The sequence below is a fragment of the Enterococcus diestrammenae genome (assembly GCF_049384045.1).
Classification (GTDB): Bacteria; Bacillota; Bacilli; order Lactobacillales; family Enterococcaceae; genus Enterococcus_C; species Enterococcus_C diestrammenae.
Genome location: NZ_JBMRGR010000005.1, coordinates 1 through 57,671 on the forward strand (window position 1 = coordinate 1; position 57,671 = coordinate 57,671).

Annotated in this window: 55 protein-coding genes and 1 other annotated feature (1 of these 56 running past the window's edge); of the genes, 41 read left to right on the forward strand and 14 right to left on the reverse strand. The window is 42.9% G+C overall.

Annotation, left to right across the window (positions count from 1 at the left end):
• Positions 1–264: 264 nt before the first annotated feature.
• Positions 265–432 (reverse strand): DUF3042 family protein, encoded by a 168-nt coding sequence (locus ACO03U_RS04880; RefSeq protein ID WP_161869169.1) that lies wholly within the window; start codon positions 430–432, stop codon positions 265–267.
• A 201-nt stretch (positions 433–633) separates the two neighbouring features.
• Here ACO03U_RS04880 and ACO03U_RS04885 point away from each other — a divergent pair, with 201 nt between their 5' ends.
• The 8 genes from ACO03U_RS04885 (at position 634) to tsaD (ending at position 8,849) form a co-directional block, all read left to right on the forward strand.
• Positions 634–1,797, forward strand: coding sequence for a galactokinase (locus tag ACO03U_RS04885; protein WP_204686552.1), 1,164 nt, complete (start codon positions 634–636; stop codon positions 1,795–1,797).
• A 45-nt stretch (positions 1,798–1,842) separates the two neighbouring features.
• Positions 1,843–2,838 (forward strand): UDP-glucose 4-epimerase GalE, encoded by a 996-nt coding sequence (gene galE / locus ACO03U_RS04890; RefSeq protein ID WP_204686554.1) that lies wholly within the window; start codon positions 1,843–1,845, stop codon positions 2,836–2,838.
• Positions 2,839–3,288: 450 nt separating this feature from the next.
• The gene (gene galT / locus ACO03U_RS04895) at positions 3,289–4,770 is read left to right on the forward strand and encodes a UDP-glucose--hexose-1-phosphate uridylyltransferase (RefSeq protein WP_204686556.1); all 1,482 of its coding nucleotides are present in this window, start codon (positions 3,289–3,291) and stop codon (positions 4,768–4,770) included.
• A gap of 77 nt (positions 4,771–4,847) precedes the next feature.
• Positions 4,848–5,831 carry a LacI family DNA-binding transcriptional regulator gene (locus tag ACO03U_RS04900; RefSeq protein ID WP_204686558.1) on the forward strand — a complete coding sequence of 328 codons (984 nt, stop codon included), beginning with the start codon at positions 4,848–4,850 and terminating at the stop codon, positions 5,829–5,831.
• Between the two features lie 259 nt (positions 5,832–6,090).
• Positions 6,091–6,810: a tRNA (adenosine(37)-N6)-threonylcarbamoyltransferase complex dimerization subunit type 1 TsaB gene (gene tsaB / locus ACO03U_RS04905; RefSeq protein WP_204686560.1), complete on the forward strand. Its 720-nt coding sequence runs from the start codon at positions 6,091–6,093 to the stop codon at positions 6,808–6,810.
• Positions 6,794–7,342 (forward strand): ribosomal protein S18-alanine N-acetyltransferase, encoded by a 549-nt coding sequence (gene rimI / locus ACO03U_RS04910; RefSeq protein ID WP_204686562.1) that lies wholly within the window; start codon positions 6,794–6,796, stop codon positions 7,340–7,342. Before tsaB ends, rimI (ACO03U_RS04910) begins: the two co-directional genes overlap by 17 nt.
• Position 7,343: 1 nt before the next feature.
• Positions 7,344–7,814: a ribosomal protein S18-alanine N-acetyltransferase gene (gene rimI / locus ACO03U_RS04915; RefSeq protein ID WP_204686564.1), complete on the forward strand. Its 471-nt coding sequence runs from the start codon at positions 7,344–7,346 to the stop codon at positions 7,812–7,814.
• 21 nt (positions 7,815–7,835) lie between these two features.
• A complete protein-coding gene (gene tsaD, locus ACO03U_RS04920) occupies positions 7,836–8,849 on the forward strand; it encodes a tRNA (adenosine(37)-N6)-threonylcarbamoyltransferase complex transferase subunit TsaD (RefSeq protein WP_204686690.1) in 1,014 nt (337 codons plus the stop codon).
• A gap of 61 nt (positions 8,850–8,910) precedes the next feature.
• Here tsaD and ACO03U_RS04925 read toward each other — a convergent pair whose 3' ends face one another.
• From ACO03U_RS04925 to ACO03U_RS04935, 3 genes are read right to left on the reverse strand one after another with little or no spacing between them, the layout of a single operon-like run.
• Positions 8,911–10,038 (reverse strand): sensor histidine kinase, encoded by a 1,128-nt coding sequence (locus ACO03U_RS04925; protein WP_204686566.1) that lies wholly within the window; start codon positions 10,036–10,038, stop codon positions 8,911–8,913.
• Positions 10,028–10,729, reverse strand: coding sequence for a VanR-ABDEGLN family response regulator transcription factor (vanR, locus tag ACO03U_RS04930; RefSeq protein WP_204686568.1), 702 nt, complete (start codon positions 10,727–10,729; stop codon positions 10,028–10,030). Before vanR ends, ACO03U_RS04925 begins: the two co-directional genes overlap by 11 nt.
• A 59-nt stretch (positions 10,730–10,788) precedes the next feature.
• Positions 10,789–11,547, reverse strand: a complete 759-nt coding sequence (locus ACO03U_RS04935; protein WP_204686570.1) for a C39 family peptidase — start codon at positions 11,545–11,547, stop codon at positions 10,789–10,791.
• A gap of 296 nt (positions 11,548–11,843) precedes the next feature.
• Here ACO03U_RS04935 and arcA point away from each other — a divergent pair, with 296 nt between their 5' ends.
• The 3 genes from arcA (at position 11,844) to argS (ending at position 16,224) form a co-directional block, all read left to right on the forward strand.
• On the forward strand, positions 11,844–13,064 hold the full coding sequence (gene arcA, locus ACO03U_RS04940; protein WP_204686573.1) for an arginine deiminase: 1,221 nt from the start codon (positions 11,844–11,846) through the stop codon (positions 13,062–13,064).
• 64 nt (positions 13,065–13,128) lie between these two features.
• A complete protein-coding gene (gene argF / locus ACO03U_RS04945; RefSeq protein ID WP_204686575.1) occupies positions 13,129–14,145 on the forward strand; it encodes an ornithine carbamoyltransferase in 1,017 nt (338 codons plus the stop codon).
• Between the two features lie 66 nt (positions 14,146–14,211).
• Positions 14,212–14,408 (forward strand) — a binding site (T-box leader).
• Positions 14,409–14,532: 124 nt separating this feature from the next.
• Positions 14,533–16,224, forward strand: coding sequence for an arginine--tRNA ligase (argS, locus tag ACO03U_RS04950; protein ID WP_204686577.1), 1,692 nt, complete (start codon positions 14,533–14,535; stop codon positions 16,222–16,224).
• A gap of 176 nt (positions 16,225–16,400) precedes the next feature.
• On the opposite strand, the gene ACO03U_RS04955 is transcribed toward argS, so the two are convergent.
• A complete protein-coding gene (locus ACO03U_RS04955) occupies positions 16,401–16,676 on the reverse strand; it encodes a hypothetical protein (protein ID WP_423104410.1) in 276 nt (91 codons plus the stop codon).
• A gap of 17 nt (positions 16,677–16,693) precedes the next feature.
• Positions 16,694–17,164 (reverse strand): arginine repressor, encoded by a 471-nt coding sequence (locus ACO03U_RS04960; RefSeq protein WP_161869083.1) that lies wholly within the window; start codon positions 17,162–17,164, stop codon positions 16,694–16,696.
• Positions 17,165–17,378: 214 nt separating this feature from the next.
• Between ACO03U_RS04960 and ACO03U_RS04965 the strand changes: the two genes are divergently transcribed.
• The 6 genes from ACO03U_RS04965 to frr all read left to right on the forward strand — a co-directional run bounded on the left by ACO03U_RS04965 (position 17,379) and on the right by frr (position 21,530).
• The gene (locus ACO03U_RS04965) at positions 17,379–17,609 is read left to right on the forward strand and encodes a hypothetical protein (protein ID WP_204686579.1); all 231 of its coding nucleotides are present in this window, start codon (positions 17,379–17,381) and stop codon (positions 17,607–17,609) included.
• Between the two features lie 38 nt (positions 17,610–17,647).
• Positions 17,648–18,076, forward strand: coding sequence for an SgcJ/EcaC family oxidoreductase (locus ACO03U_RS04970; RefSeq protein ID WP_161869081.1), 429 nt, complete (start codon positions 17,648–17,650; stop codon positions 18,074–18,076).
• 228 nt (positions 18,077–18,304) lie between these two features.
• Positions 18,305–19,102 carry a 30S ribosomal protein S2 gene (rpsB, locus tag ACO03U_RS04975; protein WP_161869080.1) on the forward strand — a complete coding sequence of 266 codons (798 nt, stop codon included), beginning with the start codon at positions 18,305–18,307 and terminating at the stop codon, positions 19,100–19,102.
• Between the two features lie 103 nt (positions 19,103–19,205).
• Positions 19,206–20,090 carry a translation elongation factor Ts gene (gene tsf, locus ACO03U_RS04980; RefSeq protein WP_161869079.1) on the forward strand — a complete coding sequence of 295 codons (885 nt, stop codon included), beginning with the start codon at positions 19,206–19,208 and terminating at the stop codon, positions 20,088–20,090.
• A gap of 158 nt (positions 20,091–20,248) precedes the next feature.
• Positions 20,249–20,971, forward strand: a complete 723-nt coding sequence (gene pyrH / locus ACO03U_RS04985) for a UMP kinase (protein ID WP_161869078.1) — start codon at positions 20,249–20,251, stop codon at positions 20,969–20,971.
• 1 nt (position 20,972) lies between these two features.
• Positions 20,973–21,530, forward strand: a complete 558-nt coding sequence (gene frr / locus ACO03U_RS04990; RefSeq protein ID WP_204686581.1) for a ribosome recycling factor — start codon at positions 20,973–20,975, stop codon at positions 21,528–21,530.
• Positions 21,531–21,824: 294 nt separating this feature from the next.
• Here frr and ACO03U_RS04995 read toward each other — a convergent pair whose 3' ends face one another.
• The gene (locus ACO03U_RS04995) at positions 21,825–22,511 is read right to left on the reverse strand and encodes a phosphoribosylaminoimidazolesuccinocarboxamide synthase (protein ID WP_204686583.1); all 687 of its coding nucleotides are present in this window, start codon (positions 22,509–22,511) and stop codon (positions 21,825–21,827) included.
• 211 nt (positions 22,512–22,722) lie between these two features.
• Here ACO03U_RS04995 and ACO03U_RS05000 point away from each other — a divergent pair, with 211 nt between their 5' ends.
• From ACO03U_RS05000 to ACO03U_RS05055, 12 genes are all read left to right on the forward strand, one after another.
• On the forward strand, positions 22,723–23,244 hold the full coding sequence (locus ACO03U_RS05000; RefSeq protein ID WP_204686585.1) for a GNAT family N-acetyltransferase: 522 nt from the start codon (positions 22,723–22,725) through the stop codon (positions 23,242–23,244).
• A 14-nt stretch (positions 23,245–23,258) separates the two neighbouring features.
• Positions 23,259–23,867, forward strand: coding sequence for a bis(5'-nucleosyl)-tetraphosphatase (symmetrical) YqeK (yqeK, locus tag ACO03U_RS05005; RefSeq protein ID WP_204686587.1), 609 nt, complete (start codon positions 23,259–23,261; stop codon positions 23,865–23,867).
• Between the two features lie 30 nt (positions 23,868–23,897).
• Complete coding sequence (locus tag ACO03U_RS05010; RefSeq protein ID WP_204686589.1) at positions 23,898–24,305, forward strand: MmcQ/YjbR family DNA-binding protein; 408 nt, start codon at positions 23,898–23,900, stop codon at positions 24,303–24,305.
• Positions 24,306–24,408: 103 nt separating this feature from the next.
• Positions 24,409–25,224 (forward strand): isoprenyl transferase, encoded by an 816-nt coding sequence (locus ACO03U_RS05015; protein ID WP_204686591.1) that lies wholly within the window; start codon positions 24,409–24,411, stop codon positions 25,222–25,224.
• A gap of 50 nt (positions 25,225–25,274) precedes the next feature.
• Positions 25,275–26,075, forward strand: coding sequence for a phosphatidate cytidylyltransferase (locus ACO03U_RS05020; RefSeq protein ID WP_204686593.1), 801 nt, complete (start codon positions 25,275–25,277; stop codon positions 26,073–26,075).
• Between the two features lie 238 nt (positions 26,076–26,313).
• On the forward strand, positions 26,314–27,585 hold the full coding sequence (gene rseP, locus ACO03U_RS05025) for an RIP metalloprotease RseP (protein ID WP_204686595.1): 1,272 nt from the start codon (positions 26,314–26,316) through the stop codon (positions 27,583–27,585).
• 29 nt (positions 27,586–27,614) lie between these two features.
• The gene (locus ACO03U_RS05030; RefSeq protein WP_204686597.1) at positions 27,615–29,330 is read left to right on the forward strand and encodes a proline--tRNA ligase; all 1,716 of its coding nucleotides are present in this window, start codon (positions 27,615–27,617) and stop codon (positions 29,328–29,330) included.
• 199 nt (positions 29,331–29,529) lie between these two features.
• The gene (locus ACO03U_RS05035) at positions 29,530–33,882 is read left to right on the forward strand and encodes a PolC-type DNA polymerase III (protein ID WP_204686599.1); all 4,353 of its coding nucleotides are present in this window, start codon (positions 29,530–29,532) and stop codon (positions 33,880–33,882) included.
• A gap of 369 nt (positions 33,883–34,251) precedes the next feature.
• Complete coding sequence (locus ACO03U_RS05040) at positions 34,252–35,832, forward strand: peptide chain release factor 3 (RefSeq protein WP_161868936.1); 1,581 nt, start codon at positions 34,252–34,254, stop codon at positions 35,830–35,832.
• A gap of 328 nt (positions 35,833–36,160) precedes the next feature.
• Positions 36,161–36,511 carry a bacteriocin immunity protein gene (locus tag ACO03U_RS05045; RefSeq protein WP_204686601.1) on the forward strand — a complete coding sequence of 117 codons (351 nt, stop codon included), beginning with the start codon at positions 36,161–36,163 and terminating at the stop codon, positions 36,509–36,511.
• Between the two features lie 392 nt (positions 36,512–36,903).
• Positions 36,904–37,347 (forward strand): DUF3290 domain-containing protein, encoded by a 444-nt coding sequence (locus tag ACO03U_RS05050; protein ID WP_161868934.1) that lies wholly within the window; start codon positions 36,904–36,906, stop codon positions 37,345–37,347.
• Between the two features lie 11 nt (positions 37,348–37,358).
• Positions 37,359–37,997 (forward strand): DUF421 domain-containing protein, encoded by a 639-nt coding sequence (locus tag ACO03U_RS05055; protein WP_204686603.1) that lies wholly within the window; start codon positions 37,359–37,361, stop codon positions 37,995–37,997.
• 185 nt (positions 37,998–38,182) lie between these two features.
• Here the strand turns inward: ACO03U_RS05055 and lpdD are convergent, their stop codons facing one another.
• The 4 genes from lpdD to ACO03U_RS05075 form a co-directional block, all read right to left on the reverse strand.
• Entirely contained in the window at positions 38,183–38,602 is a 420-nt protein-coding gene (gene lpdD / locus ACO03U_RS05060; protein WP_161868932.1) for a prenylated flavin chaperone LpdD, read from the reverse strand.
• A 3-nt stretch (positions 38,603–38,605) separates the two neighbouring features.
• A complete protein-coding gene (locus ACO03U_RS05065) occupies positions 38,606–39,178 on the reverse strand; it encodes a UbiX family flavin prenyltransferase (protein ID WP_204686604.1) in 573 nt (190 codons plus the stop codon).
• A gap of 28 nt (positions 39,179–39,206) precedes the next feature.
• Positions 39,207–40,682, reverse strand: a complete 1,476-nt coding sequence (locus tag ACO03U_RS05070) for a UbiD family decarboxylase (RefSeq protein ID WP_204686692.1) — start codon at positions 40,680–40,682, stop codon at positions 39,207–39,209.
• 97 nt (positions 40,683–40,779) lie between these two features.
• Positions 40,780–41,661 (reverse strand): LysR family transcriptional regulator, encoded by an 882-nt coding sequence (locus tag ACO03U_RS05075; protein ID WP_204686606.1) that lies wholly within the window; start codon positions 41,659–41,661, stop codon positions 40,780–40,782.
• A 171-nt stretch (positions 41,662–41,832) separates the two neighbouring features.
• Here ACO03U_RS05075 and ACO03U_RS05080 point away from each other — a divergent pair, with 171 nt between their 5' ends.
• Positions 41,833–42,387, forward strand: coding sequence for a ClbS/DfsB family four-helix bundle protein (locus ACO03U_RS05080; protein ID WP_204686608.1), 555 nt, complete (start codon positions 41,833–41,835; stop codon positions 42,385–42,387).
• 244 nt (positions 42,388–42,631) lie between these two features.
• Complete coding sequence (locus ACO03U_RS05085) at positions 42,632–44,062, forward strand: helix-turn-helix domain-containing protein (protein ID WP_204686611.1); 1,431 nt, start codon at positions 42,632–42,634, stop codon at positions 44,060–44,062.
• A 72-nt stretch (positions 44,063–44,134) separates the two neighbouring features.
• Here the strand turns inward: ACO03U_RS05085 and ACO03U_RS05090 are convergent, their stop codons facing one another.
• Together ACO03U_RS05090 and ACO03U_RS05095 are read right to left on the reverse strand one after the other, a co-directional pair.
• Positions 44,135–44,452: a DUF1827 family protein gene (locus ACO03U_RS05090; RefSeq protein WP_161868927.1), complete on the reverse strand. Its 318-nt coding sequence runs from the start codon at positions 44,450–44,452 to the stop codon at positions 44,135–44,137.
• Positions 44,453–44,867: 415 nt separating this feature from the next.
• On the reverse strand, positions 44,868–47,129 hold the full coding sequence (locus ACO03U_RS05095; RefSeq protein ID WP_204686693.1) for an ATP-dependent Clp protease ATP-binding subunit: 2,262 nt from the start codon (positions 47,127–47,129) through the stop codon (positions 44,868–44,870).
• 448 nt (positions 47,130–47,577) lie between these two features.
• Between ACO03U_RS05095 and ACO03U_RS05100 the strand changes: the two genes are divergently transcribed.
• The 5 genes from ACO03U_RS05100 (at position 47,578) to ACO03U_RS05120 (ending at position 52,795) form a co-directional block, all read left to right on the forward strand.
• Positions 47,578–47,844 (forward strand): phosphocarrier protein HPr, encoded by a 267-nt coding sequence (locus ACO03U_RS05100; RefSeq protein WP_161868926.1) that lies wholly within the window; start codon positions 47,578–47,580, stop codon positions 47,842–47,844.
• A gap of 1 nt (position 47,845) precedes the next feature.
• Entirely contained in the window at positions 47,846–49,576 is a 1,731-nt protein-coding gene (ptsP, locus tag ACO03U_RS05105) for a phosphoenolpyruvate--protein phosphotransferase (protein WP_161868925.1), read from the forward strand.
• Positions 49,577–50,138: 562 nt separating this feature from the next.
• On the forward strand, positions 50,139–51,401 hold the full coding sequence (locus ACO03U_RS05110) for a glycosyltransferase family 4 protein (protein ID WP_204686613.1): 1,263 nt from the start codon (positions 50,139–50,141) through the stop codon (positions 51,399–51,401).
• A 132-nt stretch (positions 51,402–51,533) separates the two neighbouring features.
• Positions 51,534–52,397 (forward strand): NAD(P)-dependent oxidoreductase, encoded by an 864-nt coding sequence (locus tag ACO03U_RS05115; RefSeq protein WP_161868923.1) that lies wholly within the window; start codon positions 51,534–51,536, stop codon positions 52,395–52,397.
• A 167-nt stretch (positions 52,398–52,564) separates the two neighbouring features.
• Positions 52,565–52,795 (forward strand): YkuJ family protein, encoded by a 231-nt coding sequence (locus tag ACO03U_RS05120; RefSeq protein ID WP_161868922.1) that lies wholly within the window; start codon positions 52,565–52,567, stop codon positions 52,793–52,795.
• A 377-nt stretch (positions 52,796–53,172) separates the two neighbouring features.
• Here the strand turns inward: ACO03U_RS05120 and ACO03U_RS05125 are convergent, their stop codons facing one another.
• Positions 53,173–54,243 carry an NAD(P)H-dependent flavin oxidoreductase gene (locus tag ACO03U_RS05125; protein ID WP_204686615.1) on the reverse strand — a complete coding sequence of 357 codons (1,071 nt, stop codon included), beginning with the start codon at positions 54,241–54,243 and terminating at the stop codon, positions 53,173–53,175.
• 322 nt (positions 54,244–54,565) lie between these two features.
• Between ACO03U_RS05125 and fabT the strand changes: the two genes are divergently transcribed.
• The 5 genes from fabT to fabG all read left to right on the forward strand — a co-directional run.
• Positions 54,566–55,006 (forward strand): fatty acid biosynthesis transcriptional regulator FabT, encoded by a 441-nt coding sequence (gene fabT / locus ACO03U_RS05130; RefSeq protein ID WP_161868920.1) that lies wholly within the window; start codon positions 54,566–54,568, stop codon positions 55,004–55,006.
• Positions 55,007–55,014: 8 nt separating this feature from the next.
• The gene (locus ACO03U_RS05135) at positions 55,015–55,986 is read left to right on the forward strand and encodes a beta-ketoacyl-ACP synthase III (RefSeq protein ID WP_204686694.1); all 972 of its coding nucleotides are present in this window, start codon (positions 55,015–55,017) and stop codon (positions 55,984–55,986) included.
• 59 nt (positions 55,987–56,045) lie between these two features.
• Positions 56,046–56,270: an acyl carrier protein gene (locus tag ACO03U_RS05140; RefSeq protein WP_161868918.1), complete on the forward strand. Its 225-nt coding sequence runs from the start codon at positions 56,046–56,048 to the stop codon at positions 56,268–56,270.
• A gap of 138 nt (positions 56,271–56,408) precedes the next feature.
• Entirely contained in the window at positions 56,409–57,341 is a 933-nt protein-coding gene (gene fabD, locus ACO03U_RS05145; protein WP_204686617.1) for an ACP S-malonyltransferase, read from the forward strand.
• 12 nt (positions 57,342–57,353) lie between these two features.
• A protein-coding gene (gene fabG / locus ACO03U_RS05150) for a 3-oxoacyl-[acyl-carrier-protein] reductase (protein WP_204686618.1) crosses the window boundary here: on the forward strand, positions 57,354–57,671 show its 5' portion. Its footprint extends 420 nt past the window's final position; the window shows 318 of its 738 coding nt (coding positions 1–318); it begins with the start codon at positions 57,354–57,356; its stop codon lies beyond the right edge, outside the window.

Consider the following 57,671-nt stretch of genomic DNA (forward strand, 5'->3'; position numbering starts at 1 on the left):
AAAATAGCTCTAATCTCACTAAATTTTAGTGAGACTAGGGCTATTTGTCGATGCGTTGGATTATTTCCCGCTTACTGTTTTTTGATAGCACGAAAAAGGTTTAATGAAGAAAACCAAGGCGGGTTGAAAGCATTGTTGGAGTAAGGATTGTGAACAGGGCGCTAATTTTAGAATAAAAAATCCAGAACCCAACTAGTCTGACTAGTTAGGTTCTGGATTTTTTGATTGCGTTAAGTTCACTTTGAACTCTTCTGATGCCATTGATTAGCGGGCAATGCGTTTGCGGGCTGCTTTTTTACGATTTTCTTCAATCATGGCTTCTTTTTCATCGATGGGATCGATGACCTGTTTTTTGACAGCTACCGCTAAACCAGCCACGGCTGCTGCAGTAGCTGCCGTACCTACTAAAAGTCCAGATAGAAATTTTTTCATCATCTTCACCTCGAATACCTATTTGATACTTTCATTATGACGGAAGCTGTTATAAATGGAAAGTGAAAACACTTTTGAAGCTAGGATAAGCCGTATTTAATAAGAAATTTAAGTAATTGGCAAGCAGAAAAAAAGCTCTTGCTAAAATTTAGTAAATGTTTTACAATAAATTTACTAAATGAAATCAGAGAGGTGTTTATAATGGATAAAGATCTACATGCTATTTTTAAAGAAAAGTTTGCTACTGAAGCTACTGGCGAGTATTTTGCTCCCGGCCGGATCAACTTGATTGGTGAACATACCGACTACAATGGCGGCCATGTTTTTCCAGCCTCCATTACCATTGGTACGTATGGATTAGCCAAAAAACGGCAAGACGACCGGGTTCGCTTGTATTCCGAAAACTTCCCGAATAAAGGCGTTATCGAGTTTTCCATCAATGACTTGGAATTTCGTAAAGAAGACGATTGGACCAACTATCCGAAAGGCATGATGAAGTTCTTGAAAGCCGACGGATATCCCATTGAGACTGGCTTAGATGTGGTCTTTTATGGTACCATTCCTAATGGCGCGGGTTTGTCATCCTCCGCTTCAATCGAATTGTTGACAGGCGTTATCCTAAATGATCTCTTTAGCTTAAATGTCAAAATGATTGATTTAGTGGAAATCGGCAAACGGGTCGAAAATAAATTTATCGGCGTGAACTCTGGTATCATGGATCAATTTGCTATCGGGATGGGTAAAAAAGACCATGCCATTTTACTTGACACCAATACCTTGGAATACGATTTGGTTCCAGCTGAATTTGGCGAATATGTGGTAGCAATCATGAACACCAACAAACGTCGTGAACTGGCGGATTCCAAATATAACGAACGCCGCTCCGAATGTGAAAAAGCTTTGAGCTTGTTGCAAACCAAATTAGCAATTCATTCTTTGGGAGATTTGGATGAAGCAACCTTTATGGCAAATACCGAGGTGATTGGCGATGCAACCCTGATCAAACGGGCGAAACACGCAGTTTTGGAAAATCAACGGACGTTACAAGCCAAAGATGCTTTGGTGGCTGGTGATTTGGCGACATTTGGTCAACTGCTGAATGCTTCCCACGCTTCTTTGCGGGATGATTATGAAGTGACGGGTATCGAGTTGGATACGTTGGTAGCTGCTGCTCAAGCCCAAGAAGGTGTTCTTGGGGCGCGGATGACTGGGGCTGGTTTCGGCGGTTGTGCCATCGCTTTAGTGAAAGATAGCCAATGGGATACTTTTGTCAATAATGTCAAACAAGCTTATGTCGATAAAATTGGTTATGGTACCGATATTTACAAAGCTAGCATTGATGATGGCGCTCGTAAATTGAAATAATTGAAGGAATACTTCAGTTGAGGATTTTAAAGGAGGAAAAAACAAATGGCTATTTTAGTTTTAGGGGGAGCTGGTTATATTGGCTCCCATGCAGTGGATCAATTGATTAACAAAGGCTATGACGTAGTGGTGGTGGATAGTTTGTTCACAGGACACCGAGACGCCGTGCATCAAGACGCAAAATTTTATCAAGGGGATATCCGCGATAAAGCTTTCTTGAATGACGTTTTTGAGCAAGAAACCATCGATGGTGTGATGCATTTTGCTGCCTTTTCCTTGGTGGGAGAATCGGTTGAAAAACCATTGGAATACTTTAACAACAACGTTTATGGTATGCAAGTGCTTTTGGAAGTGATGCATGCCCATGATGTTAAACACATTGTCTTTTCTTCGACTGCTGCGACTTATGGCGAACCAGAAGTGGTGCCGATTGCTGAAGATATGCCCACAAATCCGAAAAATCCATACGGTGAAAGCAAACTGATGATGGAAAAAATGATGAAGTGGTGTGACAATGCATACGGGATGAAATACGTAGCATTGCGTTACTTCAACGTGGCTGGGGCCAAAGCCGACGCATCAATTGGTGAAGACCACGATCCAGAAACGCATTTAGTCCCAATCATCTTGCAAGTGGCTTTGGGACAACGCCAAGCCTTGAAGATTTTCGGCGATGACTATGATACACCAGACGGTACGTGTATCCGCGATTATGTTCAAGTAGAAGATCTGATTGCTGCTCATATCCTAGCGTTGGAATATTTAAAAGCTGGCAATGACTCCAATGTCTTTAATTTAGGCTCCAACAATGGCTATTCAGTGAAAGAAATGTTAGATGCTGCTAGAGAAGCGACTGGCAAAGAAATTCCAGCTGAAATTGCGCCACGTCGAGCAGGCGATCCTGCAAAATTAGTAGCTGCTAGTGAAAAAGCCAAAACGGTCTTGGGTTGGGAACCGGCTTATACCGATATCAAAGAAATTATCCGCACCGCTTGGAACTGGCATGCAAGTCATCCAAATGGCTACGATGATAAAAAGTAAGGGAAGTTGATTGAAGAAAACCGGTGTCCATGGCAAACTCCAGGTGATGCCGGTTTCTTCTTATAGACTAAGGTTTTATAAGTTTTACTCTGTGTGAAATCCCGTTTTATCAAGGCTTATAGAGAGTTTTATACGGTTTTTTCCATGGCACAAAAATGGTGAATTTCAGCGATCTAGGAATTGAAATAACTGTAGCTGGATCAAAAAATGTCAAACGTAAACCGTGTTTGACTTCGGCAAGAGCTATCAGAAACATGACCCATACAGTTCGTCTAAGCCATAAACGCTAAGATAAGCTAGCAAAAGGGTAACTGTTTTTTGTTGGCCTTTACCGGTCCTACAACAACCCCAGGGATTTACCGGAAACATGGCCAATCGGCTTTTTTATTTGAACGAAGTGTTAGTTAGACGACTAGTATCTGATTCTGGTCGTGAAAGGAGAGTATGTAAATGACTTTGAGTCAAACGATTTTTGATTTCACTACTCTGGCCATCAAAGCTGGTGGCTGGATGGATATGGACCGCTTGTATTTGCAAAATCGCGTGTTGGGTATGATTGGTGAAGATGCTATGGCAGAGGCAGAAGTCAAAATGCCGACTGCGACGGCCGTTGAATTGATGGACGAATTAGTAGCCACCGCTAAGGCTAATGGAATGATTGGGAAAACCTTAGCTGAACAAGAAATTTTCGAAGCCCAGCTGATGGATTTGATGACTCCACCTCCTTCTGTTGTCAATGCCTTGTTTGCGCAACATTATGCTAACGATCCGGTGGAAGCGACGGATTATTTCTTTGAGTTGTGTAAAAACAATGATTATATCAAAACTCGTGGAATTGCTAAAAATATCGTCTTTCCAGCTGAGACGGAATATGGCACATTAGAAATCACCATCAACCTGTCGAAACCAGAAAAAGATCCTAAAGAAATCGCAGCGCAACGCAACGCTGCAACGGTGGCATATCCAAAATGTATGTTGTGTATGGAAAATGAGGGGTATAAAGGCCGCCTAAACTATCCAGCTCGGACCAATCACCGAATTATTCGCATGAATTTGGATGGGGAAGGTTGGGGCTTCCAGTATTCTCCTTATGCTTATTATAACGAGCATTGTATCATCTTAAGTGACGAACACCGTCCGATGAAAATCTCTCGGCAGACCTTTGAGCGTTTGTTGAAAATCATTGAAGTCTTGCCCCATTACTTCGTGGGTTCGAATGCGGATTTGCCAATTGTCGGCGGCTCAATTTTGAGTCATGACCATTACCAAGGGGGCCGGCATACCTTCGCGATGGCGGAAGCAAAAGTTGAAACACCCTTTGAATTGCCACAGTTTGCAGATGTTCAAGCCGGGATTGTTAAGTGGCCGATGTCAGTCATTCGCCTGAGTGGTACGGTGGTTAAATCATTGGTGGATGCGGCGGAATATATTCTGAAGCAATGGCGGAATTACTCTGATCCATCCGTCGCCGTCAAAGCCTACTCAGAAGACGGTACCCCACATCATACGATTACTCCAATTGCTCGTCGGAATGGGGAACGCTTTGAAATCGATTTGGTTTTGCGGGACAATAATGTTTCAGTAGAATATCCTGATGGTATTTTTCATCCACATCCTGAAGTACAACACATCAAAAAAGAAAATATCGGTTTAATTGAAGTCATGGGCTTAGCAGTGTTGCCACCACGTTTGGCCACGGAGCTAAAAGAAGTCGAGAAATATGTCCTAGAGCAACCAAATGAGATTGCTGAAATGCATCGACCTTGGGCTGATGAAATGAAGGAGAAGTATGAGTTTACGGCGGCAAACGTCGAAGCAATTATCCAAAAAGAGGTCGGCGTCATCTTTGCTACTGTCTTAGAACATGCGGGCGTCTTCAAACGAGATGCCAACGGACAGGCGGCCTTCCAACGGTTTATCGAAACATTATAAGTAGTTTTGAGGCCGACTGGTGGAGAACATGATACTGAAAGGGTAGGCATTGGAGAGAAAGCAAGGGAGGTGTAGAGATGGCTACCATTAAAGATATTGCTGCCAAGGCGGGGGTATCACCCGCTACGGTTTCGCGAGTGCTCAACTACGATCCGGAGCTTTCTGTAGGACAAGATACGAAACAACGGATTTTTGAAGTCGCTGAAGCCCTTAACTATACAAAACATAAAAAGAAGCAAAAGGTGGAAAACCAAGTCTTTCGTCTAATTCAATGGTACGATTCCGAGGAAGAACTGGCGGATTTGTATTACCTTGCGATTCGCTTAGGGATTGAGCAAAAGGCCGAGGAGTTGAATGTGCGACTCCTAAAAGAAAACTTGGAGGAGCTTTCTGATGAGCAAGCCGATGGTATCATTGCTTTGGGGAAATTTGATGCCCAACAAGTCAAAAGTCTACAAAAAATGAATGAACCGCTGCTGTTAGTTGATTTTGATGGCATGCCTTATGGACAAGATTCATTGGTGGTCGATTTCCGACAGGCAGTAGATTTGGTGTTGGATCACTTCGTTAAAACCGGTCACGAAAAGATTGGCTTGTTATCGGGTATTGAGTTTACTAAGGGCAATCGCAATCAAATCGAGGATCCTCGGAAAGCTTTTTTCCAACAGCGACTGCAACAACTGCGCTTATTTGATCCCCACTTGATGGTGGCAGGGGCGTTTACCGTCAATGGTGGGTATCAAGCCATGAAAACTTTCTTAGCTGAGGCGGAAGAACTTCCGACGGCACTTTTCGCTTCAAGTGATGCCTTAGGGGTAGGGGCGTTGCGGGCGATTCAAGAAGCGGGACTGCGCGTTCCAGAAGATATTTCCGTGATTGGCTTCAACGATGTTTCAGTGGCCAAATACGTGAGTCCACCGCTAGCAACGGTGCATGTACCAACGGAATGGATGGGGGAGCTGGCGCTGGCGACGATGGCAGACATTGCCAGAGAAAAAGCGCCGGTGCCTCGTAAAATTACGATTGGTACCCAACTGATTTTACGGGCCTCCACTCGCTAACCGATCCGGATTATTTTAAGAAACTGGTGGCTGCTAGCTAGACTAGCGAATCACCAGTTTCTTATGATATGCTAAAGCTTAGAGCAGTCAGAAGGATGGTAAAAGTCGGTATGAAAAGTACTGTCTCTTTTCATTTTCCTTTCATTGTGCTAAAATAGGGCGGTTTATAAGACGAATTTTCGGGAAGAGTCACCTGCAAATAAAGAGCGGGCAGTGGCTTCTTGATTTTATACATATTTTGATTCAAAGGATGGGTAGCATGAAAGTATTGGCATTTGATACATCAAACCAGGCGTTGACGGTAGCGTTGACTGAAGCGGGGCAATTAGTCAACGAACTGATTACCACCAATAATAAAAATCACAGTACGACCTTGATGCCGGCAATCGCTCAACTGATGGCAGAAGCCCAATGGCAGCCTGCTGACCTAGATCGGATCGTGGTGGCTCAAGGACCGGGGTCGTATACTGGTTTGAGAATCGGCGTGACTACAGCAAAAACGTTAGCTAGTACCTTACACAAAGAGCTGGTAGGTGTTTCAAGCTTAGCGGTGATTGCGGCAAATGCTAGAGAATATGATGGGCTGCTGATCCCACTTTTTGATGCTCGTCGCCAAAATGTCTATGCCGGCGTTTATCGTTGGCAAGCGGGGATATTGGAAAATGTGTTGCCAGATCGTCATATCGCTATGGCTGAGTTAGCTCAGCGTTTTGCCAATGAAAAGAAGGTCCGCTTTATCGGAAGCGATACCCAGAAATTCCGCCAATTGATTGCAGAGGTGGCACCGGATGCTGAAATCAACACGGTGGGGACTTGGGATGTTCCCCATGGGAGCGTCTTGGCTCAACTTGCCGAACAAAGCCAGCCAGTGTCTGACATTGATGCTTTTTTACCCGCTTATTTGAAAAAAGTGGAAGCCGAAGAAAAATGGTTAGCCACTCACTCGCCGGGAGATGAGGATTATGTTGAAAAAATTTAAAGCCTTGACCCAGCGTTGGCAACCGAAACAAATCCCAACCTATGAACGCCAAGTTCGTCTGATTGCGGGACAACCTTATGTGCTGCGTCAGTTAACCAATGAAGATATTAAGACCTTGATTTTTCTCCAAAAAGAGGTCTACGCTGGCAATATGCCCTGGACCCGTTCGGCTTTTCTTTCTGAGTTTTCGTCACCGATGCGGCATTTGTATTTGTGTGTGGAAGACAAGGGCAAAGTCGTGGCTTTTTGTGGGTGTCGCATTCATGGCACAGATGGTCATATCACCAACGTAGCTGTTTTACCCGCATTTCAAGGCCGAGGCTTAGGCAGTCTTTTATTGGAAGAAGCGGAGGCCTTTGCTAGACAAAATCACTGTGAAACGCTGTCTTTAGAAGTTCGACTCAGCAATCGGGATGCCCAACGCTTATATTGTAAATTGGGTTTTGTTTCCCGCGCGATTAAAAAAGGCTACTATGATGAAACCAATGAAGATGCCTTGGATATGGTGAAATTTTTAGAGGATGGCAACTAACATGAGAATTAGACAGCTGAGTCAAACAATCCCAACCATCACGGAGGAGCTTTACCAGTTGGCGATGACTGCCTATCCGGGGGGGAGCCCATGGAACTTAGCACAATTTGTTGCTGATTTTGCCAATCCCAACACGATTTACTTGGGGGCTTACAATGATCAGCAATTACTGGGCTTCATCAGTTGCCAGCAAGTGTTTGATGAAGTGGAAATCACCAATGTCGCCGTGGCGCGCAAGTATCATGGTCAGGGGATTGGACAAAAGTTATTAGCCAGCTTGTTGGCATTGGTTGCAACTTCTGAGTCGGACATCCGGATTTTCCTAGAGGTGCGGGAAAGCAATCTGGTGGCCCAGCGGTTGTATCACCGGAATGCTTTTGAAATGATTCACCGGCGTAAAGCCTATTACCACAATCCGACTGAAGATGCCTATATCATGATGAGGCAGTTACCTAAGCAAAAGAAAGAGTGAGTAGTATTGAAAGAATCTGTAATGCCAGAATTAATTTTAGCCATCGAATCCAGCTGTGATGAAACCAGTGTGGCTGTTATCAAAGACGGTGCTGAAATTTTGAGTAATATTGTTGCTTCACAAATAAAAAGCCACCAACGTTTTGGTGGGGTAGTCCCAGAAGTTGCCAGTCGCCATCATGTGGAGCAGATTACCCTTTGTATTGACGATGCTTTGGCAGAAGCTGAGGTGACGCCAGCTGAGCTGACTGCAGTGGCGGTGACTTATGGTCCTGGCTTAGTGGGTTCTTTATTGATTGGGATTTCCGCAGCAAAAGCCTTTGCTTGGGCTCATAGCTTGCCATTGATTCCAGTCAATCACATGGCCGGTCATTTATACGCCGCTCGCTACGTCGCCCCCCTGGAGTTTCCTTTGATGGCTTTATTAGTCAGTGGTGGTCACACGGAGTTGGTCTATATGAAAGAAGACGGCTCTTATGAAATGGTGGGGGAAACCCGGGATGACGCTGCTGGTGAAGCTTATGATAAAGTCGGTCGCGTGTTGGGCTTGACGTATCCAAGTGGGAAAGAAATTGATCAACTGGCCCATGTTGGTCATGACGTGTATCAATTTCCACGGGCGATGCTCCATGAAGATAATTTTGATTTTAGCTTTAGCGGTCTTAAAAGTGCCTTCATTAACCTAGTTCACAATGGCGAACAGCGGGGCGAAACCTTTGACCACGCCGATTTGGCGGCTAGCTTTCAAGCAAGTGTCTGTGATGTTTTGATCGAGAAAACGATCCGGGCATGCCAAGCTTACCCGGTCAAACAATTGATTGTCGCTGGTGGTGTAGCAGCCAACCAAGGCTTACGAACCGGTTTAAGCGCAGCTGTTGCTGAAAAATTACCAGATACTACTTTGTTGATTCCGCCACTGCGTTTATGCGGGGACAATGCTGCCATGATAGGCGCTGCCGCTCATATCGAGTTGAAAAAAGGACACTTGGCAGACTTCAGCTTGAATGCTGATCCTAGCTTGAGTTTTAGTGAATAGACTAAATCAAAATAAACCAGCTTTCCACGGCTTCAATGTTAAGCCAAGGAAAGCTGGTTTTTTAAATTTCGGAAGCTTTTTGGGGAGCCCTCGAGGAATTTTGATAAGTTTTGCTGAGAGGTAAAGTCAGCACTATTTGAAAATAATTAGCGACACTTTCGGCTTTCAAAGTCCCGTGATGGCTTTCGACGATTTCTTTGGCAATGGGTAAGCCCAGACCGGTTCCGCCAGATTGGGTACCCCGGGCGCTATCGCCTCTGAAAAACGGTTCGAAAATGCGTTCCAATTTGTCAGCCGGAAGTGTGGCCCCTTGGTTACCAAGAGTCAGGATCCCTTGGTTCTGCTTACGGGCTAATGTGAGGCGAAGTGCTGTACCGGGAGTGGCGTATAGGATCGCATTTTTTATCAAGTTGTCCAAGACCCGTTCAAATTTTTCCGTGTCCACATCCACCCAAATCGCCTCTTCAATTTGCATTTCCCATGAAAGATTTTTGGGCGTCAGCATAGGGAGAAATTCATAGCTAATTTGTTCCAACATGACAGATAGGTCCACTGCTTTTGTGACTAAGCTGACGGTGGCTAAATTAAAGCGAGTAATTTCAAAGAATTCATTGATTAAACTTTCTAGACGATAGGCTTTTTCTAATGTGATTCCAGTGTACTTTGCCCGCATGGCAGGTGGTAAATCTGGGCTTTCTTCTAGCAAAGTTAGATAGCCAATGACACTTGTCAGTGGTGTCCGTAAATCGTGGGCTAAATAAACAATCAAATCGTTTTTTTTCTGCTCGGCTTCTTTAGCGGCCCGCTGATGAAAAAGGGTATCCATACGTATTTGGTTCATTTCATTGGCAAAATCCCTTAAGTCTGAGGATAAAGTGATGGGCTTATCAGGATTCGAGACCAGTTGCTTGGCTGCCCCCAGTGTTTCATTTAGATAACCTGCAGCTTGTCTTATAAAAAACCAAGTGGTCAATAACCAGATCAAAAGTGCCCCAACAATCACCAAGATAAGTATATGATCGTTAGCAAATCTGAGTAGTGGATAGAAGGGGTCGTCATAATACCAGGTCCGCATCCCTAAGAGGAATTTAAGGGCTAACGGTATAACCACGATGACAACCAATAACAATAGGGTAATCAGTAAATAACGCCGCAGTAATTTATTGGCTAATGAACTTTTAGCTTTCAATGGTGTATCCCACCCCCCAGACAGTTTTGATAAATTTGGGTTGCCGTGGCGGTTCATGGAGTTTTTCCCGCAAACGAGCGATGTGAGCCATCACGGTATTGTTATTGTCGAGATATTTTTCTCCCCAAACTTGTTCAAATAATTCTTCTGAGGAGACCACGGCACCGGCATGGACACAAAGATACCACAAAATTTTAAATTCCAAAGGGGTTAGCTTGATCTCTTTGTCATACAACGTGACTTTGTGACTTGCAAGCGAAACATAAAGACCATTGTGATCGTATTGCTGTGCCTCTGTAGCATCTAGTTGAGTGGCGCTAGGGTTGTAGGCTTGATAGCGTCGGAGCTGTGTTTTCACCCTTGCTACGACTTCCAGTGGATTGAAAGGCTTCGTGATGTAATCATCAGCGCCTAAGGATAGACCAGTAATCTTGTCCAGGGCTTCCCCTTTAGCCGTCAGCATCAAGACCGGAAAAAAATGATTGCGGCGAATTTCCCGTAAAATCGCAAAGCCATCCATGTCTGGTAACATCACATCCAAGAGGAGGAGTTCAGGTGGCTGAGTGTTAATCAACGCTAAGGCAGTGGCACCATTATAGGCCGTATTGACGTGGTAGTTTTCATTTGCCAAAAAAGTGGCTAACATATCGGCGATTTCTTTTTCATCGTCTACGATTAGAATATCAGTCATGGTTGAGGTCTCCTGTCATTAGCAAGCTACCTCTAGTATACGGGAAGTTCTTAGTACTGTCATTCTTTCCATAACGCCCAATAATTCACTCCTTCCTCAATGAAGACGTCACTGGTATAAGTCTTGAGGTAGTGTTTTTTGTTGGGACTATCATTGGGATCGTAAACTTTTAGGGCACCACTACTGTCGGTGGTTAAAACCATGAGATGACCAGTGGTGGTAAATGTCCCGGGCTTGACTGAAATGATAATTGGGATGCCCTCGTTCATAAATGCTTTGGCACGATTGAAATAGTTGCCGAGATTTTCATAGTGATAGCCATTTTGACTGGCATAGTCGGCAAAAATCTGCCAAGAGGTTCCTTGTCCAGGAACAAAGTAATCATTGTGGGCCCATTGTAAAATCCTTTCTGGTGTGACGTTAGCCTGTTGCCAATAGGAAGCAATCATCGCTAAAGAAGCTAAGGCGCAACCATTGTGAGCCAAATCATTGTGGGCCCCGGCAGGTCCATAGGCTGCTTCCCCCCAACGTTCGTCAGTTTGCAGATACAGTGGTAGCTTGGCATTTTTGGAATCAGTGGCTAGTTTTTGATTGGCTGTCGTGCTAAAAGCTTGTGGCAAAAGAAGGTCTTTGGTAGCCCTTTGCCCGTCGCCAAAGACTAGCTTAAAGGGCGAGCCATAACCATTTTTCACCTGACCAAAGCCAATTAATAGAAAAAACAAGCCTAATACAACTGCGAGGCCCATCCATTTTTTTCCTTGTTGTCGCTTGTTTTGAGTCAAGGGACGGCGAGTGAGTTTGCTTTTGCGAGTTTCCATAAATCTGCCTCCGTATTGAAAATTGTCAGCTTGCTTAAAGTTTTTGTACGTAGCCACTGTGTTCTCTTTTAAGTGGCTCGTTTATTACCTTAGGCTACTGAGTCCGTACGAATAGCATAACCAATGATAGTTCTCTGGTTTTCAATTCTTTCTGACAGCTTTCTTACAAATTTATGACTTTTTGAATGAGACCCTAAAATGAGCTATGTTTAGAGAATTCTTCCTTCCTACGGTATAATGAATAACAAGAGAGCGCTTTAATTTGATGCGTCGCTTTAGTGAGGAGGCAAGAGGCAATGACAGCGATACAGGTTTTTTCTGAGATTGGCAAATTGACGAAGGTGTTGTTAAAACGGCCGGGAGCCGAAGTGGAAAATTTAACACCAGCGACGATGGCCGAATTATTATTTGATGACATCCCTTATTTGAAAGTCATCCAGCAGGAACATGATTGTTTCGCCCAGCTCCTACGAGAGGAGGGCATCACCGTCTGCTATCTGGAACAGCTAGCGGCGGAAGCTATTGAAGCTGGTGGTGTCAAGATTCCTTTTGTGGTAGATTTGCTTGATGAATCGAAAATCTACTCACCTTTTTTACGGCAAGAATTATTTGAGTATTTGATGCATTTTGATACACCAGAGTTAGTAGCTAAAGTAATGGCTGGGGTTCGCAGTGATGAGATTCAGGTTAGCGGTCGCTCTTTATTGGATTTTTCGAGGGATACGGATAACCCCTTCTATTTGAAGCCGATGCCTAGTTTATACTTCACTCGGGATTCGTTAGCCTGTATCGGAAATGGTTTAATGATTAATTCGATGATGTATGAGGCTCGCAAACGGGAATCATTATTTGTGGAATACATGATCCGCTACCATCCTGATTTTCAGCTAACACCACCGATATGGTTGGATCGGGATTTTGCGGCTCCGATTGAGGGCGGGGATGTCTTGGTGCTAAACAAAGAGGTTATCGCAGTGGGGATTAGTCAGCGGACCAGTGCCAAAGCGATTGAGCAATTGGCTCGCAATCTTCTCAATCAATCCAGCAGTTTTACTAAAGTCTTAGCGATTAAACTGCCCAATCAACGAGCGATGATGCATCTAGATACCGTCTTCACCATGGTGGACCGGGATAAATTTACGATTCATCCCGCCATTCTGACAGCAGAGGGACTTTTGGATATTTATGTGATGGAACTGGTAGCGGGGGAGTTGCAGATCACTCCCCAACGAGATTTGCAACAAGTTTTGAAAAAAAGTCTTGGCTTATCGGAGCTGATCTTGATTCCAACCGGTGGTGGCGATGCGATTGCGGCAGCTCGTGAGCAATGGAATGATGGCTCCAATACGTTAGCTATTGCACCGGGCAAAGTGGTCACTTACGATCGCAATTACGTTTCCAATCAGTTGCTACGACAGGCAGGGATTGCGGTTTTAGAGATTCCTTCCGGCGAATTATCCCGCGGCCGAGGCGGTCCCCGCTGTATGAGCCAACCTTTCTGGCGGGAAAGTATTTGAACTTTTCCCTTTTTGTGTTACACTAGCAAAAATGAATAAATATACATTAAAAAGGAGAAACGCCATGGAATATTCAACATTTCAAGGGAAGAGTTTTTTGAAAGAAGTGGATTTCAGCAAAGAGGAGCTCATGTATCTAATCGATTTTGCTGCCCATCTAAAAGCCTTGAAGCAAAAAGGGATTCCCCATGCCTACTTACAAGGGAAGAATATTGCGTTATTATTCGAAAAAACTTCGACCCGGACGCGGGCGGCTTTCACCGTAGCTTGTAATGATTTGGGTGCTCACCCCGAGTTTTTAGGTGCCGGAGATATCCAGTTGGGAAAAAAGGAATCGGTGGAAGACACGGCCAAAGTCTTGGGAAGGATGTTTGACGGCCTCGAGTACCGTGGATTTAGTCAAGAAGCTGTGGAGGATTTGGCGTTGTATTCAGGGGTACCAGTTTGGAATGGTTTGACGGATCGGTGGCATCCCACCCAGATGCTCGCTGATTTTCTGACGATTAAAGAGCATTTCGGCAAACTCACTGGGCTGACCTTGGCTTATGTTGGCGATGGGCGCAACAATGTCGCTAATTCTTTGTTAGTTACAGGAGCGATTTTGGGCGTCAACGTGCATATCGTAGCCCCGGAAGCCCTATTTCCAGAAGGGGAGATTATCGAGTTGGCACAAGCTTACGCTGACAAATCAGGGGCGGAGTTATTGCTGACAGCGGATGTCAAAGCTGGAGTCAAAGGGGCAGATATCCTCTATACTGATGTTTGGGTTTCCATGGGAGAAGAAGATAAGTTTGCTGAACGGATTGAGCAGTTACTCCCTTATCAAGTCAATATGGAGTTGATATCGGCTACCGAAAATACGGAAGTCATCTTTTTGCATTGCTTACCAGCCTTCCATGACCAAGAAACAATCTATGGTAAAAAAATTGCAGCCGATTTCGGTCTTACTGAGATGGAAGTCACCGATGAGGTTTTCCGCGCCCCTTTGGCTAAGCAGTTTCAACAGGCAGAAAATCGTCTGCATACCATTAAAGCCGTGATGGCTGCTACCTTGGGCAATCTGTTCATCCCAAGGGTCTAAGAAAAAGGGATTAGATTTCCAACTAGGCAAATCACGACTTCTCTGCTATAATAAGTCTCAGTTTGATATGAAACGTTGAGCAAGAGAGTAGCGTGGTTAGAGAAGTCGAAGCGAGTCCGGGGAGGTGGGAGCCGGATCTTTGAGACAGCGTGAAGCGCACTTGTGAGTTTTCTGCTTGCAGACGGCAGCCTACCGTTAGAGGTGAGGTGGTCTGCAATAGCAGGCAAAGTTGAGTGGTACCGCGGGAAATTCTCGTCTCTGATGTTTTGGCATCAGGGACGTTTTTTGTTTTTTGCTACAAAGGGCCTTAACTAAGGCAAGTTATTTATTTACTCAGCTAGTTTATAAGTTCAACGGAAAAATCAAAAACCATCAGGAGGAATCACTATGAATAACAAAGAAATCGTGGCAAAGGCTATCTTTGAAGTGGTCAAAGATGACTTGACGCTGGCCCAAGTTCAAGGCTTGTTAGAAAATCCCAAAGCAGCTGACCATGGGGATGTCGCTTTTCCAGCGTTTGCTTTAGCAAAAGTTTACCGTAAGGCGCCGCAGCAAATTGCTCAAGAGTTGGCTGAAAAAATCGATGGGACTTCCTTTGAAAAAATCGCAGTGGTGGGTCCTTATCTGAATTTCTTTATGAGTAAAGGAAACATCTCCCAAAGCGTTTTAGCCAAAATAATCAGCGAAAAAGAGCATTATGGCGATGCAGCAATTGGTCTAGGACAAACAGTACCTATCGACATGTCTTCACCAAATATTGCCAAACCAATTTCCATGGGGCATTTGCGTTCTACTGTGATTGGTAATTCAATCGGCTTTATTATGGAAAAAATCGGCTATCAACCGATTCGCATCAATCATTTAGGTGACTGGGGTACGCAGTTTGGTAAATTGATCGTAGCTTATAAAAAATGGGGGTCAGAAGCAGCAGTGAAAGCTGATCCCATTAAAGAACTGTTACGCTTATACGTGGATTTCCATGAAAAAGCCGAAACTGAACCGGCTTTAGAAGATGAAGCCCGGGCTTGGTTTAAAAAGTTAGAAGAAGGCGACGAAGAAGCTATTTCCTTGTGGCAGTGGTTCCGCGAAGAATCTTTAAAGGAATTCAACAAGATTTACGACTTGTTGGGAGTTTCTTTTGATTCCATGAACGGGGAAGCTTTCTACAATGACAAAATGACCGAGATTGTTGACTTGTTGGAAGCCAAACACTTGCTCAAAGAAGACCAAGGCGCTGAAATTGTCGATCTTTCCGCTTATGACCTAAACCCAGCCTTAATCAAAAAATCCGATGGTGCGACGCTTTACATCACACGGGATTTGGCAGCTGCTTTGTATCGTAAACGCACGTATAATTTTGCTAAATCGATCTATGTTGTGGGGAATGAACAAAGTTATCATTTCAAACAATTAAAAGCCGTTTTAAAAGAAATGGGCTTTGATTGGTCAGATGAAATTGCTCATGTGGCCTTTGGATTGATTACCCAAGGTGGCAAGAAACTTTCTACTCGTAAAGGAAAGATTATCTTATTGGAAAAAGTCTTGATGGAAGCCACCGAATTAGCTAAAGCCCAAATTATTGAGAAAAATCCAACTTTGGCCAATAAAGACGAAGTTGCCCAACAAGTCGGTGTTGGCGCAGTGATTTTCCACGATTTGAAAAATGACCGCATGAACAATTTTGACTTTGATTTAGAAGAAGTAGTGCGTTTTGAAGGGGAAACCGGACCTTATGTTCAATACTCCCATGCACGGGCAATGAGTATTTTGACGAAAGCAGCGTTTACACCAGATGCCACGGCTGTCTACAGCTTGCAAGATGAAAACAGTTGGGAAGTTATCAAATTATTACAACAGTATCCCGATACAGTTTTGGCTGCGGCTGATAAGTATGAACCTTCCGTTATCGCAAAACATGCCATTAAATTAGCTCAAGCTTTCAACAAGTTTTATGCTAACGTCAAAGTTTTGGCGGAAGACGAGGAAAAAGATGCTCGTTTGGCTTTGGTATATGCCGTTACTGTCATTTTAAAAGAAGATTTGCGGTTGTTAGGTTTGCAAGCCCCAGAAAAAATGTAAACAACTACGAAAAAAACACTCTCTGTACCAGAATTTTGGCACAGAGAGTGTTTTTTTCGTAGATTACGGGGTAAAGAATCTCACAGGACAAAAGCTGAATCCCTTCCCGCAAACTAGCTTAGTCTGCAAAAGTAGTTAGGGTAAGTAAAAAAAGAAAGTTTAACCCGTTACGAGTGCTAATGTAGCCAAAGCTGCCAGATTGTCAAAAGTAAAAAACCGATAAAAAAGGGCGGAATATACTTAAAAATCAGTCGACTAAAGGCTATTCCAGCACGGCGCTCTTTTTGGTATTTCGGCAGCTGGCGATCTTGTTGAAATCGTTGGGGAGGACGTGCTAAAAAGAGGCCACCGGTAATCTTGAAACAGGCGGCTAAAAATAGCAATAGAAAGGAAACTGTCAGGACAAGATAAAGAAATATCTCGAAACCAGTTAAACCAGCTAGCTGTTCCAATCATCTCCCTCCTTCTTTTAACTTAACATATGGGAACGGAAGTAGGCTGCCAATTTTTCAGCATCCTCATCGGTACGGCAGATGGTAATGACAGTATCAAACCCGGCCAAAGTAGTAACTTTTTCAGGTAGCTTGACTTCATCCATCACGGCGGATAGGAGTTGGGCATTGTCAGGCATCGTATTAATAATGGTAATAAATTGCACACGATCGACTTTGGTGACTACTTCTTGGATCATTCGGATCAAGCGGTTTTCTTCTTCGGGATCTTCTGGCTCAGGCTCGTATTCGTTGAAGAGCTCGAAGCGGATGGCACCGTCTTTATCTTGAACTTTGACGATTTTCAAATCCCGGATATCCCGTGAAATCGTCGCTTGGGTAGCCAGTACTCCGCGATCTTCTAGGTGTTTTAAGAGTTCTTCTTGGGTTCGCACCGTTTCCGTCGAGATGATTTGACGGATTAAGGCGTGGCGTTCAGCTTTACGCATGGTTACTCCTTTCGTCAAATCAAGACCAGTCTCTAGGAATAGCAAGACAGAAATGGCTTGAAATTCAAAGAGACATGCCTCGATTTGCATAGATATTCACGATCATCATAGCAAAAATGTTAAAAAATTAATAGGAAAAGTTTATCAAGCTAACATCTTTTTGTCCCCGCTAAAGGAGGTGGTATAATTATTATCAAATAGGAGGTTTTTCAAAATGCTGAAAGAACAAGAAATGTTTTTGAATTTTTTTATTGAACGAACACAACCAGAACATGCCCAACAAGCAAAAGAATTACTGGTACAATCTTTTGCCAATCAGGCGACACAAGCGTTTACTAAAGGGGATTTAGAACAGCTACAACAACAATTACTTCCGTTAGTAAAACCTGAAATGGTAGCTGAAGTGACAGCGGCTATGAATCATTTTAAAGGTCAACTAGGCTAGCATTTCGGAAGTAATCTTCGTGAAAAGAGGTGGCCATCGTGAAAGAAGCTGAACAATTGTTTACAAAAGTCCGAAAAGCCTGGCATGAAGGAAATTCTCGCAACTTTGCCACTTGCTTCGCTAATGATGGCACCTTGATTGCGTTTGACGGTACCTTTGTGAAAGGCAAGCAAGCGATTTTTACGTATGCGCAGAGATTGTTTGCAGCAGAAGAAGATCAGACCTATCAATCCGTTTTAGTGGAGACGCAGTTGCTGACTGCCAATGTTGTCCTGATGCGTTGCCACACTGGAAAAATCAAACGAGAAACCGGGCGCATCAGTCGGGAACGTTTGGCTTATTTGACTTTGATCATGCAAAAGAAAGCCGTTTGGGAAGTGGTGCTGATGCAGTATACGCCAGCTCACTTTGATACGCCGGGACAACGGACGGCCTTCCGCTATGAATTAGAAGAATCCTTGGATTGAGCCAAAGGGGGCGGCTGTTTTTTAATGACGGCCGCTTCCTGTTGTCTTTTCAGGAAACCTGGAATAAACAGTTGCATTTTCACAAGAGCTACTGTATACTATTCGGGTGTGACAAACACAAAAAAATCCACATTCGTTCTCATCTGCGAAGGGGTGCCGCTATAAACGGTTCTTCAAAGAGCTAAAAGAGCGAAGAGGAAAACAAAAACCAATTGGAGGAAACACAAAATGGCAGTAATTTCAATGAAACAATTGCTTGAAGCCGGCGTACACTTTGGTCACCAAACTCGTCGCTGGAACCCAAAAATGAAGAAATACATCTTCACAGAACGTAACGGAATCTACATCATCGACTTGCAAAAAACCGTTAAATTGGTTGATGCAGCCTATGACTACATGAAAGCTGTCGCTGAAGACGGCGGTGTAGCATTGTTTGTCGGAACTAAAAAACAAGCTCAAGATGCTATTAAAGAAGAAGCAACTCGCGCTGGTCAATACTATGTTAACCATCGTTGGTTAGGTGGTACTTTGACTAACTGGGAAACTATCCAAAAACGTGTTGCACGTTTGAAACAAATCAACAAAATGGAAGAAGACGGGACTTTCGAAGTATTACCTAAGAAAGAAGTCGTTGGCTTGAACAAACAACGGGAACGCCTTGAAAAATTCTTGGGCGGGATCGCTGACATGCCTCGTATTCCAGACGTAATGTACGTTGTTGACCCTCGTAAAGAACGGATTGCAATTCAAGAAGCTCGTAAATTGAATATCCCAATCGTTGCTATGGTTGATACAAACTGTGATCCAGATGAAATCGATGTGGTTATTCCATCAAATGATGATGCGATTCGTGCCGTGAAATTAATCACTGGTAAAATGGCTGACGCTTTCATCGAAGGAAACCAAGGGGAAGACCAAGAAGTTGCTGTTGAAGACTTTGCACCAGAAGCTGACAACGCTACTTCAATCGAAGAAATCGTTGACGTAGTTGAAGGCGACAACGCTTCTGACACATCAGCTGAATAATTCATAAATGAGGAGCTGTTTCAAAGGCTGGGCTAAAAAAGCCGCACTCCCTTTGAAACAGCTTTTTTTAAAAGCTTATATTACACATTAGGAGGAATTCTCAATGGCTGAAGTAACAGCAAAATTAGTAAAAGAATTACGCGACATGACCGGTGTCGGCATGATGGACGCAAAACGCGCCTTGGTTGAAGTGGAAGGCGATATCGAAAAAGCAGTCGACTTGCTCCGTGAAAAAGGGATGGCTAAGGCTGCCAAGAAAAACGACCGAATCGCTGCTGAAGGGTTGGCTGCGGTGGCAGTTAACGGCAATACTGCAGCTATCGTTGAAGTAAACTCTGAAACAGACTTTGTTTCTAAAAATGAAATGTTCCAAAACTTAGTCAAAGAATTGGCTGAATTAGTAGCAGCAAATAAACCAGCTGATATGGATGCAGCTATGAAAATGGTTAACGAAAAAGGCGAAACAGTTGAAGCAGCCTTGATTGAAGCAACCCAAGTTATCGGTGAAAAAATTAGCTTCCGTCGTTTTGAAGTTGTTGAAAAAGCAGACAACGCAGCCTTTGGTGGTTACTTGCATATGGGCGGTCGGATTGCTGTATTGACAGTTGTTGATGGCACTACTGACGAAACAGTTGCGAAAGATGTTGCGATGCACGTCGCAGCTATTAACCCTCGTTATGTTGATGAAAGCCAAATTCCAGAATCAGAATTGGAACACGAAAAAAATGTCTTGACTGAACAAGCCTTGAATGAAGGCAAACCTGCGAATATCGTTGAAAAAATGGTTGTTGGTCGTTTGAAGAAATTCAAAGCCGAAATCGCTTTGGTTGATCAACCATTCGTCAAAGATCCTGACATGACCGTTGAACAATACGTGACTTCAAAAGGCGGTTCTGTGAAATCATTCGTCCGTTTTGAAGTGGGCGAAGGTATCGAGAAAAAAGTTGATAACTTTGTAGAAGAAGTTATGAGCCAAGTGAAAAAATAAGACTATTCAATAATTGAATAGCTGGGAACGCATGAAAATGCGCTCCCTTTTTTTGCAAACGGGTGGCTCAGGGAAGTTTTTTCTCTGTTTGCCACGGCACAACTGGCATAACTTTTGGGATATGCTACAATAGCATTAGGACACGGAGGAATTTCATTATGGTGAAACCAAAATATCAACGAGTGGTATTAAAATTAAGTGGCGAAGCATTGGCAGGAGACGAAGGTTTCGGGATTAAACCACCGACCATTAAAGAAATCGTCAAAGAGATCAAAGAAGTTCATGATCTTGGCGTTGAAATGGCGATTGTTGTCGGTGGGGGCAATATCTGGCGGGGACAAATCGGCGCACAAATGGGTATGGAACGGGCGCAAGCTGACTACATGGGTATGTTAGCGACAGTGATGAACGCTTTGGCTTTGCAAGACACCTTGGAAAATGAAGGCGTGCCAACACGAGTCCAAACCTCAATTGAGATGCGTCAAATCGCTGAACCTTATATCCGTCGCCGGGCAGAACGCCATCTGGAAAAAGGTCGTATTGTGATTTTTGCTGGTGGCACCGGGAACCCTTATTTCTCTACCGATACCACGGCTGCTTTGCGGGCTGCTGAAATCAATGCAGACGTAATTTTGATGGCTAAAAATAACGTTGATGGTGTTTATTCAGCGGATCCAAAAATCGATCATGAAGCTGTCAAATTTGACACCTTGACTCATTTGGATGTCATCGCTAAAGGGTTACAAGTAATGGATTCCACCGCTAGCTCATTATCTATGGACAACGATATTCCGTTGGTGGTCTTCAATCTTAATGAAACAGGGAATATTCGCCGGGCGGTAATGGGCGAAAATATTGGAACGACAGTTAGGGGGAAATAACATGGCAGATGTAGTTATGCAAGAAGCAAAAGACAAAATGCAGAAAGCTGCTGAAGCACTGCAACGAGAACTCGGACAAATTCGTGCCGGTCGTGCGAATGCAAGTATCTTAGATCGTGTGATGGTTTCGTATTATGGCGTACCGACACCCATCAATCAAATGGCTTCAATCGGAATCCCGGAAGCTCGTTTGTTGGTGATTACACCATTTGACAAAACCATGATTAAAGAAATCGAAAAAGCTATTCAAACCAGTGATATCGGGATTACACCACAAACCGATGGGACTGTGATTCGCTTGGTGATTCCGCAATTAACCGAAGATCGCCGTAAAGAATTGGCTAAAGAAGTGAAAAAAGAAGCCGAAAATGCTAAAATCGCTATTCGTAATATTCGTCGAGATGCGCTGGATACGTATAAAAAGCAAGAAAAAGCTGGCGATATTACCGAAGATGACTTGCGCAACGCTGAAAAAGATGTCCAAACTTTGACGGATGATGCCATCAAACAATTGGATACCATCGCAGCAGAAAAAGAGCAAGAATTGTTGGAAGTTTAAACTTTTAATTGGAGTCTGTCCTGTATGGGGCAGGCTTTTTTTGATAGACTTGGCTTCACAAACTAGCTCAGCTACCGCACACAGTTGGACTAAATAAGAGCCGCTAAGTCCAACTAGCATCTTCTAATAGATAAAGAATTTAGCGACCTAGAATTGGGTTGACGGTAGCTAGACCGGAAAAAGCAAATACAAAGCAAACTGTTATAGAAGTAAGCTGTTGAAAGCACAGCCCTAGATTCAAAAAAACAGTTCCTGGTCTCCCTTAATTGTAGTGGACCAGGAACTGTTTTTACATTATTCTATTTTTTCAAGAAGTAGGTTGGTACATGTGATTTGATCTGGGATGGTTCCTTGTGAGTCCCTCACGCGCCAGATATCTGGTGTAATTTCATCAACTACATAGAGATTGCCAGCTTCATCAAAGCCAATTTCGATTTTTAAATCGATTAATTGTAAAGCCATTTTTGCTAAGTCTTCTTTTAGAACTTCACCGACTTTTTCCAAGATGTTCAGAGCTTCTTGGTATTGCCCGGGTTTTAAGATTCCTTTCATTTGGCAGAGGCGATCGGTGATTAGGGGATCTTCTTGCTCATCAGATTTTAGCGTCACTTCGGTGTATACGGGATCGAAAGCGATTTGTTCGGGAAGGTCAAAGCGGCGACACATACTGCCGGCGGTCTCATAGCGGAGGACAAATTCCAATGGGGGAACGGTTAATTGGCGAACTTTCATCAAGCCTTTTTCCAAATCAACTCCCAAGTAATGCGTTGGGATACCGTGTTTTGCCATCAGTTCAAAATAATACTGAGAAACTTTTAAACCGTTTTTCCCTTTACCATCAACGCTGCCTCCTACCGTGTTGGAACCAGGATCAAAGACGCCATCCGCACCAGTAGCGCTATCTTTAAACAATAACCAAACCTCATTGGTAGTTTCATCTAAAAACACTGTTTTTGTCTTACCGTCGTACAATTCTTTCATTTTAAGTCTCCTTTATTCGGAATTTAGGTGATTTTTCACGAATATAACATCAGTTATTGGTTGTGTCGATAGAAATAGCGTAAATTTCATAAAGACTACGGGAAAATGGGGGTATTTTATAGAGAAGTTGCGAATTTTTTACTTTTGGCAGTGGGGAGTCTGCTATAATCAAGAGATAAGAGTTAAACTTAGGCAAGAAAGGGTGAGGACAATGACTCATCTGCGAAAACCGACCTTGGCAGATGAAAAGCAAATCTTAGCTTTTCGCCAGGCTTTCGGTGAATCCGTGGAGACAATTCCGGGTACCTCCTACTTGATACAAGCTCAGTCGGTAGCAAGTTGGCTAGCAGAGCTGGAAAAGTTTTCAGATCCTAAACGCATTCCAGCTGGGTTTGTACGAGGATTACAGTTTCTGTATTTTAGTGAGGATAATCAATTGGTAGGGATGATCAATTTACGTACCAATTTGAATGACTATCTGGAAAATTATGGTGGACACATTGGTTACGGGATTCAGCCTAAGTTTCGTAGGCAAGGCTATGGTAGTCAGATGTTGAAAGAGACACTTGTGATAGCAAAAGAACAAGGTCTGAAGCAAGTATTGTTGACTTGCGATGATGACAATCAAGGGTCTGCTAAAGTTATTGAAGCAAATGGTGGCAAGTTAGCAGATAAGCGACTAAATAAAGAAAGTCAAAAAGTTATTCGACGGTATTGGATCAATTTGGAATAGAGGAGTCGGTAGTGATGATGACATATATGATCGACTTACCTAAAGGAACCATGGAAGAACAAGTACTCATGTATTTGACTAAATACGACAAACAGGATACGATGCCTCATCTCCTAAAAGTAGCAGAAGAGTCTGAAATGTTGGCTAAGGAATTTGGGATTGATCCGACTGTCGCTTACCAAGCGGGATTATTGCATGATATTTCTGTGGTCATCCCTAATAATCAACGAGTGAAATTTCACGAAGGTTTGGGACAGCCAATTCTCCCAGCAGAATACCAATTACCAATGCTTTTGCATCAACAACAGTCATGTCTTTTGGCGAAACGAGTTTTTCAGATTAAGGATGTACAAGTGTTATCAGCCATTGCTTGTCATACAACGCTAAAAAGTCAAGCTACCCCAATGGATTATTGCTTGTTTATCGCGGACAAAATCAAATGGGATCGACCGGCCCAACCACCTTACCTAAAACAAGTAATGGCGGCATTGGAGCAAGAGAGCTTAGCCAAAAGTTGCTACTGTTATCTAGAATGGCTATTCCAACATGATATTCAAGTCGTTCATCCTTGGGCCAAAGCAGCTTTAGAACAACTTAGAGTAATATCTCAAAACGAGGCATGATAGTCGCTTACTTTTTATGGAGGGATTTTTATGTCAACAGTCAAAAGGATTTCGGAAATTGAACAACGAATTCAGAGTTTTATGGATTATGGGGGAACATTGCCCGGAGCAAAGAGTTATTACCGTGTTGACTGGGATACCAACTATTTTGAAGTGGCTGGGAAAATGTTTGGCATGCTGAGCGTTCAGGGAAGCTTGTCAGCCATCATCACTTTAAAAAACTTGCCGGAGAAAAATGAAGAACTACGGGAAGTTTATCCGGGGACGGTGATTCCAGGGTATTATGCCAATAAAACCCATTGGAATTCGATCTATTTGCAGACGACCGCCTTCAGTGATGAGGGAATTTGTCAGCTGATTTTGGATTCCTATCAGCTAGTTGTGGCAAAGTTGACGAAAAAACACAGCAAGCATTACTTTCTAAAGGGTAGAGTATAAAAATAATCTAACTTCTGCTTTTTGGATGGAATTTTTCCAAAGCTTGTTGGGGTTTAATGGTATAATGTTTTTTGGTAAATCTTTGGAGAGATGAGGGATCCGTATGTGGCGCTTGTTTCCACAAAAAAACAAATATGTACAAGAAGAAGCCGAATTTCACTTTGATCCGGCGGGAACTATTCCCAAACATGTGGCTATCATCATGGATGGCAATGGTCGGTGGGCGCAAAACCGGCGACTACCCCGTATTGCAGGGCATCAAGAAGGCATGGAAACGGTGAAAACTGTTACCAAACATGCTTCAAAAATCGGTATCAAAGTCTTAACCCTCTATGCCTTTTCCACGGAAAATTGGAAACGACCCACCGAGGAAGTTAATTTTTTGATGCAATTGCCGGTGGATTTTTTTGATAAATTTGTACCAGAGTTGATCAAAGAAAATGTCAAAGTCCATGTGATGGGCTATACGGAGTTTCTACCGGCTCACACCCAAGATGCAGTAAAGCGTGCGATTGAACAGACAAAAAACAATACTGGCATGGTGTTGAATTTTGCCTTAAATTACGGCAGTCGTGCTGAACTCGTGACAGCCACCCAAGCAATCGTGAAAAAAGCCCAAGCAGAAGGGATTGCTGCTGAGACAATTGATGAATCCATGATTGCTGACCATTTAATGACGGGCTTTTTGCCAGTTGACTTGCGGGACCCAGAATTATTGATTCGCACCAGTGGCGAAGAACGGATTAGTAATTTCCTGCTATGGCAAATCGCATATAGTGAACTGTTTTTCACGGATGCGTTGTGGCCAGATTTCAATGGGGAGTTATTGGAAATGGCGGTGGCGTCTTTTCAAAATCGTAATCGTCGTTTTGGAGGTCTGAATCTTCCGGTAGCAGACGAGCATCAAGTAACTGAATAGTGTGAAGGTATCCTATGAGTAATAAAACTTAATCAATTGGAGGTAAAGAAATGAGACAACGGGTAATCACTGCCGTGGTGGCACTGATACTATTTATTCCCATTTTATACATCGGTGGGATTGCCGTGGAAGTGACGGCGGCTGTATTGGCTGTCGTAGGTGTTTATGAAATGTTCCGCATGAAAGGGTTAAACATCATCAGTTTTGAAGGAATTCTATCAGCACTAGGGGCAGTATTCTTGGTTTTACCAAAAGAACGTTGGTTTTTCTGGTTACCAGCTCAGACTGATAGCACCATGTTGTTTTATTTGATGGTGATGCTTTTGTTGGGAGCCTCGGTGGTTTCCAAAAATATGTATACAGTAGACGAAGCTGGTTTCCCAGTATTGGTCAGCTTATATGTTGGTGTGGGGTTCCGAGAGTTTGTCAACGCTCGGGGAGAAAGCTTGATCATGTTGCTTTTCGGTTTGTTTATCGTTTGGGCGACAGATATTGGGGCTTATATGATTGGCCGCAAGTTAGGAAAACGAAAACTTTGGCCAGAAATTTCCCCGAATAAAACCATTGAAGGGGCTCTTGGCGGGATTGTTTCGGCTGTAGTTGTAGCGGCAATTTATGTCTTAGCCTTTTCTGGTCAACAAGATTTTGGGCATGGCTTGCCTGTGTTGTTGATTTTGACAGTGATTTTCTCCATTGTCGGTCAGTTTGGTGATTTGGTAGAGTCTGCCATCAAGCGCTATTTTGGAGTAAAGGATTCCGGCAATATCTTACCTGGTCACGGGGGGATTTTGGACCGTTTTGACAGCATGCTTTTTGTTTTTCCAATCATGCATTTGCTAGGTGTCTTTTAGCCTAACTTTTTTGCGACCTGTTTCGATGACTGATCGAGATAGGTCTTTTTTATACAACCAGCTAGTTAAGTGAAGATTACGTTGCTATTTTGTGACATTCCCTTTACTTTTTTTACGACTAGTTCCGGTCTTATTACCAGTGTGTTAAAATAAAATGGAGTTTAGCTCCAAAGAAATCGAGAGTCTCGGCTTTAGGCTGGTGACTTTTGACGCTAACAAATGAAAGCGAGGAACAACGATGAAAGGTCTTTTGACATTTTTAATCGTCTTCAGTGTAGTGGTGATTTTCCATGAATTTGGCCACTTCTTTTTTGCACGCCGAGGGGGAATTTTAGTTCGGGAATTTTCAATCGGGATGGGACCGAAGATTTTTGGTCACCAAGGCAAAGATGGCACCGCCTATACGCTACGCCTGCTACCAATCGGTGGTTATGTCCGCATGGCAGGAGTGGGGGAAGACGAGACAGAGATTACCCGAGGGATGCCGGTGACATTGGTACTGAATGAGGAGGGGAAAGTAGTAAAAATCAATACCTCCAGTAAAGTGCAGCTCACCAACGGCATACCTGTCGTCACAGAGTCATTTGATTTAGAAAACGAATTGTACTATGCCGGTTACGTCAATAACGACGAAACCCAATTGATGCGCTATGAGGTTTTACATGATGCGACTATCATTGAACAAGATGGTACCGAAGTCCGTATTGCTCCGACTGATGTCCAGTTTCAATCGGCTAAACTCAGTCGGCGTATGATGACAAATTTTGCCGGTCCCATGAACAACTTCATTTTAGCAATCTTACTCTTTATCGTGATTGCCTTTATGCAAGGTGGGGTAGCAGTGACGGATACAAATGCTATCGGGGCAATTCAAGCCGATAGTCCAGCTGCGACGGCCGGCTTAAAAGAAGGGGATCAGATTCAAACCATTGATGGGAAAAAAATTTCCAGTTGGCAAGAATTGACGACCGCCATTTTGGCCAGCCCAGATCAACCTTTGACGCTTTCTGTGAAGCGGGGTACCGAAACCTTCGAAACCACAGTCACGCCTGAAACCACCACCGTTGAAGGACAAAAAACTGTTCGAATTGGTATCCAAGTGCCGATGGCAACCGGCTTTATGGCAAAAATCATCGGTGGCTTCAAACAAGCAATCGGCAACTCCCTGAATATTTTCCAAGCGTTAGGGGACTTAATTGTTCGACCGGATTTGGACAAATTAGGTGGACCGGTGGCGATTTTCCAAATGTCCTCGCAAGCCGCTCAACAAGGATTTGCGACGGTATTAGCATTTATTGCGATATTGTCGATGAATTTAGGAATCATCAATTTGTTTCCTTTTCCAGCCTTAGACGGTGGGAAACTCGTTTTGAATGTGATTGAAGGCGTACGAGGCAAACCGATGAGTGTTGAAAAAGAAGGGTTGCTGAACTTAATCGGCTTTGGTGCTTTGATGTTGTTGATGATCTTAGTCACTTGGAATGATATCCAACGCTTTTTCTTCCACTAATCGAGAAAAGTGAAAAAGAGAGGGTTCTCATGAGACAATCGAAAATGTTAATCCCCACGTTACGGGAGCTTCCCGGCGAAGTTGGTGTTTTGAGTTTTCAGATGCTATTACGGGGTGGTTTTATCCGGCAGGTAGCTTCTGGGGTGTATTGTTATTTACCCTTGGCTTGGCGCGTATTAGAAAAAATCAAGGGCATCGTTAGGGAAGAATTAGCTCACATTGATGCGCAAGAAATGGCGATGCCCCATTTATTGCCGGAAGATTTATGGGAAACCACCGGACGCTTGCAAGCTTATGGTCAAACCTTGTTTAAAGTGGTGGATCGCAATCAACGCAGTAACCTCTTGGCCGCCACCCATGAGGAAATATTTACAAAATTGATTGCTGATGAAGTAAATTCCTATAAGCGGCTACCCATTCGCTTATTTCAGATTCAGACAAAATTTCGTGATGAAAAACGGCCCCGCCATGGGTTAGTGAAAAGCCGCGAGTTTTTGATGCAAGATGCCTACTCTTTTCATAGTTCAAAGGAGAGTTTGGATCAGACCTACCTGCAATTTGAACAAGCTTATCGCCACATCTTTACTCGTTGTGGTTTGGCTTTTCGGACAGTTATTGCAGACAATGGTTTGATGGGAGGCAGTGAATCAAAAGAGTTTCTCGCTAAATCTGAAATTGGTGAAGATGTGATTTGTTATTCAACCGCAAGTGACTATGTTGCTAATCTGGAGATGGCTACTAGTCTTTATTCCAAAAAAATGGCGCAACAATCCTATGGGAAACTGACGGAAGTGGCAACTGCTGAGGTGGAAACTTTAGCGGATTTGCAAGAACAATTAGCAGTTACAGCTGATAAAATCATTCAAGCCAAGCTTTATTTAGCTGATGAGCAACCTGTGATGATTTTGGCTCGTGGCGATCAAGAAATCAACGAAGCCAAAGTCAAGCAAATGCTCTCAGTCTTTTACTTGCGAGAGGCTACTGCTGAAGAGACGCAGGAATTGCTGGGTGCAGCGAGTGGCTTTATCGGTCCAGTTGACTTGCCAGCACATATCCAGCTTTTGGCGGATTTGCAAGTTCAAGACATGGGCAATGCGATTACCGGTAGTAATAGAGCTGGCTACCACTATATGAATGTCAATCCTGGTCGAGACTTTCAGCCAAGTGCTTACCAAGATTTGCGTTATGTCAAAGAGGGGGAACCTTCTCCAGACGGTCAAGGTGTTTTACAATTTACGCGAGGAATTGAAGTCGGTCACATCTTTAAATTAGGTACTCGTTATAGTGATGTTTTGGATGCCACAGTTTTAGATGAGACGGGGCAGTACGTACCTGTCTGGGCGGGGAGTTATGGTATCGGTATCAGTCGCTTATTGGCTGCCGTGGTGGAGCAAAATGCCAACGAAGAAGGCATCAATTGGCCCCGTAACATTGCTCCTTTTGATTTGCACATCCTACAAATGAATATGTCTGATGACTTTCAAAATAAACTAACTGATGAACTAGAAGCACATCTTACCAGCCATGGCTACCAAGTCTTAGTCGATGATCGTAATGAACGGGCTGGAGTAAAATTTGTCGATGCAGATTTGATCGGCTGTCCATTGCGAATCACGGTGGGCAAAAAAGCGATGGAAAATATCGTGGAAGTCAAACTCAAGCGAACTGGGGCGATGTTAGAAATTCGTAAAGAAGAGTTGCTAGACACTATTCCTATTTTGCTCCAGTCTGCGGAAGAAACCTGATTTAAAAAAAGCCCAATAAACTTAGAAAACGGTAGTGTCACTGTTTTCTGAGTTTTTTTAGTTTGTCTTAAATCGACGACAATCCTTTTCATAAACGGATATGCAATCATGAGAAAAATCTCCAAGTGAACTTTAATGAAAAGCCCCCCAAAAAAAGGTATACTAGATAATGCTGAAACAAAACTGGGAGGACCGCTTTATGTCAGAAAAAATTCAAAAATTCAATGTCCTGCTAGAACAGATGCAACTAGCACCAGATGTGGTCAACCAGCTTACACAGCTGGGGGGGAGGATTGAAGGTGTGATCGTTCACCGACAGTCCCGCATTTGGGAATTTACTTTAGGGTTTACAGAGATCTTGCCAGTAAGCCTCTATCAACTGCTAAATCATCATCTATTGATGGCTTTTCGGGAGATTGCTACTACCCGGTTGAATGTTCAAACAGATGCCCCGCAACTCAATGAAGCCCTCTTACAGGACTATTGGCCGCTGGTCTTGTCAGATGAGCATTGCAATACCAAAGTTGTCAATCAAACAATTAAGAATCAACTGCCTCTTTTGGAGGACAAAAAAGTTGTCATCTCCGTCAATAATCAAGCAATCATCCCGCATTTGGTGGATAATTATTTTCCTTGGATTGAAGACTGCTATCAAAAATTGGGTTTTCCGAAGTTTCGCTTGGAAGCGCGCTACGATGAAGAGCAAGCCGAAGCTGCGGTTAAGGAGCTTGAAGCTAAAAAAGCCGAGCAAGCCGAAGTCATGATGCAACAGGCGATGGAAAATCTGGCAGCCCATGAACAACAGAAAAAAGAGAAAAAAAATACGCCAGCACCGCTTCAAGGACCATTACAACTGGGGCGTAACATCCCCGCTGATGAACCGATTACCCCAATGATCAACATCATTGAAGAAGAACGACGGTTGACGATTGAAGGTTATGTTTTTGATGTGGAAGTGCGAGAATTGCGTACTAAGCGGAAGATTTTAACCTTAAAAATTACGGACTATACGTCGTCTTTCATCGTCAAGAAATTTTCCAATGGTGAAAAAGATGAACAAATCTTTGATAATATCAAAAAGGGCAGTTGGATGAAAGTTCGTGGAAGTATTCAAGAAGATACTTTCCAACGAGATCTAGTGATGTTTGCCCAAGACTTGGTGGAAGTCAAACACGAACCCCGCAAAGACTATGCACCAGAAGGAGAAAAACGCGTCGAACTTCATCTGCACTCCAATATGAGTACCATGGATGCCACCAACAGTATTGGGGATTTTGTCGCCCAAGCAGCTAAATGGGGGCATAAAGCCATTGCCATCACCGATCATGGTGGGGCGCAAGGGTTTCCGGATGCCCATAGTGCTGGTAAGAAAAACGGCGTCAAAATTTTATACGGTGTGGAAGCTTACGTGGTAGATGACGGTGTGCCGGTAGCTTACAATCCAGCAGACATCCCGCTAACCGATGCTACCTATGTTGTCTTTGACGTGGAAACCACTGGACTCTCGGCGGTGTACGATACGATTATCGAGCTGGCAGGAGTCAAGATGCACAAAGGAAATGTGATCGATACTTTTGATGAATTTATTGATCCGGGACATCCTTTATCGGCTACTATCGTCAATTTGACGGGGATTACCGACGAAATGCTCCATGGGTCCAAGTCCGAAGCAAGTGTCATGGCGGCCTTCAAAGAGTTTACTGAAGGAACTATTTTAGTCGCCCATAATGCGTCATTTGATATGGGGTTTATCAACCATACTTATAAACGTTTAGGCATGCCAGAAGCTGAAAATCCTGTCATCGATACCTTGGAGTTGGCTCGTTTTCTTCATCCAGAATTGAAGCGGCTCAATTTAGGAACATTGACGAAAAAATTTGGTGTTAGTTTGGAAAATGCTCACCGTGCGATTTTCGATGCGGAAGCCACTGGTCATCTGGCATGGATTTTTGTCAAAGAAGCGATGGAAAAGCACGAGATGTTGCTTCACCAAGATTTGAACCGGGAAATGGCAGGGGATAATGCTTATAAAGCGGCACGACCATTTCACGCGACGATTTTGACTCAGACCCAAACTGGTTTAAAAAATCTTTTTAAATTGATTTCTTTGGGTAACGTGAAGTATTTCTATGGTGGAGTTCCACGGATTCCCCGCTCAGAGCTGGTGAAATTGCGAGAAGGCCTATTGGTAGGTACAGCTTGTGACAAAGGGGAAGTCTTCATGACCTTGATGCAAAAGGGCTATGAAGAAGCTAAAAAATTAGCTGAGTTTTATGATTATATTGAAGTCATGCCTAAAGCCGTGTATGAGCCGTTAATTTTGATGGAAAATATCAAAAGTGAGTCAGACTTAGAAGAAATTATTCGCAACCTCGTCCGGATTGGTGAGGAACTAGGAAAACCGGTTTGTGCCACGGGTAATGCCCATTATATGGAACAAGAGGACGGTATTTACCGGGAAATCTTGATTAAGTCTCAAAGCGGGAATCCTTTGAGTCGGCAACCGTTACCTGATGTTCATTTTCGGACGACGGATGAAATGTTGACGGCTTTCCAATTTTTAGGAGAAGCCAAAGCCAAAGAAATCGTCGTAGAAAATCCTAATAAAATTGCTGACTGGTGTGAAACCATCATCCCTGTCAAAGATGAATTATATACGCCAAAAATTCCTGGTTCTGAACAAGAAATCACGGACTTGTCGTATAATCGGGCCAAAGAACTTTACGGGGATCCGTTGCCGGAGATTGTCGAAAAACGTCTCGAACGGGAACTGAACTCTATCATCGGCAATGGTTTCTCGGTGATTTACCTGATTGCCCAAAAATTGGTGCACAAAAGTAATGAAGATGGTTATTTGGTTGGTTCCCGGGGGTCTGTGGGTTCGAGTTTTGTCGCAACCATGACCGGGATTACCGAGGTGAATCCATTAGCGCCACATTATCATTGTCCTAATTGTCAGTACTCTGAGTTTTATGAAGATGGTTCTTATGGTTCGGGTTTTGATATGCCGGAAAAAGCCTGCCCTAAATGTGGTAGTCGCTTGACTAAAGATGGCCATGACATCCCATTTGAAACCTTTCTTGGCTTCCATGGGGATAAAGTTCCCGATATTGACTTGAACTTTTCTGGGGAGTACCAACCTCAAGCCCATAATTATACGAAAGTGTTGTTCGGGGAGGACTATGTTTACCGCGCTGGAACAATCGGTACGGTTGCTGATAAGACTGCCTATGGTTATGTCAAAGGTTATGAACGGGACAACAATCTCCGACTTCGTGGGGCGGAAATTGATCGTTTGGCCGCCGGTGCTACAGGGGTGAAACGAACTACCGGTCAGCATCCGGGGGGGATTATCGTTATTCCTGATTATATGGATGTTTATGACTTTACCCCAATCCAATATCCGGCCGATGATTTAAATGCCGAGTGGCGCACAACCCACTTTGATTTCCACTCCATCCATGACAATATCTTAAAACTCGATATCTTGGGACATGATGATCCCACCGTTATTCGGATGTTACAAGATTTGTCGGGGATTGATCCAAAAACGATTCCTACTGATGATCCAGAAGTGATGCGAATTTTTGAGTCTCCAGAAGTGCTAGGGGTGACTCCTGATCAAATTGGTTCAGAGACAGGTACCTTAGGGATTCCAGAATTTGGGACACGGTTTGTACGAGGAATGTTGGAAGAAACCCATCCTTCGACTTTTGCCGAACTGTTGCAAATTTCCGGTTTGTCTCACGGAACCGACGTGTGGTTAGGCAATGCGGAAGAACTGATCAAACAAGGCAAAGCCACTTTGGCGGAAGTGATTGGTTGTCGGGATGACATCATGGTTTACTTGATGCATGCCGGGCTTGATCCAGGTACGTCATTTACCATCATGGAAACCGTACGGAAAGGCCAATGGAGTAAAATTGATGATGAAAAGCGTAACAAGTTTCTTGCAGCCATGAAAGAAAACAGTGTGCCGGATTGGTATATTGATTCTTGTTCGAAAATCAAGTACATGTTTCCGAAAGCCCATGCTGCGGCTTACGTGTTGATGGCCTTACGAGTTGCGTATTTCAAAGTTTATCATCCAATTTTGTACTATTGTGCTTACTTCTCTGTGCGGGCCAACGATTTTGATTTGGTTGCTATGAGTCGCGGCAAACAAGCCGTCAAAGATTTGATGCAAGAGATCAACGAAAAGGGCATGGATGCTTCAACCAAAGAGAAAAACCTCTTGACCGTTTTGGAACTAGCGAATGAAATGCTAGAACGTGGTTTTGAATTTGGTATGATTGATTTGTACAAATCCGATGCCATCAATTTTGTCATCGATGGCAACAAGTTGATTGCGCCATTTCGAGCCGTTCCAAGTTTGGGGGATAACGTGGCCAAACAAATCGTGGAAGCTCGCAAAGACGGTCCCTTCCTGTCCAAAGAAGACTTAGCCAAGCGAGGGAAAGTCTCCCAAACATTGATTGATTATATGAATGAAAATGGTGTCCTCAAAGGATTACCTGATGAAAATCAACTGTCGCTATTTGATATGTTTTAAGCTTTCAATTCTTAGCAAAAACTAGAATGACAAGAATAAGCAAGGTCTTCTGTAAAAAACGGAAACCTTGCTTTTTTCTCTGTAGACATGATGACAGGATGGCTGCGGTTATTTCTTAACGGAGTCTCTTTAAAACTTTTGAGTGCTAGCTTGTGATAGGTATTGTGCGAAGAGGTTAAGGCCTAATTATCCGTATTGATATCAAGAATTTCCAAAATCTTTTTCTGAAAGTTCACAGAGATTACCAATTCATGCTATACTAGGCTAGTTAAAAAGACTTAGGAGACAGCCAATGTAGATAATTATTTGTAAAGCTGACTGTGAGAACACATAGACTAGATATCAAGAGAAATGGAGTTACAACTGATTATGAACAATCCAAATTTACGACAACAAGTCGATATGCGCCGTACATTTGCTATTATTAGTCACCCGGATGCTGGGAAGACGACCATTACGGAACAATTACTCTTGTTTGGTGGGGCAATTCGGCAAGCTGGGACCGTCAAGGGAAAGAAAACAGGGAACTTTGCCAAATCTGACTGGATGGAAATCGAAAAACAACGGGGAATTTCGGTCACCAGTTCCGTTATGCAATTTGACTATGATGGTAAACGGGTCAATATCCTCGACACCCCCGGACATGAGGACTTTTCTGAAGATACTTACCGGACCTTGATGGCAGTGGATAGCGCTGTGATGGTCATCGATAGCGCCAAGGGGATTGAAGCCCAGACGAAAAAACTATTCCAAGTCGTCAAAAAACGGGGCATCCCAATCTTTACTTTTATCAATAAATTGGACCGAGATGGTCGGGAACCCCTAGAACTTTTAGAAGAACTAGAGGAACTTTTGGACATCGAATCCTATCCGATGAACTGGCCGATTGGGATGGGGAAAGGCTTGGAAGGTCTTTACGATATTTACAACAATCGTGTGGAACTGTACCGTCCCGATAATTACGGTGGCGAACGTTTTGTCCCGTTAGATGATGCTGGCGAAATACCAGATAATCATCCACTGAGAGGCAATGGCTTGTTTAGTGATGTCCAAGAAGAAGTGGAATTACTAAAAGAAGCAGGGGATAGTTTTGACCGTAAGAAAATTGCCCGTGGCGACCAAACCCCAGTTTTCTTTGGTTCAGCTTTGACAAATTTCGGGGTTCAAACATTCTTAGAGACTTTCTTAGAGTTTGCGCCATCCCCTTATGCCCACAAGACCATCACGGGAGAAGAGGTCAGCCCTTATGAATCCGATTTTTCCGGTTTTGTCTTCAAAATCCAAGCCAATATGAATCCAGCTCACCGAGATCGGATCGCTTTTGTCCGGATTTGCTCTGGGACCTTTGAACGAGGAATGGATGTCTTCATGGAACGTACAGGCAAAAAGATGAAGCTAGCCAACGTGACCCAGTTTATGGCAGATACACGGGAAAACATCCAAGAAGCCGTAGCAGGTGATATTATTGGGGTCTATGATACCGGCAATTATCAAATTGGAGACACTATTTACGAAGGCAAACTAAAAGTGGCTTATGAAGAACTTCCATCATTTACACCAGAGTTGTTTATGAAAGTTCAAGCAAAAAACGTCATGAAGCAAAAATCATTCCACAAAGGGATTTATCAGTTGGTACAAGAAGGGGCTATCCAGTTGTACAAAACCTATTTGACGGAAGAATATATCATCGGCGCAGTGGGTCAGTTGCAGTTTGAAGTCTTCCAATACCGTATGCAAAACGAGTACAACGCAGAAGTCATCATGACACCAATGGGCCACAAAATTGCTCGTTGGATTGATCCCAAAGACTTGGATGAGAAGATGAGTTCCAGTCGTAATATCCTAGCCCGGGACCGTTTCGACCAACCATTGTTCTTGTTTGAAAATCAATTTGCTATGCGTTGGTTTGAAGACAAGTATCCAAAAGTGGCGTTGAAGAGTTTGATGTAATACTAAGCAAATAGGAGACGAGGAGAAAATAGCCTCGTCTCCTATTTGCGATTAAGCAGTAGTGAAATTTAGCTTTTAAAAGTCTATTCTATCTATGGTTTGGTGAAATTGCTGATAATAATTTTCTCGGTGGGTAGTTACAAGCCCTTCTTTTCTAGTTTGTTCACTGCGCTAGCAAGTATCAGCTCTTGGTTGACACTAAAATTCATTAGGCATATGCTCTAGATGTGAAGGGACATCGTAATTGATTTGCTTTTTATATGCAGGTTATTAGTCTAATAGCAAATAAAGCGATGTGTAATGATGTAATGAGAAAGAAGGATGTTAGATGTTAATGAGGGAAGAAGCCAAAGAAAAAATTCATGAACTATACAATTTATTATCGAGGCGAGAGGAGCAGCCCTCGGAAATACTAGATATTACCGATGTCTTATTGCAAGTGTACAAGAAGCTAGATCAAGAAAAAAATCCAGCTGCCTTACTCAATCGCTTAGTCAATTATATCCGCAATGCCTCCTTAAAGGGACGCCTTCATTATACTAAAAAAGAAGAAATACTAATGATTCAATTAGGGGTTCTTGGCCAAAAAGCCGGTCTGAATGGTATCTATCAAGGAGATTATTCGGATAAGTCGCAATTTTATAGTTACCGAGAGCAATCTCAAATGCCCCGTAGATAAATAGATCTAAGGGAACACAGTTCATTAATCTTTTTAGGAAAAACTGCAATAACTATCATTAAAAAACTGCCTTTAAACTGTGAGCATTTCGCAGTTTGAAGGCAGTTCTATTTTAAGAGAGAAAGAATTTATAAACTAAGCGCCAAAAAGGTTCAACCGGTTCCATTAAAGGCTTTAGTACACTTTCTGTCATCGACATTTCCTTTTTAATTATAGTCTAGAGGATTTGCACAAGAGCACTACAAAATACCTGTTGTATTATAGAGAATTTAGGTGAAATGGGATAGTTGCGGGTGGGATAACTGGTCTTGGATGATTTTGAAATGGTAAGATAGAGGAAATGGTGAATAGTAACAGAGTGATTGTTAAGTGTATTTTCGGGAGGAAAAAATATGAATTTTTATGGCATTGACTACTTAGAATCGCAGGCAAATTTTAACGATTATATCAAGTATGTGCTAATCTTTGGTTCACTTTTTATTTTGGTGATTGTCTTTGTGCGCTACTTAAAACATCGTATTCAAACAAAATATCGCGACTTGAGTATTATTTTTTTATTAGTCTTGATTTTTGCTTTGGGGGTACAGTACTCGGATTATCAGTCCAATCAAGCAAAACAATCTCAATCCTCACAGATGGTAGCTTTTATTAAAAGTGTTGCCAAAGAACGGGGAGTTGATCAAAAAGAGATTTTTGTCAATGGCACCCAATTGAATGATGGTGTCCTTCTTAAGATAAAAGACCAGTACTATCGAGTTAACCTAGCCTTGGATCAAGGTTCATATACTTTGAATCGGGCACATGTGCTCAGTGAAAAAATCATGTTAACAGAGTAGGAGGAAGTTGTATGCAATTTTACAGTCCGATTATCGTAAAATTTGCTTTGGGAATTATTTGTTTTATTTTTCAAATCAATATCCTAGGTAAGGGAAATTTAGCGCCGTCATCTGCTATGGATCAAGTGCAAAATTATGTGTTAGGTGGCATTATTGGTGGGGTTATTTATAATAATGCGATTACGGTGATGCAATTTGTATTGGTCTTGATCATTTGGACGCTTCTGGTTTTGATACTTAAGTTTGCTAAAGAACATAATCGTTATGTGAAGTCGATTATTGATGGACGACCGATTACGTTGATTAAAGACGGAGAGGTAGATGTGAAGGAATGTCTGACCCACGGAATCTCTGCTAATGAGCTTATGTTTAAATTACGGGCAAACGGTATTTATGAAATTGAAAATGTTAAGCGAGCTATTTTAGAGCAAAACGGTCAATTGACTATTATCGAAAATGGGGATGAGAATATTCGCTATCCGATTATTGTAGATGGTCAAATCAATTACGACGTTTTAGAATTAATCAACAAAGATGAATTGTGGCTGGAGCAAAAAGTAGTAGAATGTGGATTTATGAAAATTAGCGAGGTCTATTTGGGAGAATATTTATCTGGGAGATTGAACTTATTCGGTTATAATAATCGATAGAAGGCAAACAGTCCAATATTATAGTAACTAGGCACCAATAGCTTGAGTCTTAGCGTGACTTAAGCTATTGGTATTTTTGTTTAAAATAGGTAACTTTTGAGGCTTCTAGCAACCGAGAGCTTATCAGCGCTTGCTCTGAAGACGTTGATGGTACCCGAAAGGCTGAGGTTAGGTAGTTGAGGTGCTTATTTATCAGATGCTTGATGATAATGTTCATAAAGCGGTTCATTGTCGCCAAAGTCATAGTTTATTATCCAGTTGGCTAGCTCTTTGCCGATTTCTTCCGCCATGATAAAAGAGGCGTCTATCTGTTCTTTGGTAATACCATTGACGTGGATCCCGGCCGTGATGACACAGCTACCAGGGAGAAGGGGCTGAAGCTGTTTTATCAAGATCTCACTCAAGACATCATCTTTGTGAAAACGCCCATGATGACTGGGAAATCTAATGGTGTCGCTAGCTCCATTGTTACTCACCCAAGTAACAGTACCGATATGCGGCGTATCCCCACCAACTAACGCGATGGACAGGTCCTTGCCAATCACAGTCACTTCAGCAGTGATTGTGTAGCCAGCACGGCTTGCTTGAAACGTTTTTTGCTTCATAACTTATGCCCCTCCCCAACGGCCACCAGTATCATTTTCAATGCCGAAAGCGTCGAGAATTTTCATAGTTTGATGAGCCACCAAATCTTGGATGGTTTGGGGATGGTTATAAAAAGCTGGAATCGGTGGAATCACCTGGACCCCCATTCGAGAAAGTTTCGTCAAATTTTCGAGATGAATCGTATTGAGAGGGGATTCTCGCGGAACTAAGATTAATTTACGTTGTTCTTTTAAGGTAACATCGGCGGCGCGGGCAATCAAATTATCGCTATAGCCCATTGCGATAGCAGCAACAGTTTTCATGCTGGCAGGGACGATGACCATTCCATCCACCAAAAAAGAACCACTGGCGATTTTCGCTCCTAAATCATTGATAGGGTAGCTGTAATCTAACAGCTTTTCCAACTCTGCTAGACCCATGTCAGCTTCAAGCTTCAGGTTCTCTTTGGCCCAATTACTGATGACGCCGTGGGTTTCAACATCAGGAATGGTGCTGAGTTTTTTGATCAAATCAATGGCATAAATCGTGCCGGATGCACCAGTGATACCAATGACAATTTTCTTTTTACGAGACATTTGTGTCTTCCTTCCTTTGTCGCAGGGTTTAGTTAAGGTATTTTTGCCAATCGGGAACTTCTTTGAATTGGGCCCGAACAAAGTGGTCTTTCATATCAAAAGGCACTGTGCCATCCAAAATCGTTTTGGCACTCATCCCCCGGAAGCGAATGACGCCCGGATTGTATTGAGGCAGTTCAGAGGGGTCCAAGGGGTGATTACGCATCCCTGGCAAGACCATAATATCTTTGTCGCCTTGGAAACGTGTGTTCAAGGTCCACATAACATCATTCATATCAAAAATATCCACGTCATCGTCGACTAAAATGACAGTTTTTAATTCTTTAAAAGCCGAAAGAGCGAGAATCGCAGCCTGTCGTTGAATCCCTTCGTCGGCTTCGGTTTCTTTATGAATCTGTAGGATACTCATCAGTTTACCACCGCCAGCTGGAGGATTGTAGACATTCACCACTTTGCCGGGGATGGCTTTATCCACTAAACTGAGAATGCTCGCTTCAGTGGGAATCCCTGCCATAGAGACGTGTTCTTCGCTGGGCCCGATAGTCGTTTGCATAATCGGGCGATCTTGGCGGTGGGTGATTGCTTTGACTTTTACCACGTTAACTGCAGGATTGGCATCGCCAGTATAGCCGGGAAATTCTGGCATGGCTTTGCCAGTATGAGTATTGATGTCTTCTTGCATGGTTTGCTTGGGCATAATCTCGGCTTCAATAACAAATTCTGCACGAGCAATTGCTAGTTCATCAATCGCCACACCTTGTACCAGTTGTACCGGTTCGTTTCGCAAAGCCCCGGCAATCCATAGCTCATTATAGCCTAATGGCGTGGTAGGTGGCTCAAAAGTAGTCCCAATAGCAATGGCTGGATCCAAGCCAATATTGATCGTAATTGGCATCGGCTTGTTCAATGCCTCAAATTGTTTGTGAAAATAACCAATATGACGTCCACCAGGCATAATGTACATTCCGATAGTATCGGCATCTTCCAAAACCATCCGGTGAATGGTGACATCACTCATAGTTTTATCAGGATCTGAGCCTAGTACGACACCCATTGTAATATAAGGACCGGCATCTTCTGGGGTATTGGTAGGGGCAGGGATGATTTTGCGAATATCAAAATCCGGTTCGCTAGCTAGATGCACAACTTCTTGGACAGGTGCTTTATCTTTGGAGACAGTTACTGGTTTAATAGGATTATCTACTGAAGTTTGGAGCAGTTTTCCTAGGGTCTGGTAGTCATGATGGAGAATTTGGCCTACGCGTTTACGACTCGCCATAGTCCCGATATTTACGCGCGTCCCAGGAAAGCCTTTGATGTTGTTGAAGGTCATGGCTGGTCCTTCTTGAGTTGGGCGTATGACGGTACCACCAGCGCCGATATAACGGTAGACACCAGAGAGTTCTGCTTCTGGATTAATTTCCACATCGGTTTCCTGATATTGCCCAGGAATTTCTTTAAGCTCTTCTAATACTTTGCGTAAATCATACGGTTGTGACATGATTGTTTTCCTCCTTAGTCTTTCTATCGTTAGTATAGGGAGCTAGTGAAGGAAGTACAATTCATGATTGAAGGATTTATATTCCAGTTTGGAATAGCAGTCAGGATTTTCCTTTTTCTTTTAAGTAGTTCCAAAAAAGTTGACTGGCTTTTGGTTGGAGGTTCTTTTTACGTAAAAAGGAGAGGTAGCTAACCTTTGTAGGGGCGATTGGGATGATCTTTACGGATTCAGACCAGTTTTTTTCAATGGTTTTTTCCATTAATATCGTCACACCTATTTCGTTTGACACCATGTTTAACAACAAATCAACCCGAGAGCTTTTAAACAAAATTTGCGGCTCAAAACCGGCCTCCCTACAAAGATCAATGGTGGGCTGATACAAAAGTGTCTCCTTTTCAAGTAGTACGAACTGCTCGTTTTTTAGTTCTATCAATTGCAAGTGATCTCGGTGAGCAAAGGGATGCGTTTTAGCGATGACTGCTACAAAACGATCTTCTTCAGTTAACCAGACGTCATAGCAAAGGGGGGGAGTTTCAAAAGTCCGCACAAAGATTAAGTGGTTGGGCTGTTCTTCCAAAAAAGGCAATAACTGGTTTCCTTCACCTTCTTTTAATTGTAAGTTTATCTCAGGGTGTTCTTTTAAAAATTGAGTAATTAATGAAAAACCTTGATAGTTGGCCATGGTGGGGATTGTCAAAATACTTAGAGAAAGTTCTTCTTTCGTCAATTGTTCTTGAAGGTCCTGTTGCAACAGCTGATATTCGGCTATCAGATTGATTGCGTGAGAAAGGAGGATTTCTCCTGTTTTTGTCAAGGTGATTTGACGGTGGCTCCGATCAAACAAAGTAATGTTTAGTTCCTTTTCTAGTGCTTGAATTTGTTTGGAGATATTGCTTTGAGTGGTGAATTGACGAGCTGCCGTCTCGGTATAGCTCAGTGTCTTCGTTAAATCAATAAAAATCTCAAGTTTATGAATATCCATGATTTTCCCTCGTATCTATTCCATTCTAGAATATTGTATCATCAAAATTGAGTTGCTGGAAAAAAATTAGTCTGATAGAGTTGGTTCGTTGATCTTAATACTTAAGGTTTATTTAGATGTAACCGGCCCTTTACTCATGATAAAATGAAAGAAACGTGAGGGAGGGCAATTATGGCAAGAGCAAAAAATAAGCAAGAACTCTTGGATGGGACTCAAAGGCAGTACGAGAAGCTATTTCAGCTCATCGATGACACCAGTGATGGGGATCAACTGGCGCCTTTTGCATTTTCTGAGGAATTTTTACAAAAGAAAAAGGAAGCTCATTGGCGACGAGATCAAAATTTACGAGATGTGTTGATCCATCTTTACGAGTGGCAACAATTGCTCTTATATTTTGCCCGTCAGAATAACCAAGGGGTCGCGACTAGCTTTTTACCGGCGCCTTATAATTGGCGGAGCTATGGGAAAATGAATGAAGGATTTGTAGCAAAGCATCAAAAAACTTCTTTGGCAGAAGCGAAAGACTTACTCGCTAGAAGTCACGAAGCCACTTTTACGATGATAGAGCGTTTTTCCGATGAGGAATTGTTCACGAAACAATTTTTTCCTTGGACGGGGAGCTCAACTTTAGGAAGCTACTGCATTTCGGCTACTAGCAGTCACTATGATTGGGCGATCAAAAAATGGCAAGCCTATTTGAAACAGCAATTCATTAGTAAAAAATGATTACTTAAGACTAACAAGAAACAGTTTAAGCTATTCTTCAACTGTTTCTTGTTAGTCTTTTTGCGTACCTTACTTTGAGATCATCCACCAGCAACCCCTTCGTTTTAAAAAATCGGCAGCTAATCACGAAAGATTTTTTCGACAATTCAAAAACAAGAGAAAATTAACTGTTTAGCGCTTATGGTGATAATATTTCTCAAGAATATGGTATTATGATAAAAGAAAATGAGAAAGGAAGCGTATCATGTTAGAAGAGATCCTTTTAGATGATCCGGCACGTTCCAAGCTAAAAATATACAAGCATATGCTAGAAATCGATTTGGGGGAATACCCAATTCATTATTTTGAAAAATACACCGGTTATTCCCATATAAAAACTGCCAACTTACTTCAAGGGATGAACAAAGAATTACAGGAGCTAGTTGCCAATTGTCAGTTGTTAAGCAAAAAAGACAAGGTGGTAGTTAGCGGGCAGATGCCAAGTTATCAACAATACCAACAATATTTGTTTGCCAATGGGGTGCCTTATCAAGTCCTGGTGGAATCGCTTTTACATCCTGAACATGATCTGAAGGATTTCGGTGAGTTTTCTGGTTTGAGCCAATCTTCCTTGATGCGCCGTTTAAAACCCTTAGTCGAGTATCTGAAAACCAAAGAAGTCCGTCTAAACTGCCTCCAAATGGAAGTCACTGGCCGAGAAGCTGCCATTCGTGTGATGTATTTTAATTTTTTGTGGAGCGTTGATTTTGGTAAGCGACTCTATAATTATTTTAATCAAGAACTGAATCTTTCTTTGGATAGCTTTTTATCTAACGATGATTTAATGTACTTAAAATATGTTGAAAAACGTGAGTTCAGCATGTTGCAAGGGATTGGCTTACTCCGCACCCGACGTGGCTTTTATGTAGACGAACCGCAGATTAATCGCTTGCTATTTCCTAGTATCGGTCGTAAATACAAAGAAGCGTTGGCCTTGGATAACGTGCCTGAAACCTATCAAGAACGTGAAGCCAATTTTGTTAATTTTATGATCTTTTATTGGCCACAAATTTTTGCAACGGACGATCCACGCCTGTCTATTATCAAGCGCCAATATAAAACCCTGACAGAGAGCAAAAATTATGCTGTAACTTTTTTAGAAGGGATCAAACCTGCTTTACAGATGGATGGGAAAAATCAGTTGGAATTGATGTTGTTGAATTTCCAAACGATTTTCCTGCGTTGGCAAACATTGGGTAGCCAAATGCCTAAAAATCTCGATTTTGTGATGGAAAAGTTGAAGGCTCAACATCCTGAGTTCACTTCATTGTCAGTGAAAGTTGCTGAGGTATTAGAGGGGATGATTTCTGCCGATGAGGATTTAATCAGTTTGCTGACAATCGTCTGTATCAATGCGTTTCATCAAGCTGGGCCAACCGAAAAAGTCAAAGTGGGAATTATTGGTTTTCCAAATCATTTCTTGCTCTATACTATGATCAATCGAATCGAACGTTTACCTTTCGTTGCCTTCTCCTTGATGAATTCCTCCAGCGAAGAAAACTATGATGCGGTTATCACCTGCAGCAAGGATTTATTGCCACCGAATACCAAAGAGTACTGGGTAGTTGAAGGGGAGGGTTCCTTCGATACGATGGAGAACTTTTTATTTCAGCTTTACCGTAAAAAAGCAAAATAAGAAAATGTTAAAAAAGGCTCCGATTTTCCTTAAGAAGAAAATCGGACCCTTTTTAATTAACATTAAATTTTATTAGACTGCTGTAATATCAGGTTTTGGGTACTTTTTAATCGAGATTTCCACCAACCCATTTTCATGAATCACGTTGATATCTTCTTGATTTGGTTGTTCGGGCATTTTACGTAAGAAGTATTTTTTGATTTCTTCCACTTCAGCTGGACGCAGTGCTCGTTTTTTATTGATCATTAATATTTCATCGTGGGCTGGTGCCACTGTGAAGACGACAGTCGTATTGCCAGCAGTGTAGACTTTTACCATCTCAGCATCCGTGTTTTCCAATTGGTTACGGACCAATCGTGAATGGCTATTTGTCACATTAATTAATTTCATAAGCTTTTCACCCCAAAAGTTTCGTTCGTAATTTCATTATAAAATTTTAAGGCGAATTTTAAAAGCAATATCACCTCGTTCTAACAAATTCCTGTTGTTCTCAAAATATTGTACCTTTGAAAGAATAACTTTTTTAATTTTGAAAACACTTTCTTATTTAATTGTAGGGATTTAAAGATGTTTTAGCAAGAGTAAAACGAAAAAAAGTGATGAAATTCACAAAAAGATTAAATGGTTTCTTTGTTGTAAAGAGAGCAGCATTTGTCCCGTGTATAATTTATCGAAAAAAACCGCTACAAATAGAAAAGCAGCGTCAAACGTGACGCTGCTTTTTATAGACCAAAGGAGGCTGATGATCTGAATTTTTCAGAGCAAAAGGAGTGCCTTCAGCCATTGTTAAAGCGAGGGGATTGATTTACTCTGCTGGTGTTTCATCTTCAGCAGTTGGATCAGCTTTTTGATCGTCACTAGCAGGGATTTCTTCCGCTGCCTTGACGACAATCTTGTCATCTTCCAAGCGGGCGCTAAGGTGATGTGTCGCTGGATGATCCAAGAAGTATTCGGCAATGCCATCTTCAATTTGATCTTGAATGGTCCGGCGCAAAGGTCGAGCACCCATCGTTGGATCGTACCCCAAATCGACCAATTTTTCCTCGACTTCTTTGGTAACGTCGATGTGTAAATGCTGTGGTTTTAACATCTTGTTGACGTTGTCTAACATTAATTCGACAATTTCCATCAGGTTTTCTTTGGAGAGGGCGCTAAATTCGATAATGCCATCGAACCGATTCAAAAATTCTGGCGTGAAGTAGTTGTTTAACTGACCCAGAACAGAACGGGTAATGCCTTCGCGAGCGGCACCGAATCCGACGTTAGCTTCTACGCGACCTGTTCCAGCGTTTGACGTCATGATAATCAAGGTATCTTTAAAGCTGACCGTGCGACCTTGAGCATCAGTTAAGCGACCATCGTCCAGAATTTGTAAGAACATGTGTAAGACGTCCGGATGGGCTTTTTCCACTTCGTCCAAAAGAATTAGGCTGTACGGATTGCGGCGCACTTTTTCTGTTAATTGGCCGGCTTCTTCATAGCCTACATAGCCTGGAGGAGACCCGATTAATTTAGAGACGCTATGTTTTTCCATGTACTCTGACATGTCAAAACGAATCATGGCATCTTCTTGGCCGAATAGCTCAAAAGCTAATTGTTTGGCCAATTCTGTTTTCCCAACCCCAGTTGGACCAACGAATAGGAAGGAACCGATTGGCCGATTTTGTTTTCCTAAACCGACACGGTTACGACGAATCGCTTTGGAAACTTTATCGATTGCTTCATCTTGACCGATAACATGTTTTTTCAAATCTTCGGCTAAGTTTTTCAATTGAGTTTGTTCTTTTTCTTTTAAATCGCCGACAGGAATACCAGTTTTTTGCTCGACGATTTGTTCCATGTCTTTTTCAGAGATGACGGGAGTTTTTTCGTCTGAAACTTGTTTGTTTTTCATCTCTGTCAGTTTATTGATTTGGTCTCGATAATAGGCTGCTTTTTCAAAATCTTCTTCTTGGGAAGCTTTTTGTTTTTGACTTTCAGCGTCTGCTAATTTTTTATCGATAGTTTTTGGATCCACGAACTGGATGGTTAAATTTTTCTTAGAACCCGCTTCATCCAGTAAGTCAATGGCTTTATCTGGTAAGAAACGATCTTGAATGTAGCGATTAGAAAGGGTAGCTGCAGCTTCGATGGCATCATCGGTATATTTTACATGATGGTAATCTTCGTAGCGGGGTTGCAAGCCTTTCAAGATACTGATGGTTTCAGCGACAGTTGGCTCTTCCACGCGTACCGGTTGCATCCGCCGTTCCAAAGCAGCGTCTTTTTCGATAATTCGGTATTCATTTAATGTCGTGGCACCAACCATTTGGAGTTCACCACGGGCAAGGGCGGGTTTTAAGATGTTCCCAGCGTCCATGTTGCCATCGCCGGCGGCACCAGCACCGACTAATTCGTGGACTTCATCGATGAACAAAATAACGTTTTCTGCTTGCTTAATTTCATCAACCAGTTTTTGCATCCGTTCTTCAAATTGGCCACGGATCCCAGTACCTTGGACGAGAGATGCGACATCCAACCGAATAACTTCTTTTTCTAATAGTTTTTGTGGCACATCACCATTGACGATTTTTTGTGCCAGGCCTTCTACCACGGCGGTTTTTCCGACCCCAGGTTCACCGATTAAAACGGGATTATTCTTAGTACGACGATTGAGAATTTCGATTACTCGTTGAATTTCTTGGTCGCGACCCACCACTGGATCGATATCTCCTTCTCGTGCTTGTTGGGTGATATTGATTCCGTATTCCCCAAGCAATCCTTGAGGGGTATCACCGCCGGGACGACGAGGGGGTTGACCACCGTTAAAATTATTACCTGATTGGGTTGGTGGCGTTTGAGAATAAGGGGATTGTCCTTGTTGCATCTGGCGGGACATTTGACGAAAGAGATCATCCAATGAGCCGAAGCCAAAAGGATCTTGTGCCATCATCGACGCTTGGCCTCCTTGTTGATTTTTTAATTGTTGGTAACAGCTTTGACAATAGTCCAGTTGTTTTCGCTGACCATTGACATTGGCATACAAATGAATTGTTGCTTCATTTTTACCGCAATTTTGACAAAGCATCATTTCACAACCTTTCTTTTCAGTGAGCGCGTGGATGATACAGTGGCAACTTGATCAACCAAAAGCGCTTATTTTCAATAAGTCTATTGTAACGTGCTTTCTCTTTTCCGTAAAAAAGAACGCTTTTTACTTGGTCAATAACGTTTTGACCATTACTGACCATAGTTTTATTATACTCAAGGTGGGCTAGGACGCAAGTATCTTGTTTTGAGGATGAAAGGACGAGCTTTTCTGGCGAAGAAACCGAATCCAGCGATAGTAGATCAAGAACTTTCTGAAAAATTGACAGGAAAAGCGTGAGAAAGGGAATCTGTCTGGCTTTAGAGAGAAAACGGTTGTAGAATTAGGGGAAAAATGGTAATCTTAAGAATTGAAAGGGAGAAACTGTGCCCAGGCATGAGTTACCCTAACAAAAAATACTTATGTTTCATAAAGGAGACCGATCGATATGGAAAAGAAAGACTTTCACGTAGTAGCAGAAACTGGGATTCACGCACGTCCAGCTACCTTGTTGGTTCAAACTGCTAGCAAATTCAGTTCAGACATCAACTTGGAGTACAAAGGTAAATCTGTAAACTTGAAATCTATCATGGGCGTTATGTCTCTTGGTGTTGGCCAAGGTTCAGACGTTACGATTTCTGCTGAAGGCGCTGACGAAAAAGAAGCGATGGAAGCAATCGTAGAAACAATGAAAAAAGAAGGGTTGTCAGACTAATATGGTTGAAATGCTAAAAGGGATCGCCGCAAGTGACGGTATTGCTGTTGCAAAAGCTTACCTGCTAGTACAACCAGATCTGTCTTTCACAAAAGCTTCAGTAACAGATACCGCTGCTGAAGCAAGTCGTTTGGATGATGCATTGGCAAAATCCAGCGAGGAACTGACTCTGATTCGTGATAAAGCAGCAAAAAGCCTTGGCGAAGAAGAAGCACAAGTATTCGATGCCCACTTGATGGTCTTGAGTGATCCAGAAATGATTGGTCAAATCAAGCAAAACATCAACGATAACCAAGTCAATGCGGAATCAGCATTGAAAGAAGTTACCGACATGTACATTGGCATGTTCGAAGCGATGGATGACAATGCCTATATGCAAGAGCGGGCTGCTGATATTCGCGATGTTGCCAAACGTGTCTTGGCGCACTTATTGGGTGTTACTTTACCAAATCCTTCCATGATTAATGAAGAAGTGGTAGTAGTAGCTCACGATTTGACACCAAGTGATACGGCTCAGTTGGATCGTACGTATGTAAAAGCCTTTGTCACTGATATCGGCGGACGTACTTCTCACTCAGCAATTATGGCTCGTTCTTTGGAAATCCCAGCCATTGTTGGGACCAAAGAAATTACCAGCAAGGTTAAAGCAGGCGATATTTTAGCAGTCAACGGTATTGAAGGCGATGTAATCATCGACCCAACCGACGAGCAAGCCGCCGAATTTAACAAAGCTGCTGAAGCATATGCAGCACAAAAAGCGGAATGGGAAAAACTGAAAGAAGCAGCGACCGTGACTGCTGACGGCGTTCACTTCGAATTGGCTGCCAATATTGGCACACCAAAAGATTTGGAAGGCGTGCATAACAATGGCGCTGAAGCTATCGGTTTGTACCGGACTGAGTTCTTGTACATGGACTCACCTGATTTCCCAACGGAAGACGACCAGTTTGAAGCTTACAAAGCCGTTTTAGAAGGCATGGGCGACAAACCAGTGGTGGTTCGGACAATGGATATCGGTGGGGACAAGGAACTGCCTTATTTGACCTTACCACATGAAATGAATCCATTCTTAGGTTACCGAGCTTTGCGGATTAGCTTATCTGCTTTAGGTGACGATATGTTCCGGACCCAGTTACGGGCCTTGTTGCGCGCCTCAGCATTTGGTAACTTACGGATTATGTTCCCAATGGTTGCGACTTTGAAGGAATTCAGAGCAGCGAAAAAACTCTACGATGAAGAACGTCAAAAATTGATTGACGAAGGTGTTGCCGTAGCCGATTCAATCCAAGTTGGGATTATGATCGAAATTCCGGCAGCCGCTGTTTTAGCTGATAAATTTGCTAAAGAAGTTGACTTCTTCAGTATCGGAACGAACGACTTGATCCAATATACCATGGCAGCTGACCGGATGAATGAACAAGTATCTTACTTGTATCAACCTTACAATCCTTCCATTTTGCGTTTAATCAAACACGTGATTGACTCAGCACATGCTGAAGGCAAATGGGCTGGGATGTGTGGCGAAATGGCCGGTGATCAAACAGCCGTGCCATTGCTGATGGGTATGGGCCTTGACGAGTTCTCCATGAGTGCTACTTCAGTTCTGAAAACCCGTAGCTTGATGAAACAATTGACCACTACTGAAATGAAAGAATTGGCAGATCGTGCTTTGCAAGACTGCGATACCATGGAAGAAGTAGTTGAATTGGTTCAGCAATATACAAACAAATAAGTAACTAAAAAAGGTGGAGTTTCTCCACCTTTTTTTCTTGCCTAAAATCTGATAAAACTACAATTGCTAAAAGGTAAAAATACCAAGATTTAAATGATCGATCATGCTGTCATATTGATATTACGAAAAAGGTGAAATTTAGCGACCTCGGATTTGCGTTGCCGGTAGCTAGACCGGCAAATGGCAAACGAAAATCAAATTTGTCTCTACTCTTGTGCGTTCAAACTTAGAGTAAGTGATGTGAGCCCCCACAACTACAAGGTATTCATTTAGTATCTTTAGAGCTAATTTCAACCCAATTTTACTACGCTAAATGTCATCTTTTTCATGATAGCTTTGCAATCTTATATATTCGTTTTCCTAGTAGTTATAAAAGCCATTTTTGGCGAACAGTTTTGTCATATTTGCTGATTTAGTTGTGTTTCCCCAGTAGTCCCGCTAAGATAATGATAGAAATCTCGGTCTTGGGCATGATGACCGAGAGGGGTAGTATGCTATAATTTAATCAATAAGTAGTGCTAGGATGAAGCATTGCAATGGGAATGAGTTGGAGGAACAGACTGTGAAAATCGGGTTTTTCTCGGATACCTACTTTCCGCAGGTCAGCGGAGTATCGACGTCGATTCGGACATTGAAAGAACAGTTGGAAAAACGAGGCCATCAAGTATATATATTTACAACTACGGATCCTAATGCACTGGATCCCGAAAAAGATATTATTCGGATGCCGAGCGTCCCTTTGATTTCCTTTAAAGATCGTCGAATTGTCGTACGTGGCATGTGGTATACTTATCTAATTGCCAAAGAGTTGGAATTGGATTTGATTCATACCCATACGGAATTTGGGACGGGACTACTAGGTAAGTTAGTAGGGAAAAAATTAGGCATACCGGTGATTCATACGTATCACACGATGTATGAAGATTACCTTCACTATATAGCCAATGGCAAAGTGTTGCGCCCTGCTCACGTGAAGTATTTTTCTCGCCTTTTTGCCAATCATACGACTGGGGTGGTTTGCCCTAGTGAACGGGTGATTGATAAATTGCGGCAGTATGGTGTGGATGCACCGATGCGGGTGATTCCCACTGGCATCGAGATTGATAAATTTAAGCGTCCTGACATTACGGCTACGATGAAAACCGAGTTGCGGCAATCATTAGGAATTGCTTCGGATGAGTTGATGTTACTTTCTCTGAGCCGTCTGTCATTTGAAAAAAATATTCAAGCAATCATTACCGGTTTTCAAGAGATTGCTTTGAAGATGCCCCAGACCAAGCTGGTGATTGTGGGGAAAGGGCCTTACCGGGACGATTTGGAAGAACTAGTGACTACGCTCCAATTAACTGATCGAGTTGTTTTTGTGGGGGAAGTCCCCAATGATGAAGTGGCGATTTATTACCAAGCGGCGGATTACTTCGTCAGTGCTTCAACGTCAGAAACACAAGGCCTTACCTATACGGAAGCGATGGCGGCAGGTACGCAATTGGTGGTGGAAGGCAACGATTATTTGAATAACTTAATCGATGATGAAACCTTAGGAAAAACATTTGCCACCGATGGGGATTTTGCAGAGTGTTTTGAAGCCTATGTAGCTTCTGGGGTTAAAAGTAATCGCGAAATTTTGGAGAGTAAGATGCATTCGATTTCCGCAGATCATTTTGGAGAAGCGATGCTGGCCTTTTATTTGGATATGACGGCTTATTACCATGAAAAAGCCTTGGTTAAAGAAAACGATCAAAAGCGTAAAAAGATTGCCGTCAAGCTCAAGCCAACGCTGAAAAAAGTGGTCAAAAAAATTCCTGAAGCTAGCCAAAAAAAATAGCAAATACAAGCATAAATCACACTTTTCTCGTATACTAAAAGTGTGATTTTTTTTCTAGTTTTTTATGGCTGCAATCCGTTGCAGGAAAACGCTAGAAAGTAAGGTGCAAAACAAGCAAATAGGAGGTAGCATATGAAAGTCGGATTTATTGGGATTGGTGTGATGGGGCATTCTATCGCCGGACATCTACTGGATGCCGGACATGAGGTACATGTCTATAATCGAACCAAAGCGAAAGCGGATGCTATCGTGGCACGAGGGGCAATCTGGCAGGATACGCCTTGGGATGTGACTGCGGCTAGTGAAGTGGTCTTTTCGATGGTGGGCTATCCTAAAGATGTAGAAGAAATTTATTATGGCGAAAATGGCGTTTTTCACGGCGACGTTACCGGTAAAATCTTGGTAGATATGACCACCAGTACGCCAACATTAGCTGAAAAAATTGCGAAAACAGCCGCTGAAAAAGGTGCCGAAGCGATGGATGCTCCTGTTTCTGGTGGGGATTTAGGTGCGAAAAACGCCACTTTGACGATTATGTGTGGTGGCGAGCCAGCGGTTTTTGATAAATTGCTGCCGCTATTCCAAGTGATGGGGAAAACGTATACTCTCCACGGGCCAGCTGGTAAAGGACAACATACGAAGATGGCGAATCAAATCATGATCGCTGGAACCATGACTGGCATGACCGAAATGCTGGTGTATGCGAAAGCCGCTGGTTTGGATATGCCAAAAGTGATTCAAACCTTGTCTGGTGGGAGTGCTTCCAATTGGTCAATGGAAAACTACGGCCCGCGGATCTTAAAAGAAGATTATTCAGCCGGCTTTTTCGTGAAGCACTTTATCAAAGATTTAAAAATCGCTTTGGATGAAGCGCAAAAAATGTCTTTAGATTTGCCGGCTACCAATTTAGCTTGCCAATTGTATGAACGGCTGGCAGCAGCTGGGCATGACAATGACGGCACCCAAGCCTTGATTAAACTCTGGTGGGAACAATAACATAGTTTAATTGCCCTTCGTTATACAGTTGCCGAGAATAGCTGATATAAATCACATTTTTGAAAATGATTTCAGTAGAAAAAGTTTGATTTTTTTGCGAAAATCGGTGCATGTCTAGGCGGCTTCTGATACAATGATACAGGAAACAGAAAGGGAGGCTTTCGTTTATGAAAAGTTCACAGCTAGTCGCAATCATCAAACGCTTGGAAGCAATGACTGAAGCGACTGATAACGAGATTCAAGTCCGCCGCTTTGAAAAAGAAGGCGTCGAAAAATGCCTAGTGACTTATGATAAGAGCACAGAAACATTTGAGTTGACTGAATCTGATTCACAACAAAGCTATCAGTTCGACAACATTGATATCGTAGCAATGGAGATTTACGATCTGATTCAATAAGCAATAGTTATTTTGCCATGACAATCAAAAACGCAACAGCTGAACGAGTTTTCGTTTAGCTGTTGCGTTTTTTTATTGATTTTATCGATAAAGAACTGATAAAAAATTATGTTCTAAAATCCTGATGCATCAGGATTTAAATGATGACTTCTGCTGACCTAGTGATATGACTAAAAAGGTGAAATTCAGCGACCTAGAAATAGGGTTGCCGGTAGCTAGCCTGGCAAGCGCCAAACGAAAAATCTGCTTGGCTTTGCTAGCTCATCTTAACAGTGTCTGTTTAGATGAACTGTATGGGCAGACGCACCTTTAGCTTTGCCTTGCGCATTCCAACTTAGAGTACGTGTCGTAAGGCGTCACCAACTGTGGTTAGTTTGCTAGTTGTCTTCTGTTAATTCGGCCATTAATTCTGGTACGGTAGTCATTTTTTTTATTCGGTGAACTTGGCCACCGGCAAAGACCAAGCCATCTTCTGGCTGATCAGTGACAGCGTTTAGTAGCATTTCGGTGATGCAATAAGGAATGGTTTTACGGTCGCAGTGATCATAAGAGAGACAGCTACGGCATTTGGCGATAGGGATGTGTGCTTCGACTTTTGTTCGTTCGGTAAAACGATTTTTCAAGGCGCGTCCTGGCATACCGACAGGGCTCTTGATAACTTCTACATCAGTTGCTTGAGCGTTTAAATACATTTTTTTATAAGATTCTGGGGCATCGCATTCTTCGGTGACTATAAAGCGACTGGCCATCTGGACGCCGCTTGCCCCCAATTGGAAATAATGATCAATATCTTTGCGATCAAAGACGCCTCCAGCAAAGATAACCGGAATTTTCCGTTGAAATTGTTCTTCGTAAACGGCGACTTCTTTTAAGATATGTTGAAATTCCTCATCCATTTGCTCAGGTTTCATGGCAGTATCCTCATACTTGAAACCTAAGTGGCCGCCTGCTTGGGGACCTTCTACGACGACAAAATCAGCTGTTCGTTGGTAACGTTTAGCCCAGGTCCGCAGTAAGATTTTAGCGGCTTTAGCTGAGGAGACGATGGGGGCGATTTTGGTCTTGGCCTCGCCTACTAGCTCCGGTAAGTGGATGGGCAGACCGGCGCCAGAGATGATGACATCGGCACCTACTTCGACACAGCGCTGTACGTATTTTTCGTATTTATTCATAGCACACATGATATTGAAGCCGACAATTCCTTCTGGTCCAGCGATTTCTTTCGCCTTTTGGTATTCGGTAGCGATCGCTTCTAAATTGGCTTTTAAGGGAGCGCGTTGGAAGCGGGGGTGTTGATAGCCGATTTGAGCACAGGAAATGATTCCGATGCCACCGGCTTTGGCCACGGCGCCTGCTAATCGGGCCAAGCTGACGCCAATCCCCATCCCTCCTTGAATGATTGGATGACGTGGTTTTAGATCCCCAATGGTTAATTGTGGTAATGGCATATGGCTGCTCCTTTTTGTATAAATGATAGGAAATCTTCCGTAGAGTGGAGGACTTCAGGCTTTGGCAGAGAGTTGTGAAATAGCTAAATGCTAATCCTGCTCTTTTCTGATAAAATACTTTGATAATCAAATTAAATATCAGTTTAGTGGTCGGCTTGCCAAATGTCAATCTTTTTCTAATCCATCGGCTATTTCGGGTCCAAAGATAAAAGGACTCAAAAAAGATTTTACAAAAAAGGTCTTGCATTTTATTTTTGTTTGACTTATAATTTGATAGTCAAAAGATTTGATTGTCAAACTAATTGGATAGGAGGTGTTAGTAGTGGAACCTGATTTGGAAAGCGTGAATGATTATTTGGTAAGTGTCTTTAATGATATTTTGGTAATTGAGGAATCCGAACTAAAAAAATCTCAGTTCAAAGATTTATCCATTACCGAGATGCACACAATCGAAGCAATCGGCATGTATAAAAAGAAAACCACCTCAGAAGTGGCCAAAGAACTTTCCATCACCGTCGGCACCTTGACGACAGCTATCAACCGTTTGGCAAAAAAAGGCTATGTGGAGCGGATCCGATCAGAAGATGATCGGCGTGTTGTGAAGCTAGGCTTGACGAAAAAAGGCAAGTTGATCTTCCGAGTGCATCAATTCTTTCATCGGCAAATGATCAAACGAGTCTTGCAGGACATGGAACCGGAAGAAGAAAAAGCATTACTAAAAGCCTTGAAGAATCTCCATGATTTTTTACAGGAATATAAGTGAGTGAAGAGATGGAAAACTACGCAAAAATTACTGGAACAGCTAGCTATGTTCCTGAAAAAATTGTCACCAACCACCAACTAGCAGAAATGATGGATACTTCCGATGAGTGGATCAGCTCTCGCACCGGTATCAAAGAGCGCCGGATTGCCACTGTGGAAAATACCTCGGACCTTTGTACTAAAGTTGCTCAACAGTTACTGGCGGAAGCGAAGATTGACCCGATGGATTTGGACTTCATCTTAGTAGCCACCATGACTCCCGACTATCAATCCCCGGCCACTGCTTGTATCGTCCAAGGCCAGATTGGTGCCACCAAGGCATTTGCTTTTGATATAGCAGCTGCTTGTTCGGGCTTTGTCTATGCGTTATCGATGGCGGATAAACTGATTCGCACAGGCAGTCAAAAAGGTCTGGTGTTGGGTGGGGAAGTCTTATCCAAAGTCGTGGACTGGCAGGATCGTAGGACGGCTGTTTTGTTTGGTGATGGGGCCGCTGGTGTGTTGATCGAAGCGGGTGGAACCAGCCCTCTGATTCTCAAAGAACAACTGGCAGCAGATGGTACACGGGGCCAGTCATTGACTTCAGGCTTTCGCAACAACAATAGTCCTTTTGTCGAAAAACAACCTCTCGAAAACGAAGCGTTGACCATGGACGGTCGCGGTATATTCGATTTTGTACTTCGGGATGTCGTCGCCTCGGTGCAACAACTACTAGGGGATGAGCTTGCGGATGTGGATTACTTTGTCTTCCATCAGGCAAATGCCCGGATATTGGACAAAGTGGCGCGAAAACTCAAAGTACCACGAGAGTTGTTTTTACAAAATTTGCAACATTATGGCAATACTTCCGGTGCAACCGTACCATTGTTACTAGATGAGATGGTTCGCAAACAAACGCTGACTTTAGGCAGCGGTCAAAAAGTGGTGTTATCAGGATTTGGCGGTGGCTTGACCTGGGGAACGCTCCTCATCACCCTCTAAAACCTGTTCACAAATATAAAACAATAAACTAAAAAACACATAATAATGGAGGAAAACTCATGGTATTCGAAAAAATTCAAGAAATCGTAGCGGAAGAATTAGGGAAGGAAACGACTGAAATCCAGTTGACGACTAACATTCAAGAAGATTTGGAAGCTGATAGCTTGGACTTGTTCCAAATTATTAACGAAATTGAAGATGAATTCGATGTGAAAATCGAAACAGAAGAAGGCATCAAAACAGTTGGGGATTTAGTGAAATACGTGGAAGCTCAACAAGCCTAAGAAATGGTTAAATAAAGACGTTGTGCCCGCGCTTTGTCAGACGGGCCTTCAGTCTTTCTTATAATGGGAGGAGGTTATTTGTTCCTCTCATTATAAGAAAAACTGAAAATCAACTATTTTATGATAAAGGAGCCATCGATGAAAACAGCATTTTTGTTTAGTGGCCAAGGGGCTCAGTACACTGGTATGGGGCAGGACCTCTATGAAACCCATGAGGTGATGAAGCAAACAGTCGCCGAAGCTAGTGATATTTTAGGCTATGATCTGGCAGCGATTTGCTTTGATGAAGCCAATAGCGATTTATTGAATCAAACAGAATACACCCAACCAGCGATTTTGACCATCAGCGTGGGACTTTTGCGTTTGCTGGAAGCTGAAGTTGGCAAACCCGATGCGGTGGCTGGCTTGAGTCTTGGCGAATATACTGCATTGGTGGCGAGTGGCGCCTTATCTTTTGCTGATGGGGTGGCTTTAGTCGCAAAGCGCGGCGCTTACATGGCGAATGCCGCACCGCAAGGAACAGGCAAAATGGTCGCTGTGATGAATGCAGATCCGTCCTTGATTGAAGCCTGCTGTCAAAAAGCTTCGTCATTGGGAATCGTTGCGCCGGCCAATTACAATACCCCACAGCAAATCGTCATCGGGGGAGCAGTCGCCGCGGTGGATCAAGCAGTGGCTTTACTGACAGCCCAGGGAGTGAAACGGATGATTGAGCTGAAAGTCAGTGGTCCTTTTCATACCGCCTTGCTAAAACCAGCGGCCGAGCAACTAAAAGAGGCTTTAGCAGCAGTTAACTTTGATGAGATGACGATCCCAGTTATCAGCAATACCACGGCTCAAATTATGCCGAAAGACGCTATCAAAGGCTTGTTGCAACAACAGGTGATGTCGCCGGTGCGTTTTTATGAGAGTGTGGCTACTTTGAAAGAACTCGGGGTTCAGCGAGCGGTTGAGATTGGCCCTGGGAAAACATTGTCCGGCTTTATGAAAAAAATCGATAAGACCATCGCTATGACTCGTGTGGAAGATGCCCAAACCTTGGCAGATACCATCGCAGTCCTTAAGGCATGATCGGAGGATAACATGGAATTACAAGGAAAAAATGTTCTTATTACCGGCTCCACTCGTGGCATTGGTTGGGGAATTGCCCAAGCCTTTGCCAAAGAAGGCTGCCATATCATCTTAAATGGTCGTGGCCCGGTTGCCCAAGAGCTGATTGCTGCCATCGAAGCACAGGGCGTCAGATGTATCGGTGTTTCTGGCGATATCTCTGATTTTGCCAAAGCCGGGGAGTTACTCGCTGAGGCAGAAGCACAATTGGGCCCGGTCCATGTGTTGATCAACAATGCGGGTATTACCAATGATAAGTTGATGTTGCGGATGACTGAAGGGGACTTCGAC

Coding starts and splice junctions, on each gene's coding strand:
- vanR (WP_204686568.1), bottom strand. CDS start 10,729: ATGACTGATATTCTAATCGTAGACGATGAAAAAGAAATCGCCGATATG.
- fabD (WP_204686617.1), top strand. CDS start 56,409: ATGAAAACAGCATTTTTGTTTAGTGGCCAAGGGGCTCAGTACACTGGT.
- ACO03U_RS05010 (WP_204686589.1), top strand. CDS start 23,898: ATGTCAACAGTCAAAAGGATTTCGGAAATTGAACAACGAATTCAGAGT.
- galE (WP_204686554.1), top strand. CDS start 1,843: ATGGCTATTTTAGTTTTAGGGGGAGCTGGTTATATTGGCTCCCATGCA.
- ACO03U_RS04960 (WP_161869083.1), bottom strand. CDS start 17,164: ATGCGTAAAGCTGAACGCCACGCCTTAATCCGTCAAATCATCTCGACG.
- rimI (WP_204686562.1), top strand. CDS start 6,794: ATGTTGAAAAAATTTAAAGCCTTGACCCAGCGTTGGCAACCGAAACAA.
- yqeK (WP_204686587.1), top strand. CDS start 23,259: ATGATGACATATATGATCGACTTACCTAAAGGAACCATGGAAGAACAA.
- argF (WP_204686575.1), top strand. CDS start 13,129: ATGGAATATTCAACATTTCAAGGGAAGAGTTTTTTGAAAGAAGTGGAT.
- ACO03U_RS05085 (WP_204686611.1), top strand. CDS start 42,632: ATGTTAGAAGAGATCCTTTTAGATGATCCGGCACGTTCCAAGCTAAAA.
- ACO03U_RS04995 (WP_204686583.1), bottom strand. CDS start 22,511: ATGAAAGAATTGTACGACGGTAAGACAAAAACAGTGTTTTTAGATGAA.
- ACO03U_RS05075 (WP_204686606.1), bottom strand. CDS start 41,661: ATGGATATTCATAAACTTGAGATTTTTATTGATTTAACGAAGACACTG.
- ACO03U_RS04880 (WP_161869169.1), bottom strand. CDS start 432: ATGAAAAAATTTCTATCTGGACTTTTAGTAGGTACGGCAGCTACTGCA.
- tsaB (WP_204686560.1), top strand. CDS start 6,091: ATGAAAGTATTGGCATTTGATACATCAAACCAGGCGTTGACGGTAGCG.
- frr (WP_204686581.1), top strand. CDS start 20,973: ATGGCAGATGTAGTTATGCAAGAAGCAAAAGACAAAATGCAGAAAGCT.
- rimI (WP_204686564.1), top strand. CDS start 7,344: ATGAGAATTAGACAGCTGAGTCAAACAATCCCAACCATCACGGAGGAG.
- ACO03U_RS05055 (WP_204686603.1), top strand. CDS start 37,359: ATGCAATTTTACAGTCCGATTATCGTAAAATTTGCTTTGGGAATTATT.
- ACO03U_RS05015 (WP_204686591.1), top strand. CDS start 24,409: ATGTGGCGCTTGTTTCCACAAAAAAACAAATATGTACAAGAAGAAGCC.
- galT (WP_204686556.1), top strand. CDS start 3,289: ATGACTTTGAGTCAAACGATTTTTGATTTCACTACTCTGGCCATCAAA.
- ACO03U_RS05000 (WP_204686585.1), top strand. CDS start 22,723: ATGACTCATCTGCGAAAACCGACCTTGGCAGATGAAAAGCAAATCTTA.
- ACO03U_RS05080 (WP_204686608.1), top strand. CDS start 41,833: ATGGCAAGAGCAAAAAATAAGCAAGAACTCTTGGATGGGACTCAAAGG.
- ACO03U_RS04935 (WP_204686570.1), bottom strand. CDS start 11,547: ATGGAAACTCGCAAAAGCAAACTCACTCGCCGTCCCTTGACTCAAAAC.
- ACO03U_RS05120 (WP_161868922.1), top strand. CDS start 52,565: ATGAAAAGTTCACAGCTAGTCGCAATCATCAAACGCTTGGAAGCAATG.
- ACO03U_RS05100 (WP_161868926.1), top strand. CDS start 47,578: ATGGAAAAGAAAGACTTTCACGTAGTAGCAGAAACTGGGATTCACGCA.
- ACO03U_RS05050 (WP_161868934.1), top strand. CDS start 36,904: ATGAATTTTTATGGCATTGACTACTTAGAATCGCAGGCAAATTTTAAC.
- rpsB (WP_161869080.1), top strand. CDS start 18,305: ATGGCAGTAATTTCAATGAAACAATTGCTTGAAGCCGGCGTACACTTT.
- ACO03U_RS04965 (WP_204686579.1), top strand. CDS start 17,379: ATGCTGAAAGAACAAGAAATGTTTTTGAATTTTTTTATTGAACGAACA.
- ACO03U_RS05115 (WP_161868923.1), top strand. CDS start 51,534: ATGAAAGTCGGATTTATTGGGATTGGTGTGATGGGGCATTCTATCGCC.
- ACO03U_RS05095 (WP_204686693.1), bottom strand. CDS start 47,129: ATGCTTTGTCAAAATTGCGGTAAAAATGAAGCAACAATTCATTTGTAT.
- ACO03U_RS04900 (WP_204686558.1), top strand. CDS start 4,848: ATGGCTACCATTAAAGATATTGCTGCCAAGGCGGGGGTATCACCCGCT.
- ACO03U_RS05030 (WP_204686597.1), top strand. CDS start 27,615: ATGAGACAATCGAAAATGTTAATCCCCACGTTACGGGAGCTTCCCGGC.
- pyrH (WP_161869078.1), top strand. CDS start 20,249: ATGGTGAAACCAAAATATCAACGAGTGGTATTAAAATTAAGTGGCGAA.
- ACO03U_RS05035 (WP_204686599.1), top strand. CDS start 29,530: ATGTCAGAAAAAATTCAAAAATTCAATGTCCTGCTAGAACAGATGCAA.
- arcA (WP_204686573.1), top strand. CDS start 11,844: ATGACAGCGATACAGGTTTTTTCTGAGATTGGCAAATTGACGAAGGTG.
- ACO03U_RS05020 (WP_204686593.1), top strand. CDS start 25,275: ATGAGACAACGGGTAATCACTGCCGTGGTGGCACTGATACTATTTATT.
- lpdD (WP_161868932.1), bottom strand. CDS start 38,602: ATGAAGCAAAAAACGTTTCAAGCAAGCCGTGCTGGCTACACAATCACT.
- ptsP (WP_161868925.1), top strand. CDS start 47,846: ATGGTTGAAATGCTAAAAGGGATCGCCGCAAGTGACGGTATTGCTGTT.
- ACO03U_RS05135 (WP_204686694.1), top strand. CDS start 55,015: ATGGAAAACTACGCAAAAATTACTGGAACAGCTAGCTATGTTCCTGAA.
- tsf (WP_161869079.1), top strand. CDS start 19,206: ATGGCTGAAGTAACAGCAAAATTAGTAAAAGAATTACGCGACATGACC.
- ACO03U_RS05065 (WP_204686604.1), bottom strand. CDS start 39,178: ATGTCTCGTAAAAAGAAAATTGTCATTGGTATCACTGGTGCATCCGGC.
- tsaD (WP_204686690.1), top strand. CDS start 7,836: ATGCCAGAATTAATTTTAGCCATCGAATCCAGCTGTGATGAAACCAGT.
- ACO03U_RS05045 (WP_204686601.1), top strand. CDS start 36,161: ATGTTAATGAGGGAAGAAGCCAAAGAAAAAATTCATGAACTATACAAT.
- ACO03U_RS04885 (WP_204686552.1), top strand. CDS start 634: ATGGATAAAGATCTACATGCTATTTTTAAAGAAAAGTTTGCTACTGAA.
- argS (WP_204686577.1), top strand. CDS start 14,533: ATGAATAACAAAGAAATCGTGGCAAAGGCTATCTTTGAAGTGGTCAAA.
- ACO03U_RS05040 (WP_161868936.1), top strand. CDS start 34,252: ATGAACAATCCAAATTTACGACAACAAGTCGATATGCGCCGTACATTT.
- ACO03U_RS05090 (WP_161868927.1), bottom strand. CDS start 44,452: ATGAAATTAATTAATGTGACAAATAGCCATTCACGATTGGTCCGTAAC.
- ACO03U_RS05125 (WP_204686615.1), bottom strand. CDS start 54,243: ATGCCATTACCACAATTAACCATTGGGGATCTAAAACCACGTCATCCA.
- rseP (WP_204686595.1), top strand. CDS start 26,314: ATGAAAGGTCTTTTGACATTTTTAATCGTCTTCAGTGTAGTGGTGATT.
- ACO03U_RS05140 (WP_161868918.1), top strand. CDS start 56,046: ATGGTATTCGAAAAAATTCAAGAAATCGTAGCGGAAGAATTAGGGAAG.